Source organism: Sphaerisporangium album (assembly GCF_003323745.1).
Classification (GTDB): domain Bacteria; phylum Actinomycetota; class Actinomycetes; order Streptosporangiales; family Streptosporangiaceae; genus Sphaerisporangium; species Sphaerisporangium album.
In genome coordinates this window covers 113628-170530 of record NZ_QOIL01000018.1, presented here as the reverse complement: position 1 = coordinate 170530, position 56903 = coordinate 113628, and the positions used below count along the sequence as shown (strand labels likewise).

Annotated in this window: 50 protein-coding genes and 1 pseudogene (2 of these 51 cut by a window edge); 20 read left to right on the top strand and 31 right to left on the bottom strand. The window is 72.2% G+C overall.

What is annotated here, in order from left to right; translation table 11 throughout:
* Window positions 1-787 carry the 5' portion of an ABC transporter permease gene (locus tag DQ384_RS28860; RefSeq protein WP_114032017.1) on the bottom strand. 65 nt of this gene lie to the left of the window's left edge, so 787 of the gene's 852 nt are visible here — the first part of the coding sequence; its start codon is at window positions 785-787; the stop codon falls past the left edge of the window.
* Window positions 784-1665 carry an ABC transporter ATP-binding protein gene (locus DQ384_RS28855; RefSeq protein WP_114032016.1) on the bottom strand — a complete coding sequence of 294 codons (882 nt, stop codon included), beginning with the start codon at window positions 1663-1665 and terminating at the stop codon, window positions 784-786. Before DQ384_RS28855 ends, DQ384_RS28860 begins: the two co-directional genes overlap by 4 nt.
* Window positions 1666-1908: 243 nt before the next feature.
* On the opposite strand from DQ384_RS28855, the gene DQ384_RS28850 reads away from it, so the two are divergent.
* A complete protein-coding gene (locus DQ384_RS28850; RefSeq protein ID WP_342769462.1) occupies window positions 1909-2718 on the top strand; it encodes a MerR family transcriptional regulator in 810 nt (269 codons plus the stop codon).
* Here the strand turns inward: DQ384_RS28850 and DQ384_RS28845 are convergent.
* The 3 genes from DQ384_RS28845 to DQ384_RS28835 all read right to left on the bottom strand — a co-directional run bounded on the left by DQ384_RS28845 (window position 2687) and on the right by DQ384_RS28835 (window position 7069).
* Window positions 2687-3523: a nitroreductase/quinone reductase family protein gene (locus DQ384_RS28845; protein WP_114032014.1), complete on the bottom strand. Its 837-nt coding sequence runs from the start codon at window positions 3521-3523 to the stop codon at window positions 2687-2689. The genes DQ384_RS28850 and DQ384_RS28845 overlap by 32 nt on opposite strands.
* A gap of 648 nt (window positions 3524-4171) precedes the next feature.
* Window positions 4172-5422, bottom strand: a complete 1251-nt coding sequence (locus DQ384_RS28840; protein ID WP_114032013.1) for an RNA polymerase sigma factor — start codon at window positions 5420-5422, stop codon at window positions 4172-4174.
* A gap of 294 nt (window positions 5423-5716) precedes the next feature.
* Entirely contained in the window at window positions 5717-7069 is a 1353-nt protein-coding gene (locus DQ384_RS28835) for a serine hydrolase domain-containing protein (RefSeq protein WP_114032012.1), read from the bottom strand.
* Between the two features lie 142 nt (window positions 7070-7211).
* Between DQ384_RS28835 and DQ384_RS43765 the strand changes: the two genes are divergently transcribed.
* The 3 genes from DQ384_RS43765 to DQ384_RS28820 all read left to right on the top strand — a co-directional run bounded on the left by DQ384_RS43765 (window position 7212) and on the right by DQ384_RS28820 (window position 11756).
* On the top strand, window positions 7212-7334 hold the full coding sequence (locus tag DQ384_RS43765; RefSeq protein WP_281274123.1) for a hypothetical protein: 123 nt from the start codon (window positions 7212-7214) through the stop codon (window positions 7332-7334).
* A 281-nt stretch (window positions 7335-7615) separates the two neighbouring features.
* Complete coding sequence (gene recD2 / locus DQ384_RS28825) at window positions 7616-9829, top strand: SF1B family DNA helicase RecD2 (protein WP_114032011.1); 2214 nt, start codon at window positions 7616-7618, stop codon at window positions 9827-9829.
* A 715-nt stretch (window positions 9830-10544) separates the two neighbouring features.
* Complete coding sequence (locus tag DQ384_RS28820; protein ID WP_245966851.1) at window positions 10545-11756, top strand: L,D-transpeptidase; 1212 nt, start codon at window positions 10545-10547, stop codon at window positions 11754-11756.
* Between the two features lie 244 nt (window positions 11757-12000).
* Here the strand turns inward: DQ384_RS28820 and rox are convergent, their stop codons facing one another.
* The 3 genes from rox to DQ384_RS28805 all read right to left on the bottom strand — a co-directional run bounded on the left by rox (window position 12001) and on the right by DQ384_RS28805 (window position 15944).
* Entirely contained in the window at window positions 12001-13425 is a 1425-nt protein-coding gene (gene rox / locus DQ384_RS28815; protein WP_220183195.1) for a rifampin monooxygenase, read from the bottom strand.
* Between the two features lie 516 nt (window positions 13426-13941).
* Complete coding sequence (locus DQ384_RS28810) at window positions 13942-14709, bottom strand: phytanoyl-CoA dioxygenase family protein (protein ID WP_114032008.1); 768 nt, start codon at window positions 14707-14709, stop codon at window positions 13942-13944.
* Between the two features lie 248 nt (window positions 14710-14957).
* A complete protein-coding gene (locus tag DQ384_RS28805; protein ID WP_245966850.1) occupies window positions 14958-15944 on the bottom strand; it encodes a radical SAM protein in 987 nt (328 codons plus the stop codon).
* 501 nt (window positions 15945-16445) lie between these two features.
* Here DQ384_RS28805 and DQ384_RS28800 point away from each other — a divergent pair.
* The 3 genes from DQ384_RS28800 to DQ384_RS28790 all read left to right on the top strand — a co-directional run bounded on the left by DQ384_RS28800 (window position 16446) and on the right by DQ384_RS28790 (window position 18149).
* Window positions 16446-16769, top strand: coding sequence for a DMT family transporter (locus tag DQ384_RS28800; protein WP_114032007.1), 324 nt, complete (start codon window positions 16446-16448; stop codon window positions 16767-16769).
* A 129-nt stretch (window positions 16770-16898) separates the two neighbouring features.
* Window positions 16899-17663: a TetR/AcrR family transcriptional regulator gene (locus DQ384_RS41625; RefSeq protein WP_342769461.1), complete on the top strand. Its 765-nt coding sequence runs from the start codon at window positions 16899-16901 to the stop codon at window positions 17661-17663.
* Between the two features lie 165 nt (window positions 17664-17828).
* On the top strand, window positions 17829-18149 hold the full coding sequence (locus DQ384_RS28790) for a DUF952 domain-containing protein (protein ID WP_114032006.1): 321 nt from the start codon (window positions 17829-17831) through the stop codon (window positions 18147-18149).
* 7 nt (window positions 18150-18156) lie between these two features.
* Here DQ384_RS28790 and DQ384_RS28785 read toward each other — a convergent pair whose 3' ends face one another.
* From DQ384_RS28785 to DQ384_RS28775, 3 genes are read right to left on the bottom strand one after another with little or no spacing between them, the layout of a single operon-like run.
* Window positions 18157-18957 carry an ABC transporter permease gene (locus DQ384_RS28785; protein WP_114032005.1) on the bottom strand — a complete coding sequence of 267 codons (801 nt, stop codon included), beginning with the start codon at window positions 18955-18957 and terminating at the stop codon, window positions 18157-18159.
* A 3-nt stretch (window positions 18958-18960) separates the two neighbouring features.
* Complete coding sequence (locus DQ384_RS28780) at window positions 18961-19743, bottom strand: ABC transporter permease (RefSeq protein WP_114032004.1); 783 nt, start codon at window positions 19741-19743, stop codon at window positions 18961-18963.
* Window positions 19743-20672, bottom strand: a complete 930-nt coding sequence (locus tag DQ384_RS28775; protein WP_220183187.1) for an ABC transporter ATP-binding protein — start codon at window positions 20670-20672, stop codon at window positions 19743-19745. The genes DQ384_RS28780 and DQ384_RS28775 overlap by 1 nt, the downstream gene beginning before the upstream one ends.
* Window positions 20673-21006: 334 nt before the next feature.
* Between DQ384_RS28775 and DQ384_RS28770 the strand changes: the two genes are divergently transcribed.
* On the top strand, window positions 21007-23340 hold the full coding sequence (locus DQ384_RS28770; protein WP_114032002.1) for a phosphoketolase family protein: 2334 nt from the start codon (window positions 21007-21009) through the stop codon (window positions 23338-23340).
* A 50-nt stretch (window positions 23341-23390) separates the two neighbouring features.
* Here DQ384_RS28770 and DQ384_RS28765 read toward each other — a convergent pair whose 3' ends face one another.
* The 7 genes and pseudogenes from DQ384_RS28765 to DQ384_RS28740 form a co-directional block, all read right to left on the bottom strand.
* Entirely contained in the window at window positions 23391-23777 is a 387-nt protein-coding gene (locus tag DQ384_RS28765) for a VOC family protein (protein ID WP_114032001.1), read from the bottom strand.
* Window positions 23778-23906: 129 nt separating this feature from the next.
* Window positions 23907-24461, bottom strand: coding sequence for a ferritin-like domain-containing protein (locus tag DQ384_RS28760; RefSeq protein ID WP_114032047.1), 555 nt, complete (start codon window positions 24459-24461; stop codon window positions 23907-23909).
* A gap of 63 nt (window positions 24462-24524) precedes the next feature.
* On the bottom strand, window positions 24525-25682 hold the full coding sequence (locus DQ384_RS28755) for a cation:proton antiporter (protein ID WP_114032000.1): 1158 nt from the start codon (window positions 25680-25682) through the stop codon (window positions 24525-24527).
* Between the two features lie 7 nt (window positions 25683-25689).
* Window positions 25690-26172: a cation:proton antiporter regulatory subunit gene (locus tag DQ384_RS28750; RefSeq protein WP_114031999.1), complete on the bottom strand. Its 483-nt coding sequence runs from the start codon at window positions 26170-26172 to the stop codon at window positions 25690-25692.
* Between the two features lie 183 nt (window positions 26173-26355).
* The gene (locus tag DQ384_RS44005; protein ID WP_342769464.1) at window positions 26356-26784 is read right to left on the bottom strand and encodes a GntP family permease; all 429 of its coding nucleotides are present in this window, start codon (window positions 26782-26784) and stop codon (window positions 26356-26358) included.
* A gap of 97 nt (window positions 26785-26881) precedes the next feature.
* A pseudogene (locus DQ384_RS44000) lies at window positions 26882-27793 on the bottom strand (GntP family permease); the annotation flags it as partial.
* Window positions 27794-27835: 42 nt separating this feature from the next.
* Window positions 27836-28363 carry a gluconokinase gene (locus DQ384_RS28740; RefSeq protein WP_245966856.1) on the bottom strand — a complete coding sequence of 176 codons (528 nt, stop codon included), beginning with the start codon at window positions 28361-28363 and terminating at the stop codon, window positions 27836-27838.
* A 244-nt stretch (window positions 28364-28607) separates the two neighbouring features.
* Here DQ384_RS28740 and DQ384_RS28735 point away from each other — a divergent pair, with 244 nt between their 5' ends.
* Window positions 28608-29318, top strand: a complete 711-nt coding sequence (locus DQ384_RS28735) for a FadR/GntR family transcriptional regulator (protein ID WP_220183185.1) — start codon at window positions 28608-28610, stop codon at window positions 29316-29318.
* A 121-nt stretch (window positions 29319-29439) separates the two neighbouring features.
* Here DQ384_RS28735 and DQ384_RS28730 read toward each other — a convergent pair whose 3' ends face one another.
* Window positions 29440-30330 carry a helix-turn-helix transcriptional regulator gene (locus tag DQ384_RS28730; RefSeq protein ID WP_114031996.1) on the bottom strand — a complete coding sequence of 297 codons (891 nt, stop codon included), beginning with the start codon at window positions 30328-30330 and terminating at the stop codon, window positions 29440-29442.
* A gap of 255 nt (window positions 30331-30585) precedes the next feature.
* Between DQ384_RS28730 and DQ384_RS28725 the strand changes: the two genes are divergently transcribed.
* From DQ384_RS28725 to DQ384_RS43185, 3 genes are all read left to right on the top strand, one after another.
* Window positions 30586-31602, top strand: coding sequence for a zinc-dependent alcohol dehydrogenase family protein (locus DQ384_RS28725; protein ID WP_114031995.1), 1017 nt, complete (start codon window positions 30586-30588; stop codon window positions 31600-31602).
* 89 nt (window positions 31603-31691) lie between these two features.
* Window positions 31692-32102: a (R)-mandelonitrile lyase gene (locus DQ384_RS28720; protein WP_114031994.1), complete on the top strand. Its 411-nt coding sequence runs from the start codon at window positions 31692-31694 to the stop codon at window positions 32100-32102.
* 180 nt (window positions 32103-32282) lie between these two features.
* Window positions 32283-32585 (top strand): cyclophilin-like fold protein, encoded by a 303-nt coding sequence (locus tag DQ384_RS43185; RefSeq protein ID WP_245966849.1) that lies wholly within the window; start codon window positions 32283-32285, stop codon window positions 32583-32585.
* Window positions 32586-32670: 85 nt separating this feature from the next.
* Here DQ384_RS43185 and DQ384_RS28710 read toward each other — a convergent pair whose 3' ends face one another.
* Both DQ384_RS28710 and DQ384_RS43180 read right to left on the bottom strand, forming a co-directional pair.
* Window positions 32671-33225, bottom strand: coding sequence for a GNAT family N-acetyltransferase (locus tag DQ384_RS28710; RefSeq protein WP_114031993.1), 555 nt, complete (start codon window positions 33223-33225; stop codon window positions 32671-32673).
* A gap of 162 nt (window positions 33226-33387) precedes the next feature.
* Window positions 33388-33543, bottom strand: a complete 156-nt coding sequence (locus DQ384_RS43180) for a hypothetical protein (protein WP_245966848.1) — start codon at window positions 33541-33543, stop codon at window positions 33388-33390.
* 180 nt (window positions 33544-33723) lie between these two features.
* Between DQ384_RS43180 and lexA the strand changes: the two genes are divergently transcribed.
* A complete protein-coding gene (gene lexA, locus DQ384_RS28700; RefSeq protein WP_114031992.1) occupies window positions 33724-34383 on the top strand; it encodes a transcriptional repressor LexA in 660 nt (219 codons plus the stop codon).
* 1569 nt (window positions 34384-35952) lie between these two features.
* Complete coding sequence (locus DQ384_RS28685) at window positions 35953-37797, top strand: cellulose binding domain-containing protein (protein WP_114031989.1); 1845 nt, start codon at window positions 35953-35955, stop codon at window positions 37795-37797.
* A 91-nt stretch (window positions 37798-37888) separates the two neighbouring features.
* Here the strand turns inward: DQ384_RS28685 and DQ384_RS28680 are convergent, their stop codons facing one another.
* The 3 genes from DQ384_RS28680 to DQ384_RS28670 all read right to left on the bottom strand — a co-directional run bounded on the left by DQ384_RS28680 (window position 37889) and on the right by DQ384_RS28670 (window position 40426).
* Window positions 37889-38479: an NUDIX hydrolase gene (locus DQ384_RS28680; RefSeq protein WP_220183184.1), complete on the bottom strand. Its 591-nt coding sequence runs from the start codon at window positions 38477-38479 to the stop codon at window positions 37889-37891.
* A gap of 142 nt (window positions 38480-38621) precedes the next feature.
* The gene (locus tag DQ384_RS28675; protein WP_114031988.1) at window positions 38622-39320 is read right to left on the bottom strand and encodes a response regulator; all 699 of its coding nucleotides are present in this window, start codon (window positions 39318-39320) and stop codon (window positions 38622-38624) included.
* Complete coding sequence (locus DQ384_RS28670; protein ID WP_114031987.1) at window positions 39317-40426, bottom strand: sensor histidine kinase; 1110 nt, start codon at window positions 40424-40426, stop codon at window positions 39317-39319. Before DQ384_RS28670 ends, DQ384_RS28675 begins: the two co-directional genes overlap by 4 nt.
* A 158-nt stretch (window positions 40427-40584) precedes the next feature.
* Here DQ384_RS28670 and DQ384_RS28665 point away from each other — a divergent pair, with 158 nt between their 5' ends.
* Window positions 40585-41775 carry an alpha/beta hydrolase family protein gene (locus DQ384_RS28665; RefSeq protein ID WP_114031986.1) on the top strand — a complete coding sequence of 397 codons (1191 nt, stop codon included), beginning with the start codon at window positions 40585-40587 and terminating at the stop codon, window positions 41773-41775.
* 29 nt (window positions 41776-41804) lie between these two features.
* Here the strand turns inward: DQ384_RS28665 and DQ384_RS28660 are convergent, their stop codons facing one another.
* Window positions 41805-43094, bottom strand: coding sequence for a tetratricopeptide repeat protein (locus DQ384_RS28660; protein WP_114031985.1), 1290 nt, complete (start codon window positions 43092-43094; stop codon window positions 41805-41807).
* Between the two features lie 348 nt (window positions 43095-43442).
* Between DQ384_RS28660 and vanY-N the strand changes: the two genes are divergently transcribed.
* The 4 genes from vanY-N to DQ384_RS28635 all read left to right on the top strand — a co-directional run bounded on the left by vanY-N (window position 43443) and on the right by DQ384_RS28635 (window position 47458).
* On the top strand, window positions 43443-44015 hold the full coding sequence (gene vanY-N, locus DQ384_RS28655) for a D,D-peptidase/D,D-carboxypeptidase VanY-N (protein ID WP_114031984.1): 573 nt from the start codon (window positions 43443-43445) through the stop codon (window positions 44013-44015).
* Window positions 44016-44285: 270 nt separating this feature from the next.
* Entirely contained in the window at window positions 44286-45242 is a 957-nt protein-coding gene (locus DQ384_RS28650; RefSeq protein ID WP_114032045.1) for a D-alanine--D-alanine ligase family protein, read from the top strand.
* On the top strand, window positions 45239-46618 hold the full coding sequence (locus tag DQ384_RS28645; protein WP_114031983.1) for a UDP-N-acetylmuramoyl-tripeptide--D-alanyl-D-alanine ligase: 1380 nt from the start codon (window positions 45239-45241) through the stop codon (window positions 46616-46618). Before DQ384_RS28650 ends, DQ384_RS28645 begins: the two co-directional genes overlap by 4 nt.
* 147 nt (window positions 46619-46765) lie before the next feature.
* A complete protein-coding gene (locus DQ384_RS28635; protein ID WP_114031982.1) occupies window positions 46766-47458 on the top strand; it encodes an aspartate/glutamate racemase family protein in 693 nt (230 codons plus the stop codon).
* A 259-nt stretch (window positions 47459-47717) separates the two neighbouring features.
* On the opposite strand, the gene DQ384_RS28630 is transcribed toward DQ384_RS28635, so the two are convergent.
* From DQ384_RS28630 to DQ384_RS28600, 6 genes are all read right to left on the bottom strand, one after another.
* Complete coding sequence (locus DQ384_RS28630) at window positions 47718-48203, bottom strand: GerMN domain-containing protein (RefSeq protein ID WP_147268928.1); 486 nt, start codon at window positions 48201-48203, stop codon at window positions 47718-47720.
* The gene (locus DQ384_RS28625; protein ID WP_114031980.1) at window positions 48200-49702 is read right to left on the bottom strand and encodes a sensor histidine kinase; all 1503 of its coding nucleotides are present in this window, start codon (window positions 49700-49702) and stop codon (window positions 48200-48202) included. Before DQ384_RS28625 ends, DQ384_RS28630 begins: the two co-directional genes overlap by 4 nt.
* 7 nt (window positions 49703-49709) lie before the next feature.
* A complete protein-coding gene (locus DQ384_RS28620; protein ID WP_181871475.1) occupies window positions 49710-50384 on the bottom strand; it encodes a response regulator transcription factor in 675 nt (224 codons plus the stop codon).
* Window positions 50385-50805: 421 nt separating this feature from the next.
* Complete coding sequence (locus tag DQ384_RS28610) at window positions 50806-52164, bottom strand: acetyl-CoA carboxylase biotin carboxylase subunit (RefSeq protein ID WP_114031978.1); 1359 nt, start codon at window positions 52162-52164, stop codon at window positions 50806-50808.
* 137 nt (window positions 52165-52301) lie between these two features.
* Window positions 52302-52817 (bottom strand): acetyl-CoA carboxylase biotin carboxyl carrier protein, encoded by a 516-nt coding sequence (locus DQ384_RS28605; RefSeq protein ID WP_114031977.1) that lies wholly within the window; start codon window positions 52815-52817, stop codon window positions 52302-52304.
* Window positions 52818-52873: 56 nt separating this feature from the next.
* Window positions 52874-54604, bottom strand: coding sequence for an acetyl-CoA carboxylase carboxyltransferase subunit alpha (locus tag DQ384_RS28600; RefSeq protein WP_114031976.1), 1731 nt, complete (start codon window positions 54602-54604; stop codon window positions 52874-52876).
* 546 nt (window positions 54605-55150) lie between these two features.
* Here DQ384_RS28600 and DQ384_RS28595 point away from each other — a divergent pair.
* Window positions 55151-56903: the 5' portion of an AfsR/SARP family transcriptional regulator gene (locus DQ384_RS28595; protein ID WP_114031975.1), read on the top strand. The gene runs 332 nt beyond the window's last position; only the first 1753 of its 2085 coding nucleotides appear in the window; the start codon lies at window positions 55151-55153; its stop codon lies off the right edge, out of view.

The window sequence follows — 56903 nt, the reverse complement described above, 5'->3', positions numbered from 1 at the left end:
CCATGCGGCGCAGCACCACGGGCGCCACGAGCAGGCCGGCGACCGCCCACGCCCCGAGGACGCCGGCCGTCTCCAGGTGCCGCCAGGACTCGCCGATCTCGGCGACCGCCAGCGCGTCCGGCAGCAGCGCCGAACGCAGCCCGAGGCCGATCCAGTACAGGGGGAACGCCTGTGCGATGCCCTGCAGCCATTCGGGGAACCCGCTGACCGGATAGAACACCCCCGAGATCGCCACCAGCCCCATGATGGGCACGGTGACGAGGCCCAGGCTCTGCACGCTGCCGAACACCGCGCCACAGATCGCCCCGATGGGCAGCACCGCGACCAGGCCGAGCGCCAGCACCCAGGCCAGCGTCAGCCAGGACGACACCGCGCCGATCTGGAGGCCGTCGAACAGCAGCGCGGCCGGGATCAGCGGGATCAGCACGCTGAGGACGACCATGCCGGACCTGCTGATCACCTTGCCGACCAGGTAGCCGACCATGCCGTTGGGCGTGGCCTTGGCGCGCAGCAGCGTGCCGTCCTCGCGGTCCAGGGTCAGCATCATGGCCAGGGCCGTCACCCCGTTGAGCACGATGTTCATCGCCAGGATGCCCGGAATCGCCTGCGAGCCGAGTGAGAAGTCCGTGCCCGGGACCGTGTTGCCCCGCAGCAGGTACATCACCACCAGCGCGACGGCCGGGAAGAACGCCGCGCCCCACAGGTCCTGGCCGCTGGTCGCGCTCTGACGCAGCTCGATCCGGCCGCGCGACACCCCGGCGCGGACGGCCACCGTCGTGGCGTTCACGCGCCCACCCCGGTCAGCTCGCGGGCCGCGTGGTGCTGCCCGGACTCGAACTCGCGCACCATGGCCAGGTACACCTCGCTGAGGCTCACCCTGCGGACCTCCAGATCGCCGATCGCCTCGCCGTGGCGGGCGAACAGCTCGCGCACGTACCCGGTGGCGTCCTGCACCGACTCGGTGAAGAACTCCCCGTCCCTGCTGTAGCGGACCTCGGCCTTGCCGGAGAAGCGGGCGGCCAGCTCGGCGGCGGTGCCGTCGGCGACGATCTCGCCGCCCGCCAGGAGCACGATGCGGTCCGACAGCTTCTCGGCCTCGTCCAGGTCGTGGGTGGTGAGCAGGATCGCGGTGTCCTCCAGGCCCGACAGCCGGCGCACCAGGTCGTGGAAGTCCTGGCGCGCCACCGGGTCGAAACCGACGGTCGGCTCGTCCAGGAACAGCAGGTCCGGACGGCCGACCAGGCCGATGGCCACGTCCAGCCTGCGCCGCTGCCCGCCGGACAGCCGGGCGATCACGGTGCCGGCCTGCCCGGTGAGCCCGACCAGGGCGAGCAGCTCGGCGGTGTCGTACGGACGGGGACGTGCGGGCGTGCCGTAGGGGGCGTAGTAGAGGCCGAGGTGGTCGAGCAGTTCCGCGGCCCGCCACCTGCCGTGGTCTCGCCAGGACTGCAGGACGACGCCCAGCCGTGCGCGCCAGGCCTCGTCCCCGTGGTCGGGGTCGGTGCCCAGCACGCTGACCTCTCCGGCCGAGCGCCTGCGGAACCCTTCCAGGATCTCGATGGTGGTCGTCTTTCCGGCGCCGTTCGGCCCGAGCAGGGCCAGGACCTCGCCGCGGTGCACGCGCAGGTCGACGCCGCGCAGCACGTCGTTCGCGCCGTAGCGCATGCGCAGACCGCGGGTCTCGATGACCGGTTCGGCTCCGGACGGCGCGGCGGGACGGGGACCCGGCGCGGAGGGGACGTCCCCGGCGTGCGGCGGTGATATGTGACGAGCGGGATCTCGGGATTCGCCGTCATTGGCGGCTGCATTCATGCCTTCAAGTTTCTCATTGAAGTACCGAGTGAAGACTTTCCTGCCTGGCTGGCCCGTCTATGCTGGGCCGATGAACCGAGAACCCTCAACTCGCCGGTGAACGCTGTGGTGAGGGGGCCGGGGCTGCGTCCGGTCGACCTGGCGCGGCTGGTGGGCGTCTCGACCCAGCAGATCCGCAACTACGCCGACGCGGGGGTGCTGCCGCCCGCTCCGCGCACGCCGTCCGGCTATCGCAGGTTCGACGAGCGGCACCGCGGCGCGCTGCTCACCTACCGGACGCTGGCCGCCGGCTACGGGTGGGACACCGCCCGGTCGATCATGCAGGCGGTGCACGCGGGGGACCTCCCTTCGGCGCTGGCCCTGGTGGACGCCGCTCACGCCATGGTGCACGAGCAACGCCGCGCGCTCCAGGCCACCGGCGAGGCGCTGGAGGCCGTCGCCGTGCAGGACCCGGGCGACCCGGCATCCTCGCGGGCGGGCATGCGCATCGGCGAGGTGGCCGCACACCTCGGGGTGCGCACGTCGGCCCTGCGGGTCTGGGAGTCGGCCGGGCTGCTGGCCCCCAGACGCGAGCCGGGCACCGGGTACCGCCGCTTCGGGCCGGCCGACGTCCGGGACGCCCGCATGATCATCATGTTGCGGCAGGGCCGCTATCTGTTCCCGCAGATCCGGCTCGTCCTGGACGGCCTGCGCCGCACGGGCGGCAGCGACGCGCTGCGCGCCGCCATCGCCCAGCGGCGGGCGGAGCTGACCGGGCGGGCGAGGGCGATGCTGGAGGGCGCGGGCCGCCTGAACGACTACCTCGCCTCCCTGGCCGCCCGGCCCCCCGGCACAGAGCCCGCCGGCAGGGAGGCCACCGTCAGGAGTGCGCAGGTCAGGGGGCCTGCGCGTCCAGGACCGGGATGAGCTGCTCCTCCTCGTAGGCCAGGTGCGCTTCCAGCTCGTCGATGAGCCGCTCGACCTGGGCGAGCACTCCCGCCGAGCCCGCGTCCGGCCCGGTGACGGCCTGCCGCAGCTCCTCCAGCAGCACCGCGACCTTCTCGTGCTCGGCGCGCAGGCGCTCCAGCACCGGGGCCAGGTCGGGGCGCAGCCCGGCCACGTGGGGGAAGATGCCGGTGTCCTCGCCGACGTGGTGGTGGTGCAGCCCTTGGCAGACGGTCAGGCAGTTCACCCGCAACTGGGCGGCGAGCCCCGGACCCGAGCGGGCGACCTCCGCGCGGACCACGGCGAGCTCCCGCCGGAACGCGTCGTGGATCGCCCTCAGGGCCGCGCCGAACGACGTCGCCCGGGGCGGCCCGCCCGCGACCTGCTGGAGGGCCACCACGGGCAGGACGCGCGTGGTCTTGGCCTGGTAGGCGGTCCACCCGGGGTCGGCCTCGGCCGCGCGGGCGAACAGGCGGTCGCGTTCGGCCCCTTCCAGCACGATCGCCCGCGCCTCGACGGTGAAGACGCCGTACTCCACCGTGACGCGAGGGTCGGCCACCAGATTGTGGTACCAGGCGGGGTGTTTGGGCGCTCCGCCGCCCGAGGCGATGACCAGTGTCCGCTCGCCGCCGTCGGGAAGGTAGGCGAGCGGGGTGGTGTGCGGCCGTCCGGACCGGGCTCCGGTGGTGGTCAGCAGGAGCAGCCGCCCGCCCTCGAACGGGCCCCCGACCCGTCCGCCGTTGGCGCGGAACTCCTCGATGATCTGCCGGTTGAAATCGCTGGGCATTCTGTGTTTCTTCTCCAGGCATGACGATGCCGCGAACGGTACGCGGGCATGGCGAGATGGCCGCCCCGCGGGCGGCCGGAATGGAATCGTGAAACGGCTTTTCGCCGCGGTACGGAAATGCGGGAGGCGCCGCGCCGGGACATCCGTGAGGAACGGACGGTTCGCCGTCCGCACGGGAACTCACCGGGGCCGCGACCTCGGCGGCGACGCGCCATCGTGAACACGAGCGGTCACGGAGAATGCGCGGAGAATACGAAAGGCGGACCTCTGGCCCGCCCGGCGCTCACGCCGTGGCCGGGTGCCTCACTCGCTTATGGCCCATGGCCGACCCGGCAGTCACAAAACAAACCCTAATGCCAGGAAACACGCCAGGGCAACCGGTCTCAGCTCGTGGCCATGTCGTCGTGAACCGCCCAGGTCCGGTGGCGGCCACGTCATGGACCACGTCGACGGCCATGGCGTGGCGGCGCGGTCCCACCACCGCCGGATCGCCGAAAGGCCCGACAGGAACAGGGCCCCGGCCGCCGGCCCCTCCGGCGAGATGGACTTCTGACCTCTCACCCAGGTCACCCGATCAGGCGCGTCACCTGCGTCACCGCGAACCCGGGCGCGCCGCCGCCCGTCCCGGCGCTCGCGTGGCGGGCCGGCTCAGGAGGGGCGCGCCTGGGGGGTCAGGCGGGCGGCGCGGGACTCCAGGTAGCGCTGCTCGGGCAGGCTCGTGGTGTGACGGGCCGCCGTACGGTAGTGCGCGCGGGCGGCCTCCAGGTCACCGGCCATCTCCAGCAGGTGGGCGCGCACCGCCTCCAGCCGGTGGGAGCCCGCCATCCGCTCGTCCCGCTCCAGCCCGGCCAGCAGGTCCAGCCCCGCGCGGGGCCCGCCCACCATCGCCGCCGCCACCGCGTGGTTGAGGGTGACCACCGGATTGGGCTCCACCTGGGACAGCAGCCGGTACAGCTCCAGGATCTGCGCCCAGTCGGTGTCCTGCGCGCGCGGCGCCTCGGCGTGCACCGCGGCGATGGCCGCCTGGAGCTGGTAGGGGCCGAGCGGCGCGCTCGACAGCGCCTCGGTGATGAGCGTCACGCCCTCGGCGATGTGGGCGCGGTTCCACCGGGAGCGGTCCTGCTCGGCCAGCGGGATCAGCGCGCCGTCCGGCCCGGTACGCGCCGCGCGCCGCGCGTCGGTCAGCAGCATCAGCGCCAGCAACCCCGCCACCTCGCCGTCGGCGGGCAGCAGGCGGCGCACCGCGCGGGCCAGCCGGATCGCCTCGGCCGTCAGCTCCACGCGCTGCAGGTCGGGGCCCGAGCTCGCGGTGTACCCCTCGTTGAAGATCAGGTACAGCACGTGCAGCACCACGGCCAGCCGCGTGGCCCGCTCCTGCTCGGGCGGCATGCCGAACGGGATGCCTGTGGCCTTGATCCGCTGCTTGGCCCTGCTGATGCGCTGGGCCATGGTCGCCTCGGGCGCCATGAAGGCGCGGGCGATCTGCGCGGTGGTCAGGCCGCCGACGGCGCGCAGCGTGAGCGCGATCTGCGAGGCGGCGGTCAGCGCGGGGTGGCAGCACAGGAACAGCAGGGTCAGGGTGTCGTCCTCGCCGGGCGCTTCGTCGCCGGGGGCCGGGGCGTCCTGCGGCGGGGTCATGGCGGCGACGGTGACCTCGCGCACGCGGCGGGCCTGGTCGCTGCGCCACTGGTCGGTGAGCCTGCGCGAGGCGACGGTGATCAGCCAGGCCCTGGGACTGTCGGGCACGCCCTGGCCGGGCCATTGCAGGGCGGCGGCCAGCAGCGCCTCCTGGACGGCGTCCTCGGCGGTGTCGAAGTGCCCGTGGCGGCGGATGAGCGCGCCGAGCACCTGCGGCGCCAGCTCCCGCAGCAGCTCCTCGACCGCCGTGCCGGTGCTCATCGCCGGACCGCCGCTCGGGCCGGGGTCCCGGCCCCGCCGGTGCTCGGCCGTCTCCCTCGAAGTCACGCTGACCCCCGCCGCTCCACGCCCCTTCCCCGGACCACCAGAATGTACTGCACCCCGGGGACGCGGGTGCGGCGACGCGACGCCCGTGGTGGTCGCGCGCCTATGAGGCCGCCTGTCGGGATCGACGGTCCACAGGGTCGAAACGCCGGAGGTCACGCGCAGGCCGAGGTCGTGAACCACTGATCCGCCGGCTCCTTCGACGTGCACCACACCGAAGGAACCGCCGGGTCAGCGCCAGCCCGGGTCCTCCACGCCTCCGGGGACCGGGGCGGCGGGGTCGTAGGGGAGGCGGGTGAAGATGAAGGTGTTCAGGTCCAGGTGGCTGACCGAGCCGTCGGGGCGGCGCACCAGGCGCATGACCTCCCCGGCGTAGTAGCCGTCCAGCCCGAGCCAGGTGCCGTCGGCCTGGGCGGCGAAGCGGGAGGCCCGGCCGGGGTGGCCGAGCGGGGTGAGGGCGACGTCGCGGCCCGGCAGCAGGCGCAGTACGTAGGCGGCCGGGCCCCAGTACCAGGGGCCGGTGAGCTCCAGCAGGTCCGGGTCGGCGGGGGCGGGCGCCCACTCGGCGGGGATGGCGGGCTCGTGGGTGTCCAGGATGTCCAGCAGGTCGGTGGCGACCGATCCGCGCAGCCCCGAGGTGGTGTTGGCCATGCACAGCACGCCGGTGCGGTCGGCCGGGTCGGCCCACACCACGGCCAGGAAGCCCGGCATCGACCCGCCGTGCCCGACCAGGCGCCGCCCCCGGTGGCGCAGCAACTGGACGCCGAGGCCGTAGCCGCCGGTCCAGGCGTCGCCGTCCTCGACGATGGCGGGCTCGCGCATCTCGGCCAGCGTGGCCGGGCGCAGGACGCGCTCGTCGCCGCCGGACAGGAACGCCGCCCAGCGGGCCAGGTCGGCCGGGGTGGACCACAGCTGCCCCGCCGGGGCCATGGCCACCGCGTCGTGCTCGGGCTCGGGCAGCAGCACGTCGGCGAAGGGGTGGACGGCGTAGCCGCGCGCGTGCGGCTCGCGCGGGCGGGTGGTCGTGTCCTGCATGCCGAGCGGCCGAAGGATCTCGGATGCCACGGCCTGGTCCCAGCCGGTGCCGCGGTGGCGGGCGACCAGCTCGCCGAGCAGGGCGAAGCCGACGTTGGAGTAGTGGAACCTGCGGCCGGGCCGGTGGCGCGCGGACTCGTCGGTGAGGGCGCCGGTCAGGGCCTCGACCGGCACGCCGGGGGTGCGTTCCCACCAGGGGCCGGGGGGCTCGGCGGTGAGGCCGCCGGTGTGGGCGAGCAGCTGGGCCACGGTGACCTCGCCCACGGGGGCGGAGGGCACGTGCTTGCCGATCGGGTCGTTGAGGTCGAGCGCGCCCTCGTCGCGCAGGCGCATCACCATGACGGCGACCAGGGTCTTGGTGATCGACCCGATGCGGTACTGGGTCGCGGGCGTCGGGACGGCGCCCTCGACCGTGCCCCGGGCCGCGAACCAGGCCGGCTCGCCGTCGCGGACGATCGTGACGGCGAGCGAGGGCGCCCGCGCCTCGGACTGCTCGATCGCCACGCGCCGCAGCAGCGCGCGCGCCGTGGCCTCCAGAACCGCCGCCATCCGGCCGCCTCCCCGTCATCCGTACGCCGCTCGCCGGCAACCCTGCCACACTAGCGGGGATCTTCTCTCGCGCTCGCCCCCGCGCGGGGACGCTGCCACCGGCGTAACCACCCAGGCGGGTTACGTGGCGGATGGTCTGACGATGCGCTCCCCGGAGGGCGCCATCCACCGGTTCGCCCCGGGCGCGCTGTGCCTGGAGTTCCTCACCACCGGCGGCCCCGGCCCGCCACCACGCGCTGCGCGTCCCCGGCGACCTCGCCCGTGACGCGATCGAGCCGTTCACCGGGCCGCTGCAGCCGAAGCCGGCGCTGGTGACGTAGCCGACCGGGGCGCTGTGGGTGAACACCGGTTCCTTCCCCGACACGGCAGCCGCGCGGCGTGGGGACCGTGGGAGCACCCGGGCACGGATCAAAGCCTAAGTGCGGGTTATCACACAACAATCGAGCGACGACGCGTCAGACGGGTCAGAGGCGCCCCAGACAATGATCTCTCGAACAGAGTCGAACTGCTCTAACCTTGGCGAAAGGGCTGGGAGAGAGGGGTTCGGTGACCGCTGGATCAGATGGTCCCCCTGGTGCGAGTTTTCAAGGAGTCCTGGAGCGCATCACCTACGCCAACGAGGAGACCGGGTACACCATCGCCCGGGTCGCGCCCGAGCGCGGCGGCGCCGACCTGGTCACCGCGGTCGGCCCGTTGCTGGGCGCGCAGGTGGGGGAGAGCCTGTGCCTGCGCGGCCGCTGGAGCTCCCACCCCAAGTACGGCAGGCAGTTCGAGGTGTGGTCCTACTCCACCGTCCTGCCGGCCACCGTGCAGGGCATCCAGCGCTACCTGGGATCGGGGCTGGTCAAGGGCATCGGCCCGAAGATGGCCGAGCGCATCGTCGGCCATTTCGGCACCGCGACGCTGGACGTCATCGAGACCTCGCCCGAGCGCCTGGTCGAGGTCCCCGGCCTCGGCCCCAAGCGCACCAAGATGATCGCCGTGGCCTGGGAGGAACAGAAGATCATCAAAGAGGTGATGATCTTCCTGCAGAGCGTCGGGGTGTCCACCTCGATCGCGGTGCGCATCTTCAAGCAGTACGGGGACACCTCCATCACCGTCGTCAAGACCGAGCCCTACCGCCTGGCCGACGATGTGTGGGGCATCGGCTTCAAGACCGCCGACACCATCGCCCAGGCCGTCGGCATTCCGCACGACAGCCCCGAGCGGGTCAAGGCCGGCCTGCGCTACACCCTGTCGCAGGGCGCGGACGCCGGCCACTGCTTCCTGCCCGCCCCGAACCTGATCGGCGACGCCGTCAAGATCCTGGAGGTCGGCCCCGACCTGGTGGCGAGCTGCCTGGAGGAGCTGGTCGCCGCCGAGGGCGTGGTCCGCGAGGAGGTCCCCGCCGCCGAGGGCCCGGTTCCGGCGGTCTACCTGCCGCCCTTCCACCGCGCCGAGCAGGCGCTGGCCGGCGGGCTGCGCCGCCTGCTGGACTCCGGCCACGACCGCCTCAAGGCCTTCGCCGCCGTCGACTGGGAGGCCGCCTTCGGCTGGCTGCGCAAGCAGACCGGCTCCGAGCTCGCCCCCGAGCAGGCCGACGCGGTAAGGCTGGCCCTGACCGCCAAGATGGCCGTCCTGACCGGCGGGCCGGGCTGCGGCAAGAGCTTCACCGTGCGCTCCATCGTCGCGCTGGCCCGCGCCAAGAAGGCCAAGGTCATCCTGGCCGCCCCCACGGGCAGGGCCGCCAAGCGCCTGGCCGAGCTGACCGGGCACGAGGCCACCACCGTCCACCGGCTGCTGCAGTTGCGCCCCGGCGGGGAGGCCACCTTCGACCGCGAGAACCCCCTGGACGCCGACCTGCTGGTCGTCGACGAGGCGTCCATGCTGGACCTGCTGCTGGCCAACAAGCTGGTCAAGGCCGTGCCCTCCGGCGCCCACCTGCTGTTCGTCGGTGACGTGGACCAGCTGCCCTCGGTCGGAGCCGGGGAGGTCCTGCGCGACCTGCTCGCCGCCGACGCCGTCCCCCGGGTGCGGCTGACCCAGATCTTCCGCCAGGCCCAGCAGTCCGGCGTCGTGGTCAACGCCCACCGCATCAACACCGGCCTGAGCCCCGTCCTGGAGGGAATGGCCGACTTCTTCCTGTTCCCCTGCGAGGAGCCCGAGGAGATCGCGGCGCTCACCGTCGACGTGGTGGCCCGGCGCATCCCGCGCAGGTTCGGCCTCAACGCGCGCCGCGACGTGCAGGTGCTCGCCCCGATGCACCGCGGCGCGGCCGGGGCGGCCAACCTCAACACCGCCCTGCAGGAGGCGCTCACCCCCTCCCGGGACGGCATGCCCGAACGGCGCGTCGGCGGGCGGGTGTTCCGGATCGGCGACAAGGTCACCCAGCTGCGCAACAACTACGACAAGGGCGTGGCCGGGGTGTTCAACGGCACCGTCGGGGTGGTCACCGACCTGCGCCCGGAGGAGAGCAAGCTCACCGTACTCACCGACGAGGACGAGAGCGTGGAGTACGCCTTCGACGAGCTGGACGAGCTGGCCCACGCCTACGCCGTCTCCATCCACCGCTCTCAGGGGAGCGAGTACCCGGCCGTGGTGATCCCTCTGTCCACCAGCGCGTGGATGATGCTGCAGCGCAACCTGCTCTACACGGCCGTGACGCGCGCCAAGAAGCTGGTGGTGCTGGTCGGTTCCCGCCGCGCCCTGGGCCAGGCCGTGCGCACCCGCGGCGCCGGGCGCCGCCACACCGGCCTCACTCACCGCCTACGCCAGGACTGATCACCCGGGGACGTCCCGGCGCCTCCCGAGCGGTGCGGACGTATTGTCGTCCCCGCGCACGCGGCGACCTTGCAATGCTCTCCGTCACGGTCCGCTGCCTTCCGCCGATCACCGTGATATCGCTCCGTCAGGGGGACAAAGGCGGCGGCCTGGGTGACGCGCCCACGGCTCGCCGGGGGCGGCGCCCGGCGGGTGCGCGCCGGCGCGTGTTCGAACAGGCTCGTGTTCCCAGAAGATCGCCGCATGTGAGACGACGCGCGACTTGTTCACGGACAGTACTCGTGAATGCGCCGCGTAACAGGGGCGTCGGGCGAACATGGTCTTTTCGGTGATCTAACCGCCTTTTCGGACGCGGCGGTACGAGCCTCTGCGCGGATCCCGGCCCGCCCGAGGCCGCGGCGCCGGAACGCCCGCCGATCACCCGAGCCGCAGGCCGGACGGCCGCGCCACGGGAGCGAGAGCCGCTACGGGCCGGACGCGGCCCCTGCTCCACGCCGGTACGGCCCATACCGAATGATCGTTCACGGTCGCGCCGCGCGGGCCTTTCCTGACCCGATCGGGAGGATCTTCTTGACCACCCGTGGTGGCTTTGGTGGGCCCATTACCCGCGCCAAGTGACCGAAATGTGATCTAACTCGCCCAAAAGATGCGCGTTCAGGCGTGCATGCCCATTAGGGTTTTTTTAATGGGCTTTGGCGCCGTGGGGGAGAGGTCTGTGCGGGACATTCGTCAGCGTCTGAGGACTCCGATCGCCGTGCTGGCCGTGGTGACGGCCGGGCTGCTGACCGCGTCGTGCTCCGGCGCGCCCGGATCGCCGGGCACCGGAACCGGGCCGGGCGCCGAGACGACCGCGCCGCCCACGCCCGCGCCCATCATCAAGATCAGTCCGGCGAAGGGCGCCAGCAAGGTCCGCCCCGACAAGAACGTCGTGGTCACCGCCAGCAACGGGGAGCTGGAGGAGGTCACCGTCCAGGGCGAGGGCGGCAAGGTGCTGGAGGGCGAGTTCGACGCCGACCACACCAAGTGGGTGTCCAAGGGCCCGCTGAAGCCCGCCAGCGACTACACCGTCTCGGCGAAGGCCACCGGCGACGGCGGCCCCGCCACCGTGACCAGCTCCTTCACCACCCTCAAGCCCGCCCAGGAGCTGCGCATCATCGACGTCACGCCCAACGTCAAGGGCGAGACCGTCGGCATCGGCATGCCGATCATGGTGCGGTTCAACCAGCCCGTCGGCGACAGGAAGGCCGTCGAGGAGGCACTGCAGGTCACCACGCAGAAGCCGGTCGAGGGCGCGTGGCGCTGGATCGACAACAAGTACGTCATCTACCGGCCCGCCAAGTACTGGCCCGCCCACCAGAAGGTCCGCTTCACCGCCGCCCTGGAGGGCGTGCGCGCCGGCAAGGACATGTACGGCGTCAAGAACTACGCCACCACCATGCAGGTGGGCGCGGCCTGGATCAGCACGGTGAACACCAGGACCCACACCATGGTCGTCCGCAAGGACGGCAAGATCGTGCAGAGGATGGCCATCAGCGCGGGCAAGGCCACCACCCGCGAGTACACCACCACCAACGGCATCCACCTCACCATGGAACGCGGCAGCCCGGTCACCATGATCTCCCCCGGGAAGAAGGAGGGCGACCCCGGCTACTACAAGGAGGTGGTCGACCACGCCGTGCGCATCTCCAACAGCGGCGAGTACGTCCACAGCGCGCCCTGGTCGGTCGGCTCGCAGGGCCGCGCCAACGTCAGCCACGGCTGCATCAACGCCCGCCCCGACCAGGCCAAGTGGTTCTACGAGAACTTCCACCGCGGCGACGTCGTCAAGATCGTCGGCACGAACCGCGCGCTGGAGTGGAACAACGGCTGGGGCTTCTGGCAACTGCCGTTCAAGCAGTGGAAGAAGGGCAGCGCCCTCGACGCCTGAGGGCACGGCCACCGCGCCAGAGCATTCGACAGGGACAGCCGTCGGAGCGGATGGCGAGGCGGCCTCCAACCTCGACTGTCAGGTCATACGTTGTGATCTGACAGACTCCTGGCCACGGCCAACGCGACCGAGTCGTGCGGCGCCGGTGGCGGGTGCGCGCCGGCGTCCTCGGTTCCCTGGTGCTGGACACCGCTCCTGGCTGTTCCGATCCTCCTCACGGGCCTTTTCGGTTGCTCAGGCGAAATCAGTCGGCGGGCTTGCCGAACCAGCGGGCGAGGTGGCCGTCCAGGTCCTGCTGATCGTCGCCGATCCAGGCGACATGGCCGTCGGGGCGTAGCAGGACGCACGGAACATCCAGTACCGCAGTGGGATCCGCGAGGTAATCGACCCGGTCTGACCAGCCGCCGACGGTCAGGCGTTCGGTACGGTCCAGTAGCAGGCCGCGGCCGCGATGCAGCAGACCGTAGAGGTGGCCCTGTTTCACGTCGATGTCGCGCAGGCGGCGGCCGAGCAGGTCGGGGCCTTCGCCGAAGTCGTAGCGGATGCCGATCGCGGTGATCTTCTCGATCAGATGGCGGTTCACCTCGTCGAAGTCCATCAGCTCGGTGAGCAGCCTGCGCACGGCCTGCGGGCCCGGTTCGGTGGACAGCAGTTCCATCTGGGCGCGGGTGTTGTCCAGCACGTCCTCGGCGACCGGATGACGTTCGGCCTGGTAGGTGTCCAGCAGAGTTTCCGGGGCCCAGCCGCGGATCTGTGCGGCCAGTTTCCAGCCGAGGTTGAATGCGTCCTGGACGCCCAGGTTGAGGCCCTGTCCGCCGGTGGGTGGATGGATGTGTGCCGCATCGCCGGCCAGCAGCACCCGCCCGACCCGATAACGTTCGGCCAGCCGGGTCGCATCCCCGAAGCGGGACAACCAGCGCGGGGAGTGCACGCCGAAATCGGTTCCGGCGATGGCGCGCAACTGTTGTTTGAAATCCTCAAGGGTGGGTGGTTCCGCGCGGTCGCTGACTCCCGCGGCGGGGACTACGACGCTGTAGATCCCTTCGCCGAAGGGCCTGAGCCAGAATCGCTTCGTGGTCTCGCTGATTTCGGTCACCTTGGCGGCGATCTCTTCCTGCGGTACACCCACTTCCATCTCGCCCATCAGCGTGTCGGACCGTGAGGGCTCGCCGGGGAAGCCGATGCCGAGCAGTTTGCGCACCGTACTGCGCGCGCCGTCACAGCCGACGAGATAGCGCGAACGCAGCTGTTCCCCGTCGGCCAGCTCGACGGTCACACCCTCGTCGTCCTGCGCGAAACCGGCGACCGCGCAACCGCGCCGGACCTGCGCACCCAGTTCGACCGCATGTTCTTCGAGCAGGTGAACGATGACCGGCTGCGGGATGCCCAGCAGATAGGCGTACGCGGAATCCAGGCCCTGGGGCACGGGTTTGGTGATGGCGGCGAAGAAACCGGCGGCCGGTCGCTGTCTTCCGTGTTCGAGAACGCGATCCAGCAGTCCGCGCATCGCCATCAGCTCGAGACTGCGGATATGCAGGCCGACTATGCGGACGAACGACTTGGGCGCGGTTTCCTTCTCAAGTACGAGTACCCGTACATCGTGCAGCCGCAGTTCGGCGGCGAGCATCGCACCAGTCGGCCCGCACCCGGCGATGATCACGTCGAACATGAGGGGCGCGCGATCGGCGCCGGAGGCCGGCGACCGGAGTCCGGGGACGTCGCGCGCGGTGAAGTCGCGCTCGACCGTATCGTTCGACGACGGCTCGGGGGTGACCCGCGGAGAGTGCATAGGTGTTGCCTTTCGGGAGTGCCTTGTTGGCGAGGCGCTCCCGGCGACACCTACGTCAATCGCCCGGCCGTGACGGGAAGGGGGAGCACCCACATCGATACAGCGTTCATGGGTCTCACCTCCTCGGGCGGTGTCACGGTCAACCGCAAGCTACAAGCCCGAGCATCGCGCCGTCCAATCCTTTTCCAGCCACGTGATCACGACTCCGAAGCGGCCCGTGCGGTTGCAGGGCGCCGGGCAGCTTCACCCGCGCGGCGGGGCCGGTCGGCGAACTCGGCGATCAGGCGGCGGGTGACGCGGGGAGCCGGCAGCGCCTCCCCGGCGGCCGCGACCCGGAGGTCACCTTCCGCCCGTAGCCGGGGGCGGGTCTGGCCGTCCGCGCGGGCCGGTGTCTCCTCAGGCGCCCAGGCCCTGGCGGACGGCCGTCTCCAGCGGCGAGTACGCGCCGTCCGGCCGGTGCACGGCCAGCGGCTCGCGCAGCAGGACGGGCGTCTGGGACATGAACCTCGGCTCGGTGCCCCGGTGGGCCTGCGCGGCGTGCACCAGGAACGGGTGGCACAGGAAGGCGTCGCCCGGCGCGCCGGTGGCCAGGACCTGCGGGCGGGCGGCGGTGGCGTCCACCACCGCCGGGTACAGCTCGGCGAACGCCGGGCCGTCCTGGCCGTGGGGCTCCAGCACGGCCGGCACGTCCAGGTGCGAGCCCACCCGGATGCGGGTCGGCGCGTCGTCCGGGCCGACCTCGGAGTACAGCATCAGCAGCAGCATGGTCCTGGCGCCCAGGGCCACCCCCCACGATCCGTCGGGGCGCGGGACACAGGAGTCGAGGTGCCAGCCGGTGTCGTCGGCAGGTGGCAGGCCGGGAAAGCGGACGGGCGCGTTGCCGACCGACCCCCGGGGGAACCAGCGGCCCGCGCCGGCGATCTGGTCCAGGGCGGCGTGCAGCCGGGGCGAGCGGATCGCCTCGCCCAGGGCGCCGTGGCCGTGGTCGTCGGCCGCCCAGCGCACCGGCTCGGTCCAGCCGGAAGGCTCGCCGGGGCTCAGGCCGATCTTCTTCCATAGCAGGCCGCGCGCCCGGTCGGCCACCTCGCGGGGGAAGGCCTCGCGCAGCGGCAGGAAACCGTCGCGCACGAACCGCCCGAGCTCCTCGTCGGTGAAGACCCCCACCAGACCTCCTCACAGGCACCGCTGTCCGGCTGCGGACGCTACCGGACCGCCCGGCAGGGCTCCACCCATTTACCGGACCTGTCGGTCCCGACGCGGCGGTGCGGGGGCCGGTGGTGACGGCGGTCCGCCGGGGCGCGGAGAGGATGCCAGGCGCCGTCCGAGGCGACGTGGCGGTACCAGCGGGCGTGCGCCCCGGGACCCGCACCGGTGCGGCGGGGGCCCCGCACCCGCAGGCGGAATGGGCACGCCTACAGCAGGGCGAGCTGGCGGTCGGCGGACCGCTGGGCCTGCCAGGGGGCGCGCCGGGCGCCGATGCCGTACAGGCGGGCCAGCTCGTTCACCCGGCCGACCACGCGCCGGCGATAGTCCTCGCCGGCGAGCGGACCGCCGGCGTACAGCTCCTCGTAGCGCGGCAGCAGCCGGGGGTGCTCCTCGGCCAGCCAGCGCAGGTACCACTCCCGCGCCCCGGGGGGCAGTTGCAGGACCATCGGGGTGAGGCTCACGGCTCCGGCCTCGGCCACGCGGCGCACCACCGCCCGCAGCTGGTCCTCGGAGTCGGTCAGGCACGGCAGGATGGGGCCCATCAGCACCCCGCACGGCACCCCGCGCTCGCCCAGCTCGGCGCACAGCTCCAGGCGCTTCTGCGCGCTGGGCGCGCCGGGCTCGACCGCGCGGCGCAGCCGGTCGTCCACGAACCCGATCGACACCCGCGCCTCGACCTGGGCCACCTCGGCGGCCCCGGCCAGCAGCTCGGCGTCCCGCAGCACCAGCGCGCTCTTGGTCATCACGCGAAACGGGTTCCCGGCGTCGCGCAGCGCCGCGATGATGCCGGGCATCAGCCGGTAGACCTGCTCGGCCTCCTGGTAGCAGTCGCCGCTGAAGCCGATGCCCACCGGCTCGCCCTTCCAGCGCGGCGCGGCCAGCTCGGCCCGCAGCCGCTTGGCCGCGTCGGTCTTCACCACGATGGCCGAGCCGAAGTCGCGCTCGCCGTCCAGGCCGAGCTGGCGGTGACCGCCGCGGGCCGCGCAGTACAGGCACGCGTGCGCGCAGCCGCGGTAGGGGCTGACCGCCCAGGACACGCCGAGGCCCACGGCCTCGGGGACCCGGTCGATGATCGTGCGGGACGGCACCTCGTAGAAGGTCGTGGCACCCGAGGCGCGGCGGACCGCCCGCCGCTCGATTCGCGGCCGGGTCGCGGGGGTGCTCTCGACAAGGGGAAGGGCGTCGAAACGCATGACTGATAGTGGAACACGCATTCGATACCCGTGGCAAGCGAACGCACCGCCGAGACACGGCCCGGAAGGCTCCGCGCGCCGTGACCGTTCGGCTTCACGCCGTGGCCGCCCGCGGCCGCCCGCCCGGGACGTCGCGGTCGCCCGGTAGCACTTGGTCCTGGTCACCGGGCAGGTCCGGCGGTGCGGGGCTCGGGCGGCGGCCGGATCCGCCGGCCCGCCCGGGACGCGCCGCACGCTCCCCGGGGTCGCCGGATCGGCCGGGCACCACAGGTCCCATGCCGACCCGGCCGTGTCGTGCCAGGAGTCGCCAGGAGCCGTCTGAACGGCGGGACGTTGCCGAAGCCTCGTGGGGAGCGTCCGCCTTCTGGGCGTCCGGCGCGGCCCTTCACCCCCACGGCGATCCCGGAAACCGCGCAATCGGGCAAATATCCCCCCATTCCACTAAACTGGTACGGACGTACCGGTATCCGCAGCCGGTCAGGATCATGGAGGCCGGTTGTCATGGCGTGGTTGCTGCTCGCCGCCGCGATCGCTTCGGAGGTGCTGGCGACCACGGCGCTCAAACTGAGCGACGGCTTCGCCCACAAGGGCTGGGCGGTGGTGGTCGTCGTCGGCTACGTCACCTCGTTCGCCCTGCTGGCCCGCGCCTTGAAGCTGCAGATGGAGATCGGCGTCGCCTACGCGGTGTGGTCGGGCGTCGGAACCGCCGCCATCGCCGTGATCGGGGCGCTGTTCCTGGGCGAGGCCATGAACCTCGCCAAGGCCGGGGGTATCGTCCTGATCATCGCCGGGGTGGTCCTGCTCAACCTGGCCGGCGCCCATTGACCGGCCCGGCCGCGGCCTCCGCGCACCCGAGCGGGCGGGGGCGTCTGCCTCCCGGGCCGGTCCTTCCGGCCGCCCGCCGTCCCGCGCACGAGTCCTGCGACCGTCCGGACGGCGGGGCGCCGGGGAACGATGGTCCTGATACCGGATCCGTGGAGGGCGCCGATGACGACGGAAAGGCACTCTTCCCCCCAAAGGCACCCTTGCGCGCCTGACGCACCGGGGCCTTCGGGGACGACGGCGCGGCCGCCCCAGGAGCGGGGACGGCGCCGGCGCGCGGCGCTGCTGGCGGCGGCGGTGGGCCTGCTGGAGGAAGGCGGGTTCACCGCGGTCACCCACCGGGCGGTGGCCGGCCGCGCGGGGCTGCCGCTCGCCGCGACGACCTACTACTTCACCTCGCGCGACGAGCTGGTGTCCGAGGCGTTCGCCCTGCTGGTCGTCCGCGAGCTGGGGGAGATGCGCGCCCGCCTGGAACCGGGGACGCCGCGCGATCCCGAGTCCCTGGCGGCGCTCCTGGCCACGGCGATGGGCCCGGGGGCCGTCCCGGGCGCGGGGAGGGGCTCACCGGCACAGGCGGGCTCGCGGGGGGCAGGTGAGGGCGACCGGCTGCGTCAGCTCGGCCTGTGGGAGCTGTACCTGCAGGCCGGCCGCGACCCGGCGTTGCAGGCCATCGCGCGCGACTGGACCGACGGGTGCGACGCCCTGGTGGCCCAGGTCCTCGACCACGCCGGATACCCCTCCGGACGCGCGTCCGCGCGCATGATCGGCATACTGCTGGCCGGTCTGTGGATGGAGTACGCGGTGGAGGGCCGCCCCGAAGCCGCCCAGGAGGCCCGCGAGATCCTCCTCCGAGCCCTCCGCGCGCTTTCCCCGTCCGCTCCTGGTCGCGCCGGCTGAGGTCCCTCCGCCCCCGGTGACCGCCGTCACGGGGTCCGCGAGCCGGACGGCGGGATCTCCCGCGGCTCGACGACACGCGACATGGGGCTGCGGGGGCGGCCGAGGAGCACTTTGCGTGGGAACCGGCGTGTCCGCAGGGGTGTGGGGTGATCTACGCTGTCGACGGTGACGATTCTTCATCTGGCGCTGGCCGATGACTGGACGGCCGCGGTCGACGCGGGCGAGTACCGCGTCTCCACGCTGGGGCGGACCCTGGCGCAGGAGGGCTTCATCCACGCCTGCGCCGATCTGGAGCAGTTGCGCGGTGTGGCGGGGCGGTACTACGGCGAGGTGACCGAGCCGCTGGTGGTGCTGGCCATCGACGAGGAGCTCGTGGGCTGCCCGGTGGTGCGGGAGATCCCCGAAGGCGCACAGGAGGCGTTCCCCCACATCTACGGCCCGCTCCCCGTCAGCGCCGTCGTCCAGGTCACGCCGTTCCGCCGCTGACCGAGCCTCACTCGCACAGGGTGCGCTGCAGGCGGCGGGCGGCGAACAGCAGGCCGCCCACGACCATGGCCAGCAGGTAGGCGGCGTGGGCGAGCAGCCCCCAGGCCATCTGGCCGATGGCGATTCCCCGGACCAGCTCGACCGCGTGGTAGAGCGGGGTGAGCTGGATCAGCACCTGCATCGCCGCCGGGTAGTCGCCGACGGGGGAGAAGGTGCCGGAGAACAGGAACAGGGCGAACTGGCCGGTGGACATCAGGTCGAAATCCTGCCAGCCGCGCAGCAGCGTGCTGATCGCCATGCCGATCGACCCGAAGGCCAGCCCGACCAGGATGGTGGCCGGGAACGCCGCCAGCGCCCACAGCGGCGCGGCCAGCCCGAGGGCGACCATGACGACCAGGAACAGCCCGGTGTACAGGGAGCCGCGGACCATGGCCCAGCCGAGCTCGCCGACGGCGATCTCGAAGGGCCGCACCGGGGTGGCCAGGACCGCCTCGAAGGTCTTCTGGTACTTCATCTTGAAGAAGAAGTTGTAGGTGGTCTCGGCGAGCGCGCCGGACATGGCCGACACCGCCAGCATCGCGGGGGCGACGAACGCGGCGTAGGGCAGTGACCGGTCGCCGACCTGCAGGTCGCCGACGAGCGCGCCGACGCCGACGCCGATGGACAGCAGGTACAGCACGGGCTCGAAGAACCCCGACAGCAGCACCAGCCAGTAGGCGGGGCCCGAGCGCAGCGCCCCGACGTTTCGGCCGAACACCGCGCCGACCCGGGCCGGGGAGACCCGGGCGGCGATCATCGTGGTCACCATGTGTCAGTCCTGAAGTCGTCTGCCGAAGGCGTGGAAGGCCCAGAGCATGCCGGCGGCCGTGAAGACCAGCAGGTAGGCCAGGTGCGCGGCCACCGGCCACGGGGGAGCGGCGCCCAGGGTGGCGGCGCGGTCGAGCTCGACGCCGTGCCACAGCGGCGACAGGTAGGCCAGCGGCCGGACCACGGCGGGCAGCTGGCCGACGGGGAAGAACACCCCGGCGAACAGCGTGGAGGGGATCATCACGAACCGGAACAGCAGCGCGAAGTAGCTGTCGTGGTCGACGCCGGCCGAGAAGGCCATGGTGGGGGCGGCGGTGGCCAGCGCCACCAGGCCGCACACCAGCGGGGTGACCAGCGCCCAGGGAGAGCGCAGCGCCCCGAACAGGGCCGAGACACCCAGGAACACCACCGCGGCGATCTCGACGCGGATCAGGATGTACAGCAGGTAGCCGCACACCATGTCGCCGGCCTCCACAGGCGTGGCGCGCATGGCGTGGAAGCCGCGCGTCCACTTGAAGTCGCCGAGGATGGGGTAGGTGCACTCGCCGACCGCCATCTGGAAGGCGGTGGCGGCCATCACGCCCGGGACGATCCAGGCCAGGTAGCTCACCCCGCCGATGTCGCCGACGTGGCCGCCGACCCCCAGGCCGATGCTGAGCAGGAACAGCACCGGCAGCACGAAGGAGGAGAACACCGAGGCCCGCCACAGCCGCCGGTACAGGGTGAGGTCGCGCTCCAGCACCGCCAGCGTCGAACGCGCGCTGACCCGCGTCGCCAGGATCGCCATCAGTCGACCAGGGTGCGGCCGGTGAGGTGCAGGAACACGTCCTCCAGGGTGGAGCGGCGCACCAGCACGCTGGAGGGGGTCAGGCCGCGCCGGTGGACCTCGGCGGTGGCGGCGTCGCCGTCGGCGGCGTACACCAGCAGCCGGTCGGGCAGCGGGTCGATGCGCGTGCCCACCCCGGCGAGCTTGCCGGCCAGGTCGGCGGGGCGTTCGTCGCCGAAGCGCAGCTCGACCACCTCAGGGGTGGAGTAGGTCTCGATGAGCGCGCGCGGCGAGCCCTCGGCGACGATGCGGCCGCCGTCCATGACCACCAGCCGGTCGCACAGCTGCTCGGCCTCGTCCATGTAGTGGGTGGTGAGCACCAGGGTGGTGCCGCGGCGCTTGAGCTGGAACAGCCGTTCCCACAGCAGGTGGCGCGCCTGGGGGTCCAGGCCGGTGGTCGGCTCGTCCAAGAGCACCAGGTCGGGGTCGTTGACCATCGCGCGGGCGATGGTCAGGCGGCGTTTCATGCCGCCCGACAGCGGATCGACCTTGCTGCCGGCGCGGTCGGCCAGTTGCACGAACTCCAGCAGCTCGTCGGCGCGGCGCCGGGCCTCGGCCCGGGGCACGCCGAAGTAGCGGGCGTAGGTGAGCAGGTTCTCGCGCACGCTGAGGTCGGGGTCGAGGTTGTCCAGCTGCGGGCAGACCCCGAGCCGGGCGCGGATGCGGGTGCCGTCACGGACGGGGTCCATGCCGAGGATGCGCAGCTCACCGGACGTGGGCATGGACACGCAGCCGATCATGCGCATGGTGGAGGACTTCCCGGCGCCGTTGGGGCCGAGGAAGCCGAACGCCTCGCCGGGGGCGACCGACAGGTCGATGCCGTCCACGGCGGTGAAGTCACCGAAGCGTTTGACCAGGCCACGCGCGTAGATCAGAGGTTGGTCGGACACGGTGCAGACCCTAGCCAACCCCTCCGACATTTTCCCACCGGGTTTTCGGTGTCGCCGCGACCGCCGGGGGCGCTCAGGGGGCCGGCGCCCCGCGCGGGGCCCTGTTCGACGACGAACTCGACCGGGATGTTGCCGCGCGTGGCGTTGGAGTAGGGGCACGAGCCGGCGTCCCTGCGCCAGGTCCTGCGCCGCCTCACCGCCACCCTGGACGCCCCGCCCGCCGCCCACCCCGCCGGCTCCCCTCCGGCCTCGCGAGGCGCGGCCGCCGAGGGCCCTGCCAGATCGGGACCAAGGTCTCTGGCATAACCACCCCCGGCCGGGAACGCTCGTAGGCATGAGTGAGCTTGAGCGCATCGACGCCTACTGGCGCGCCGCCAACTACCTGTCGGTCGGCCAGATCTACCTGCTGGACAACCCGCTGCTGCGCGAGCCGCTGCGGCCCGAGCACGTCAAGCCCCGCCTGCTCGGGCACTGGGGGACCACACCGGGCCTGAACTTCTGCTTCGCCCACCTGGACCGGATCATCCGGGAACGCGACCAGGACATGATCTACATCTGCGGCCCCGGCCACGGCGGCCCGGCGGCCGTGGCCAACGCCTGGCTGGAGGGCACGTACTCGGAGGTCTACCCCTCGGTGTCCCAGGACGAGGACGGGATGCGCCGGCTGTTCCGCCAGTTCTCCTTCCCCGGCGGCATTCCCAGCCACGTCGCCCCCGAGACCCCCGGGTCGATCAACGAGGGCGGCGAGCTCGGCTACTCCCTGGCCCACGCCTACGGCGCCGCGTTCGACAACCCCGGCCTGGTCGTGGCGTGCGTCGTCGGCGACGGCGAGGCGGAGACCGGCCCGCTGGCCACCAGCTGGCACTCCAACAAGTTCCTCAACCCGGAGCGGGACGGGGCGGTGCTGCCCATCCTGCACCTCAACGGCTACAAGATCGCCAACCCGACGGTGCTGGCCCGCATCCCCGAGGCCGACCTGCTGGCCCTCATGCAGGGGTACGGCTACCGCCCCCACCTGGTCTCCGGCGAGGACCCCGCCGCGACCCACCGGCTGATGGCCGAGACGCTGGACGTGGTCTTCGACCAGATCGCCGCGGTGAAGTCCGGCGCCGAGGACCGCCCGCCCATGATCATCCTGCGGACGCCCAAGGGCTGGACGGGCCCCAAAGAGGTCGACGGCCTGCCGGTGGAGGGCACCTGGCGCTCGCACCAGGTGCCGCTGAGCGGGGTGCGCGACAACCCCGAGCACCTGCGGGAGCTGGAGGCGTGGATGCGCTCCTACCGGCCCGGCGAGCTGTTCGACGGCCACGGCCGCCCGGTGGAGGAGCTGCGCGCCCAGGTGCCCCGCGGCCCGCGCCGGATGAGCGCCAACCCGCACGCCAACGGCGGCGAGCTGCTCAAGCCCCTGGTGATGCCCGACTTCCGCGACTACGCCACCGAGGTCAAGGCCCCGGCCGCGGCCACCAGCGAGCCCACCCGCGTGCTCGGCGGGTTCCTGCGCGACATCATCGCCGCCAACCCGGCCGATTTCCGCCTGATGGGGCCGGACGAGGTCGCCTCCAACCGGCTGTCGGCGGTGTTCGAGGTCACCGGCCGCGCCTGGGACGCCGCGCGGCTGCCCACCGACGAGCACCTGTCCCCCGACGGCCGGGTGATGGAGGTGCTGAGCGAGCACCTGTGCCAGGGCTGGCTGGAGGGCTACCTGCTGACCGGCCGCCACGGCCTGTTCACCTCCTACGAGGCGTTCATCCACATCGTGGACTCGATGTTCAACCAGCACGCCAAGTGGCTGGAGTCCTCCCGCAAGATCCCCTGGCGCCGGCCGGTGGCCTCGCTGAACTACCTGCTGTCCTCGCACGTGTGGCGCCAGGACCACAACGGGTTCAGCCACCAGGACCCCGGCTTCCTGGACGTGGTCTCCAACAAGAAGGCCACGGTGGTGCGGGTGTACCTTCCGCCGGACGCCAACTGCCTGCTGTCGGTGGCCGACCACTGCCTGCGCTCGCGCGACTACGTCAACGTGGTGGTCGCCGGCAAGCAGCCGGTGCTGGACCTGATGGCGATGCCCGAGGCGGTCGTCCACTGCGCCCGCGGGGTGGGCATCCTGCCGTGGGCCTCCACCGACGAGGGCGCCGAGCCGGACGTGGTGCTGGCCTGCGCCGGGGACGTGCCCACCCTGGAGGTGCTGGCCGCCGCCGACCTGCTGCGCCGCCACCTGCCCGAGCTGAGGGTCCGCGTGGTCAACGTCGTCGACCTGATGCGCCTGCAACCGCCCTCGGAGCACCCGCACGGCATGCCCGACGCCGAGTACGACGCCCTGTTCACCACCGGCAAGCCGGTGATCTTCAACTTCCACGGCTACCCGTGGCTGATCCACCGCCTCACCTACCGGCGCACCGGGCACGACAACCTGCACGTGCGCGGCTACAAGGAGGAGGGGACGACCACCACCCCGTTCGACATGGCCATGCTCAACGACATCGACCGCTACCACCTGGTGATGGACGTGATCGACCGCGTCCCGGGGCTGGGGGAGCGGTGCGCCCATCTGCGCCAGCGGATGGCCGACGACCGCCTGCGCGCCCGCGCCTACACCCGCGAGCACGGGGAGGACTCGCCGGAGATCCGCGACTGGACCTGGCCGCACACCGACCCGGCCGCCCGCTGAGCCCCCGCGGGGTCACCGGCCGCCGCACCCGCCCCGGGTGGGCAACGGGCTCAGCCGCCGCTGCCGTAGGGGCGGGTGATGATCTCCAGGGAGTGGCCGTCGGGGTCGTCGAAGTACACCCCGCGGCCGCCGTCGTTGTGGTTGAACCGCCCGGGCCCCTGGTGCCTGGGCCCGGCCCAGTAGTCCAGGCCGGCCTCGCGGACGCGGGCGAAGATGGCGTCGAACTCCCCCTCGCTCACCAGGAACGCGTAGTGCTGGGGGGTGATCGAGGCGGCGGGGGAGTCGGCGAAGTCCAGCGTCACGCCGTTGGAGGTCTCTACCGGCAGGAACGGCCCGTAGGGCGCGCCCACATCCAGGCCGAGGATGCGCGCCAGGAAGGCGGCCGAGGCCCCCTTGTCGGCGGCGTGGACGATGGTGTGGTTGAGCTGGACGGACACGACCGGATGCCTCCCCGCGACGTCGGACGGCGGCGGGCACGCCCGCCGCGCGCCGGCTCACCACGCCGGCTCACCGGGCCGGGATGCCCCCGTGATCCACTATAGGCCGACCGTCCGGGCGCCCGGAGGTCAGGCGGGGCGGCGTCCGGCCTCGGCGGGCAGGCGGGTCAGCAGGTTGGCCAGGTCGTCGGCGTGGTCCTCCTCATCGGCCAGCAGCACCTCGAACAGCCGCCGCGTGGTCGGGTCGCCGTCGCCCAGCCACTGGGCGATCTCGGTGTAGGAGGCGATGGCCACCCGCTCGGCGATCAGATCCTCCTTGATCATCTCGATCAGGTCCAGGCTCGCGTCGTACTGGGTGTGGGACCGGGCGCTGAGCCGGGCCGGGTCGAAGTCGGGGGCCCCGCCGAGCTGGGAGATGCGCTCGGCCAGCAGGTCGGCGTGGCGCTGCTCGTCGGCGGCGTGCTCCAGGAACTCGGCGGCCACCGGCTCGGCGTGGATGCCGGTGGCGGTGTAGTAGTGGCGCTTGTAGCGCAGGACGCACACGATCTCGGTGGCCAGGGCCTCGTTGCACACCTGGACGACCCGCGGCAGGTCGGCGCCGTATGCCTCGGTCACCGGGCCCTTGTCCATCTCGGCCCGGGCGCGCTCGCGCAGGGTCTGGATGTCGGTAAGAAACTCGGCCATGCCGTCGGTGTACCCCACCCGAACGCCGGAAATGCCCGCAATGTCCGTATATATGGGTGGGGGTCAGGCGCGGCGGGCCACCAGCGCGATCAACGGCTGCACCAGCCGCGCCGCCAGCGGCCCGAACGCCGCCAGGATCAGCACGTACCCCGCCGCAAGCGGCCCGAGATCGGGATGCGCCCCCGCCGCCACCGCCAGCCCCGCGATCACGATGTTGAACTCCCCGCGCGGGATCAGCGCGATACCCGCCCGCGCCTGCCCGGCCCGCGCCACCCCCGCGCGCCGCGCCGCGTACATGCCGGTGGCCAGCTTGGTCGCCATGCTCACCACCGCCAGCAGCCCCGCCACCCCGGCCATCGGCAGGATCGCCGCTGGGTCGGTCTGCAGCCCGAAGAACACGAAGAACACCGCCGCGAACAGGTCCCGCAGCGGGATCAGCAGCGCCCGCGCCTCATGCGCCAGCTCGCCCGACAGCGCGATCCCCACCAGGAACGCCCCGACCGCCGCCGACACCTGAAGCTGCTGGGCGACCCCGGCGACCGCCAGCGCCAGCCCGACCACCTTCAGCAGCAGCACCTCGGAGTTGGGCGAGGCCACGAACGCCTCGATGAACCGCCCGAACCGGAGCGCCACCAGCAGCACGACCCCGACCGTCGCCAGCGCGATCGCCACCGTCACCGCCCCGACCGCCAGGCTCACCCCCGCCAGGATCGCCGTCAGGATCGGCAGGTACAGCGCCATCGTCAGATCCTCGAACACCAGCAGCGACAGCACCACCGGCGTCTCCCGGTTGCCGATCCACCCCAGATCCGACAGCACCTTGGCGGTGATGCCCGAGGAGGTCGCGTAGGTCACCCCGGCCATCGCCACCGCCGCCACCGGCCCCCACCCGAGCAGCAGCGCCGCCGCCGCCCCCGGGGCCGCGTTCAGGACCAGGTCCACCAGCCCGCCCCGGGCGTTGCCCCGCAGGCTGGTCACCAGCTCGTCGGCGTTGTACTCCAGCCCCAGGGTGAGCAGCAGCAGCACCACGCCGAGCTCGGCGCCCACCGCGATGAAGTCCTCACTGGTGGCCAGCGGCAGGATGCCCCCCTGCCCGAACGCCAGCCCCGCCAGCAGGTACAGCGGGATGGGGGAGATGCCGGCGCGCAGCGCGAGCGCGCCGAGCACACCGAGAGCCAGAACGATGCCGCCGAGTTCGATGAAGATGCTCGCTGTGTGCACGCCGGCCTTATCCGTGGGAAAGGATGTCGCCGACCGCGGCCGTGCTCTCCGGGCTGCCCACCACGACCACCACGTCCCCCGCCATCAGGCCGAAGTCGGGCGCGGGGCTGGCGTGCACCTGCCCGCCGCGCACCACCGCCACGATCGAGGCGCCGGTACGGGTGCGGGCCCGGGTCTCGCCCATCGGCCGCCCGGCGTAGGGCGAGCCCTCGGCGATGAGAAGCTGGACGCTGACCAGGCCCTCCACCTCGCGGTGCAGGGCGTTGAGCCGCTGGACGATGCGGGGCGCGCCCAGCAGCTCCACCAGGGCGTCGGCCTCCTCGTCGTTGAGCTGGACGGCCTCACACGCCCGGTCGGGGTCGTGCTTGTCGTAGATCACCACGTCCCGGCGGCCGCTGCGGTGCGACACCACCGCGATACGGCGCCCCGACTGGGTGGTGAACTCGTGTTTGAGCCCGATGCCCGGCAGCGCGGTCTGTTCGATCTCCACCGAGCCCTCGCCCCATCGTCGACGACGTGTTCACCCGCCCTCACAAGACGGAAAATGTCCAGTTTTGGGGCGGTCCTTGGTGAGGCTAGCACGCCTCCTCCGTCCCCGCGCACGTCAGAGCCCCTCGTCGCCCCTCGTCCCGGCCCTGTCTCTGCCCCGGCCGCAGCACGGCCGGGGTCCCGCTCAGAGCATCGGGCCCATCACCGCGCTCAGCCCGAGCACGAGCACCAGGCCGGTGACCGAGATCACCGTCTCCATGACCGACCAGGTCCGCAGGTTCTGCCCCACGCTCAGCCCGAAGTACTCCTTGACCAGCCAGAACCCCGCGTCGTTGACATGGGAGAAGAACAGCGACCCCGCGCCGATGGCCAGCACCAGCAACGAGGTCTGCCCGGTGTCCAGCGTGGGCACCAGCGGCGCCAGGATGCCCGAGGCGGTGACCGTCGCCACCGTCGCCGACCCGGTCGCCAGCCGGATCAGCACCGCCACCAGCCAGGCCAGCAGCAGCACCGAAAGCCCGCTGCCGCGCACCCACTCGGCGACCAGGCCGCCGATCCCGCTGTCCACCAGCGTCTGCTTGAACCCGCCGCCCGCCGCGACGATCAGCAGCACCCCGGCGATCGGCGGCAGCGCCCGCTGGGCAGGCGGCGATCCCCGCCCGGTCCATGCCCGCGCCCGCGCCCAGAGTGAAGATCGCCACGACGACCGCGATCAGCAGCGCCACCAGCGGCGTGCCGAGGAAGTCCAGCACCGTGCGCGCCGGGGCCCCCTCGGCGGCCACCAGGTCGGCCACCGCCTTGCCCATCATCAGCGCCACCGGCAGCAGCACCGTGGCCACCGTCGCCCCGAACGACGGGCGCCGCCCCTGGTCCTGCGCCCGCTCCTCCGGGCCGGCGAACAGCTCCGGCGCCGGCACCCGCACCCACCGCGCGGCGTAGCGGGCCAGCAGCGGCCCGGCGACCGCCACCGTCGGGATCGCCACCAGCACCCCGAGCCCGAGCGTGAGCCCGAGGTCGGCCTTCAGCGCGTCCACCGCCACCAGTGGCCCCGGGTGCGGCGGCACCAGCCCGTGCATGACCGACAGTCCCGCCAGCGCCGGGATGCCCACCGCCAGCAGCGGCAGCCCCGAACGGCGCGACACCAGGAACACCACCGGCATGAGCAGCACCAGGCCGATCTCGAAGAACATCGGCAGGCCGATCAGCGCGCCCACCCCGGCCATCGCCCACGGCAGCGCGCGGCTGCCCGACCGGCCGACGATCGTGTCGACGATCCGGCCCGCGCCGCCGGAGTCCGCCAGCAGCCCGCCGAACATCGCGCCGAGCGCGATCAGCGTGCCCACCCCGGCGGCGGTGCCGCCGAAGCCCTTGGTGAAGCTGTCGACCACCTCGGCCATCGGCAGCCCGGCGACCGCGCCCACCAGCAGCGAGCCCAGCGTCAGGCTCAGGAACGGGTGCAGCTTCAGCCAGGTGATCGCCACCACGATCAGCGCGATGCCCGCCAGCGCCGCCACCAGCAGCCGCCCGGAAGCGACGTGCGGGGCCGAGGCCGCCAGCACCCGCGTGCCCGCGCCGCCCAGGGCGAGGACCGCGTCCGCGTGTGTGTCCACGTGTACGTCCATGTGTGTGTACGGATTCATGAGGGGAAGGGGCACGGCGCGGCCCTACCGCGCGCGCCGGTCGCCCGGCGGGGGCAGGGACGGCCCCGGCCCGCCACGGGCGGGGGAGACCGCGGCCAGACAGTCCTCGACCAGCTCCTCCACCCCGCGCCGCAGGTCCAGCACGATGCCGCGCTCGCCGGGTCCCAGCGGCTCCAGGGCCGCGAACTGCGAGTCCACCAGCGAGGCCGGCATGAAATGCCCCCGACGGCCCGCCACCCGCCGCCGGACCTCCTCCTGGTCGCCGTCCAGGTGCACGAAGCCCACCCGCGGCGCCGCCGCGCGCAGCACGTCCCGGTAGGAACGCTTGAGCGCCGAGCAGCTCACCACCCCGCCACCGGCGTCGTGCGCGGCCAGCCACCCGCCGATGGCCCGCAGCCACGGCAGCCGGTCGGCGTCGGTCAGCGCCACGCCCTTGGACATCTTGGCGATGCCGGCGGGGCTGTGGAAGTCGTCGGCGTCGGCGAACGGGACCCGCAGCCGCCGCCCCAGCGCCACGCCCACCGTCGTCTTGCCCGACCCGGTCACCCCCATGACCACCAGCAGCGGCGCCGCGGAGGTTTGCCCGCCGCCGCCTGGGGGAGTCGGGGAACCCGAAGGCGCGGAGGCGGGGGGAGGCGTGGGGGGATCGACGGAGGTCATCGGGGCTCCAATCCGGACGATACTGGCCACAGCCTGACACGAATAATCATCCGTAATCAAGGGGTAACGGCCAATTAATCATACCTTTAGGGTGAGGGGGCAGCCCGCCCGCCGCCCCATGGCAGGATTGGCCACCGTGGGCACCAAAGACCAGACCAATACCGGCCAGCACGACCGCGTCCTGGACGAACTAGGCACCCGCATCACCTCCGGCGAGTTCCCCCCCGGCCACACCCTGCGCATCGAGCAACTCGAAACCCGCTTCACCGCGTCCCGATCCGTCATCCGCGAAGCCATCCGCGTCCTGGAATCCATGGGACTGGTCACCAGCCGCCGCCGCGTCGGCGTCACCGTCGCCCCCCGCACCGCCTGGAACCTGTTCGACCCCCGCCTCATCCGCTGGCGCCTGAACGGAACCGACCGCCCCGCCCTGCTGCTCTCCCTCGGCCAGCTACGCCACGGCGTCGAACCCGCCGCCGCCGCCCTCGCCGCCCACCACGCCACCCCCGAGCAATGCGGCACCCTCACCGGCGCCGTCATGCAGATGGCCGTCCACGGCAGATCCGGCGACCTGCACGCCTACCTCGACGCCGACATCCTCTTCCACCGCACCCTGCTCGCCGCCTCCGGCAACGAAATGCTCGCCGCACTCGCCGACGTCGTCGCCGAAGTCCTCAAAGGCCGCACCGGCCACGACCTCATGCCCGCCCACCCCGAACCCGCCGCCATCCGCTGGCACGCCGAAGTCGCCCAGGCCATCCAGGCCCGCGACCCCCACGCCGCCGAACGCGCCATGCGCGACATCGTCGACGAGGCCACCCGCGCCACTCAGCACCCCCCGGCATAACGCCCCGAAAGCTCCGCGCCGATCCGCGCCTCCACCAGCACCGTCGCGCGAGGGAGTGTCGCGCCGGTCGGCTGTCTCCGGTTGTACTCCAACGGCTTTGTGCCCGTGGGGGTGGGAACGGTCAGCTGCTGGGGTGCGGTGCGGGTGAGGGTGCGTGGGGGGTGGCGGCCCAGGAGGCGAGCAGGCGCAGGCCCTCTTCGAAGGGGGAGCCGGGTTGGGCGGTGTAGATGGTGAGGCTGAGGCCGGGTTCGGCGGCCATTTCCAGGCCTTCGTAGGCGAGGGTGAGGTCGCCGACGGCCTGGTGGTGGAAGCGTTTGGTGCCGGTGCCGTGGTGGCGGACGTTGTGGGCGCCCCAGCGGGTGCGGAACTCGTCGCTGCGGGTGGACAGTTCGCCGACGAGGTCGTGCAGGTCCTTGTCGTGGGGGTTGCGGCCGGCTTCGGTGCGCAGGATGGCGACGGTGATGTCGGCGGCCTGGTCCCAGTCGGGGTAGAAGCGGTGGGAGGCGGGGTCGAGGAAGTTGAAGCGGGCCAGGTTCGCCTGGTTGCCGGGTGTGGCGTAGAGGTCGGTGTAGAAGGCGCGGGCGAGCTGGTTGGCGGCGAGGATGTCCATGCGGCCGTTGCGGACGAACGCCGGCCCTGCCGTGATGGCGTCCAGGGTCCATTGCAGGCTGCGGTGCGGCTTCCATTGGTCCTTGGTGCGTCGGCGGCGGGGGCGGGTGAGGGCGCCGGAACCGTCGGCGGTCTGGGCCAGGTTCAGCAGGTGGGAGCGTTCGGCGTCGTCGAGCCGCAGGGCGCGGGCGAGGGCTTCCAGGACGGCCGGGGAGACACCGGCGAGGTTGCCGCGTTCGAGCTTGGCGTAGTACTCGACGCTCATGTCGGCCAGGGCCGCGACCTCGCTGCGGCGCAGCCCCGGCACCCGGCGCCGGGAACCGGAGGGCAGCCCGGCCTGCTCGGGGGTGATCCTTGCGCGCCGCGAGGTCAGGAACTCGCGGACCTCTTCACGGATGTCCACCCCTCGACGGTACGTCCTACCTGCGGTTATAGGGATGTACTGCCAGTACACCCCTTGGCCGTGCCTGGTTACGCGCGCCCACGAGGTGTTACCTAGAAGGTGTGGTGCTCCCGCCGGATGTGAAGCCGGTGACCGGAGGGGCTCTCGCCCGGCCCGGGCGGTCCGCTACCTGACGCCTTGGGCTCCCAACCGCACGCGGTGCCGCCAAGCATCCTGCTGGCGCGTACCCGTCTAATCACGCAAAGGAACCTCTTCATGCGCGGAGCAGTGATCCATGCCCCCGGCGATATCCGCTTGGAGACGCTGGAGGACCCGAAGATCCTTCACCCCACCGACGCGATCATCCGTACCGCGGTGACCTGCGTGTGCGGCTCGGACCTGTGGCCCTACCGCGGCACGGAGCCGACTGATGCGGCGCATCCGATGGGGCATGAGTACGTCGGCTTCGTGGAAGAAGTCGGATCGCAGGTGACCTCGGTGAAGCCGGGACAGTTCGTCGTCGGGTCGTTCGCGACCTCGGACAACACCTGCGCCAACTGCCGTAACGGCTTCCAGTCCAGCTGTCTGAACCGGGAGTTCATGAGCACCTGCCAGGCCGACTACGTTCGCATCCCCAACGCCCAGGGCACGCTCGTCGCCACCGATGGCGTGCCCGGTCAGGAGTTCTGGCCGGGGCTTCTGGCGGTCTCGGATGTGATGGGCACCGGCTGGTGGGCCGCCGACGCCGCCGAGGTCGAGCCCGGCTCCACCGCCGTGGTCGTCGGTGACGGCGCGGTCGGCCTGTGCGCGGTGATCGCGGCCAAGGAGATGGGCGCCGAACAGATCATCGCCATGTCCCGGCACGAGCCCCGGCAGGAACTGGCCCGTCAATTCGGCGCGACTGACATCGTCGTCGAGCGCGGCGAGCAGGGTGTGGCCCAGATCAAGGAGCTGACCGGCGGGATCGGCGCCGACAGCGTGCTGGAGTGCGTCGGTACCGCCGAGGCGATGCGGCAGGCCCTGCACTCCGCGCGGCCGGGCGGCAACGTCGGTTTTGTCGGCGTCCCCCACGATGTCGCGCTCGATGGGCAGGAGTTGTTCTTCTCCCACGTCGGCCTGCGCGGCGGCCCTGCTCCCGTGCGCCGCTACCTGCCCGACCTGATCGACCGCGTCCTGACCGGCCGGATCGACCCGGGCAAGGTCTTCGACCTCACCCTCCACCTCGACCAGGTCGCCGAGGGCTACCGGGCGATGGATGAGCGCAGCGCCATCAAGGCCCTCCTCCAGCCTTAACCAACCCGGGCCCCACCCAGCCGCCCGCTCGACCGCGCGCGCATCGGTCCCCGCCGGCTCACCCGCAACGCTATGGAAAGGGAACGACCATGCAGATCACGCGAAGCTCGATCGACACCACCAAAGGCCCCGCGGACTGGTTCACCGGCGAGGTCTACATCGACGCCGTCGCTGCGGCGCCCGCCCCGTCCCGGGTCACCGCCAGCCTGGTGCACTTCATGCCTGGGGCGCGGACCCACTGGCAGCGCCACTCGCTGGGCCAGACCGTCTTCGTCACCGAAGGGATCGGCCTGTGCCAGCGCCGGGGCGGACCGGTCGAGGTCATCCGGCCCGGTGACCGCGTGCTGTTCGAGGCCGATGAGGAGCACTGGCACGGCGCCGCACCGAACCGGCTGATGGTCCACCTGGCCATCAACGAAGGCGACGCCGACCACGATGTCGTGCACTGGCTGACCCCCGTCACCGACGCCGAGTACGCCGCCGCCCCGGACACCGCCTGACTCCCGGCTCTGCGAGCACGACGCCGAGCCGCTAACACGACGGAAAGAACAGTGACCGTCCATGCCGCGCGCCTCCCTCGTCTTGCCGCAGTGACCGCGCCAGCCGAGCCGTCCGCCTCATCCCGTCGGCCGACCGCGCCGCGCGGGACATCCTCCGCACCGTCCGCGAGGAACAGCGCAATGGACGTCCCTTTCACCCTCGACGGGCAGCCTGTCGACGCCACCTTGAACGGCAGCCCCGCCGCCCGTGACCTGGCCTCTCTGCTCCCGCTCACCCTGGACCTGGAGGACTTCCCTGGTCTGCGACGTCACCGACGAAGACCAGGGCGCCGCCGCCGACCGCACCGCGCACAGCGTGAACGCGGCCTTGTCGACCGCCCTGGATTCGTCACCGCATCCGTCACCGACCCCTTCGGGGACACCCTCGGCGTGATGTACAACCAGCACTACCTGGACGTACTCGCCACACGCCCCAGACCCTGACCCCCACCCCACACCCAGGGCGGGGCAGTGACACCCCACGCCGCGGCGCGCGCCACAGGGAGAGGGGCGCCACCCCGGCGCGGGGTCAGCACGGCGCGCGACGGACGTGCACGTGCCCGTCGCACGGAAACGGAGGCGTGGCCGGCACGACCCCTTCCAGCACGTACCCGCACTTCCGCGCCACACGGCACGACGCCAGATTGCCCACCTCATGCAGCAGACGCAGGCCCTCCAGCCCCCGAGCCTCGAACACCCAGGTCGTCAACGCCTCAAGAGCCCGCCCCGCCACACCCCGCCCACGCGCCGCCCGAGCCGTCCAGTAACCCACCTCCGCGAACGACGCGCCCGCGACCAGGCCCTTCACCACCACGTTCGCCACCAGACGATGGACCCCGGTCCCCGGGTCCGGCTCGGTCACCGCGAAGCTCAACCGGTCGCCATCCCGCCACCCCTTCCACTGCTTCTCCAGCCACTGCCCGGCATCACGCTCGTCCCGGACGTGGAACCTGGTCCAGCGCAGCATCACCGGATCGCGATAGGCCTCGATCAGCTCCGGGACGTCCCCCGCCGCCCACACCCGCAACAGCAGCGGCGCCACCCCTTCCCGCCCGGGAACGTGCAGGACCAACCCCATGTCCATCTCACGGTCATCACCAGCAGGCGCCACCGAAGCCACCCCCCGATTCAACGACACGGCGCCACACCAGTCCAACCCCCCGGCCGCACCAGCACCGATTGCTCGGTGGCGTACCTGACAGGTGACCACAGGGCCATTGAGGAGGCGGGGCGGCGGAGCGTGGGCTCAGGGGTGCGCGTGCCGGTCGAGGCCGAGCGTGGCGATGAGGTCTTCGTGGAGCTCGAACCAGACACGATGGCAGGAGTCGACCCGGGCGCCCGCCAGGGCCGCGGTGAACCGCGTGACGCGCTCCTCGGCTACGTGACGCCGAGCGGGTCCCACACGCTCGGCGCGCAGCGCGTGACGGGCGAGTGGCCGTACACCGCGAAGCCGCCACGCTCACCGGCCGCGTCCTGCTGTCCCCGCACGAGCACCTGCAGAACCGGCTCGCGCCCGCCGCGTACGCGAGGGGATCAGCACACCGCCCGCACGCGGAGGTTTCCGGCCTCTACCATTTCCCAGATGACCACCCACGACGATCCTGACCCGTTCGAGTACCTGGACTTCTCCTCCCTGCCGCGGCGCCAGCAGCGGATCCTGGCCGCGATCCGGGACTGGGTGGTCAGGTACGGCTATCCGCCGAGCACGCGCCAGATCGGCGACGCGGTCGGGCTGCGGTCGTCATCGTCGGTGTCGAGACACGTGAAGAGCCTGGAGGACAAGGGGTTCCTGCGCCGGGGCACGACGATGACCCGGCCGATCGACGTGCGCCTGTTCCTGCGGCACTCGGCGCCGGAACCGGCAGGCGACCTGGTGGCCGTGCCCGTGGTCGGCGACATCGCCGCGGGCACTCCCATCGCGGCCGACCAGCACGTGGACGACGTGCTGACCCTGCCCCGCGGCCTCACCGGGCGTGGCACCGTGTTCGGGCTTCGTGTGCGGGGCGACTCGATGATCGACGCCGCGATCTGCGACGGCGACATCGTCGTGGTACGGCGCCAGCCCGAGGCGCATTCGGGCCAGATCGTCGCCGCGATGATCGACGGCGAGGCCACCGTCAAGGTGTACCGCCGGCGCGACGGGCACATCCATCTCGAACCGCGCAACCCCGCCTACGACGTCCTCGACGGTGACGACGCCGTGGTGCTGGGCATCGTGGTCTCAGTCCTTCGCAGCATGTGACTCCCGCGAGGGGGTCATGTCGGCCTGGTCCGCGAGCCGCCCGGCGAGGGCCTCCGGGCGGCGTACCCAGAGGTCGCTGGTGGGCTCGTCGCACCGTGCGGTCGTGGCTTGCGGCGGCCAGTAGCGTGCGCCCGCACCACCGCGTACATGCCACCGGGGCGGCGGGATAATACGGCGTTAGAGCCTGCCAGGGGAGTGGAAGGCGACGCCGTCAATGGCGCGGTTATGCATCGAACAGTCAGAAACGGCCTGGTAGAAGACGGTGCCGAATGAGGGGGAGCGGGGCCGGCTGCCAACGGAGTGCTGGAGAGCCGGCACGTTCGACGGGGCGGGGATTGTATCGGCGGGGTCGGTGTGCGGGGACGCGATCATGGGCCAGAGCTACTTGGGGGACAGGGGCGGGATCCCGAACCCGAGGCTGGACGGCAGCTCACTTGCGGGTGTTATGCACTGGTACGTCTCTAACAGAACAGAATCCACCTTCTGTAGGGTTAAATGATATTCGCGCTGGTCAGCGCCATATAGGCGTATCCGGTCGCTCGCATCTATACGCAGTTCCTCGTCCTCTCATGCCGCCGGGATCACTGGGGTGCCGCCTGACGCGCCGGCGTGATCGGCCACTCCATGATCGACAGACGTGGATCGGCATACGGAGGGGCGCGGACCTCGAAGAAGATCCGCATGGGACTCCAGGCCGGCTCGGGAAGGCCGGACGCGTGAGGTGACGGGGTGCCGCGCCCCAGGGAGCGCCGGTCACGCGACTTCAGGCTCTCGAAGGCGGTCGCGGGACCGTCGACCGCGCTGTCCACCGCGCGTGTCCGCGATCTGGCCCGGCCTCGGCATGCCGGCATCTGTGCGGCCTGAACCTGGAAGGGCCGGTGTCGAGGTCTGGCGGCGCGTGGTGGCGGTCGTTTGCCGTGCGGGTGCTGTGCGGGTCTGATCAGGGTGCGGCGTACCGTCTTCTGCCAGGCCGTTTCCGAGTATTTGATGCATAATCGCACTTATGCATCAAACATGAGCACCCCCCCCAGCGCCGCCGGGAGGCCGCCGGCGACGCTCGGGACGTCCCTGGAGTTCTCGGGCTCCGCATGCGGCGGGTGCCGTCATTCCTCCCGCTCTGTGAGGCACGCCGGATGTGCTGGCGACGGGATCCGTGCCCGGTCACGACGGCGATGCGGTTCGGTGGTCCGCGCCGTGTTCGAACGCCGGCGGGCACTCGTGTGCACCTTCTTTCTCGGGGAGCGCCGGGGGTCCGGTGCTTCCCGTCCCGGCTTCCGCCCTGGGGCGGTGCGCGCCGGCCGTCGGGGTGGGCGCCTCTCCCCCGGCCCCGCGCGTGTGAAGAGGTGTGCGGGGCTCCCGGCCGGTCCAGGCGGAGGCGCCCGCGGGGCCGGGATCGACGGGGTTCGCGCGGTGGAGGGTGAGGATTCTCGATCGCGGGGGGTGTGGTTTTAGGCCTTGTGACGGGTCGGGTGTCAAAGCTACGATCACGACAACTCTTAGGAAACTTTCCTAAAAGAAAGCGTGACCCCGACACGCTGCACCCCTGTCCCCCACAGGCTGAGGACCCCCATGCGCCCCAAACGAAATCCCCTCGTCCTGCTCCTCACCCTCTTGCTGTCCGCGGCCGTCGTGCTCCCCACACCCGGAGCCGCCGCCGCGGCCTCCCCCACCGCGACCTTCGTCAAGACCTCCGAGTGGGGGTCGGCCTTCCAGGGCGCCTACACGATCAACAACGGCGGCACCACCCCCATTAACGGCTGGTCGGTCGCCTTCGACCTGCCGTCGGGGGCCGCGGTGACCTCCTCGTGGGACGCCTCGATGTCGCGCAACGGCCAGCGGTTCACCTTCACCAACCTCAGCTGGAACGCCACCATCGCCCCCGGCGCCTCGGCCACGTTCGGGTTCATCGCCAGCCCCGGCTCGGCCGTGCCCGCCAACTGCACCCTCAACGGCGCGTCCTGCGGCGGCACCACCGACCCGTCCGTCCCCGGCAAGCCGGGCACGCCCGCCGCGACCACGACCGGCTCGTCGATCGCGTTGTCGTGGGCCGCGTCCAGTGGCACGGTGACCGGGTACCGCGTGTACGAGGGGACCGCGGTCAAGGCCACCGTCACCGGCACCAGCGCGACCATCGGCGCGCTGGGCACCTGTGAGAGCCACACCTACACGGTGAAGGCGTACAACGGCCAGGGCGAGTCCCCCGCCAGCGACCCCGTTACCGCCACCACCACCGGATGCACCGGCACCCTGCCCGGCAAGCCGGGCACGCCCGCCGCGACCACGACCGGCTCGTCGATCGCGTTGTCGTGGGCCGCGTCCAGTGGCACGGTGACCGGGTACCGCGTGTACGAGGGGACCGCGGTCAAGGCCACCGTCACCGGCACCAGCGCCACGATCGCCTCCCTCGGCGCGTGCGAGACACACACCTACACGGTGAAGGCGTACAACGCCCAGGGCGAGTCCCCCGCCAGCGACCCGGTGACCGCCACCACCACCGGATGCACCGGCGGCGGGCCGCTTCCCAAGCACTTCCTCACCGGGTACTGGCACAACTTCGTCAACCCGGCCGTGGAACTGAAGCTCGGCGCGGTGCCCGACGAGTACGACCTGATCGCGGTGGCCTTCGCCGAGGCGACCTCGACCGCGGGTCAGCTGTCCTTCCACCTGGACCCCGGGCTGGCGAGCGCGGTGGGCGGGTACACCGAGGCGCAGTTCAAGGCCGACATCCAGGCCCTGCACGCGCGGGGCAAGAAGGTGATCCTGTCGGTGGGCGGCGAGCTCGGCCGCGTGCAGGTGGCCAGCTCGCAGGCGGCGACCGCGTTCGCCGACAGCGCCTACGCCCTGATGCAGACCTACGGGTTCGACGGGGTGGACATCGACCTGGAGAACGGGCTCAACCCCACCTACATGGCCGAGGCGCTGCGCAAGCTGCGGACGAAGGCCGGAGCGGATCTGATCATCACGATGGCGCCGCAGACCATCGACATGCAGTCGACCGGGATGGGGTACTTCCAGCTCGCGCTTGCCATCAAGGACATCCTCACCGTCGTGCACACCCAGTTCTACAACTCCGGGTCGATGCTGGGCTGTGACCAGGCGCAGGCTTACGGCCAGGGCACCGTGAACTTCATGACGGCGCTGGCGTGCATCCAGCTGGAGAACGGGCTGCGGCCCGACCAGGTGGCGCTGGGCCTGCCGGCGGGGCCGGGCGCGGCCGGTGGCGGTGTCGTGGCGCCGTCCCTGGTCAACAGCGCGCTGGACTGCCTGGCCAAGCGGGTCAACTGCGGGACGTTCGTCCCGCCGCGCACCTACCCGGGGATCCGCGGCGCGATGACCTGGTCGATCAACTGGGACGCGTCCAACAACTGGAGCTTCTCCCGGACCGTCAAGCCGCACCTGGCGACCCTGCCGTAGCACCTTGGCCGGCGAGCGCTGGTGTGCCCGCGTCGAGGCCGTACCCGTACGCCGGGTGCGGCCTCGGTCCGTGCGCGGGTGTGGTCGCGGGTCAGCCGGCGCCGGCCGGGGCGTCGCGCAGCAGGTGCTCCACCCGGGTGAGGGTCTCGCGGACGTTGGCCTCGGTCGTGGTCTCCAGGGCCTGCTCCACCGGCAGCCAGCGCAGCGGCGCCGAGGGGTTCTCCGGCCGCGCGGCCTGGGGGGTGCGGGTCCGCAGCACGTACCGCAGGTCGGCGTGCTGGTGTGCCGGCTCGTGGCCTCCGGCGGTGACCGGCACGATGACCAGGTGGACGAGGGACGAGCCCGGCCACAGGGCGAGGTCGGCGAGGCCGGTCTCCTCGCGTCCTTCGCGCAGCACGATCTGCACAGGGTCGTTCTCCCCCGGGTCGGCGTGCCCGCCGACCTGCAGCCAGGCCTGCTGGCGGGCGTGCCAGCGCAGCAGCACCCGGCGGGTGGCCGGGTCGACGATCATCGCCGAGGCCGTCACGTGCAGGGGGGTGGCACGGCTCCACGGGTCGCCGCCCGTGGCCAGCAGTTCGCGTACGCGGTCCAGGTCGGCGGCCTCCTCCGGCGAGGACGGCCGGTACCGCGAAAGGGTCCCGGCCAGCGGACCGGTCCCGGTGATCTCGGCGCTCTCCACCACTCCCCCAGCTGTGACTCGTGCTCGAACCGGCGGGCCGCCCGTGGCGGCCCGGCCGAGACTTCCACACCTGCGCCCGCGCGGGCAACGGGATTACGCGCGGCGTGGGACCGGGTCCCGGCCCGTCGGGGTGGCGCTGCTCGTGTCACCCGGGTGAGCGCCCGCCGCGACCGGACCGGGTGGCGGCGACCAGGCCGGTCTCGTAGGCGACGATCACCAGGTGCGCGCGGTCGTGGACCGACAGCTTCGCCAGCAGGCTGCGGATGTGGGTCTTGACCGTCGAGATGCCGACCCCCAGGTGGGCGGCGATCTCGGGGTTGGTCAGGCCGCGTGCGACCAGGACGAGCACCTCGCGTTCCCTGCCGGTCACCTGGCTCAGTTCGCGGTCGATGATGGCCTGGGTCTCGGCGCGGCGCGTGAACTCGGCGATGAGGCGGCGGGTGACGGTGGGGGCGAGCAGCGCCTCGCCCGCGGCGATCACGCGGATCGCGGCGAGCAGGTCGGCCGGGGGGATGTCCTTGAGCAGGAAGCCGCCGGCCCCCGCGCGCAGCGCCTCGTAGACGTATTCGTCCAGATCGAAGGTGGTCAGGATGATGACGCGGACCGTGGCGAGTTCGGGGGCGGCACGGATGCGCCGGGTCGCCTCCAGTCCGTCCATGCCGGGCATGCGAACGTCCATGAGCACCACATCGGGCCGATGACGTGCGGCGATGGTCACGACCTGGTCGCCGGTGCCCGCTTCGCCGACCGTGACCATGTCCTCGGTGCTGCCCACGAGCATGGCGAGGGTGGCCCGTAGCAACGGTTGATCGTCGGCCACGGCGACTCGGATCGGCCCGCTCACGAGGACTCCCCATGTCGGCAGGGCAGGCGGGCCAGCACCCGGAAGCCGCCGTCCGGCCGCGGCCCGGCGGTGAGGCTCCCGCCGTACATGAGGCACCTCTCGCGCATCCCGGCCAGCCCGTGCCCGCCCCCCGCGCCGGGAAGGCCCTCTCCGTCGTCGGTCACCTCGACCTCCACCACTCCGGGCTCGGGCGAGGTGACCCGCACCCGGCAGCACGATGAACCCGAGTGCTTCACCACGTTGGTCAGCGCCTCCTGGACGATCCTGTAGACGGTCAGTTCCAATCCCTCCGAAAGCGCGGCGTCCAGGTCGACCGACAGATCAACCCGGACGGCCGCGCGGGCGGCGAGCGCGTGCAGATCCGTCAGCCGGGGAGCGGGCCGCGTGCCCGGCTGGCCGGGCTCGGAGCGCAGCATGCCCAGCGCGGCGCGTATCTCCCCCATGGCGGCTCTGCCGGTGACCTCGATCAGCCGTAGCGCCTCGCGTGCCTCCCGCGGCCGCGTCTCCGCGACGAGACCGGCCACCCCGGCCCTCATCGTGATCAGGCTCATGCTGTGCGCGACCACATCGTGCAGTTCTCTGGCGATCCGCAGACGCTCGTCGGCCACCGCCCGCTCGGCCGACTGCCGCGCCGCCCGCGCGGCGTGCGACCGCTGCTCGCCCATCGCCAGGCCCACCGTCCACGGCAACCCCATCACCAGCCAGCTGAACGTGACCGCGGAGACGGTCTGCGACCACGCTGATCCCCCGGCCAGGCCCAGCGCCGCCGCGACCGCGGCAAGAGACAGGACCAGGCCCATGACCGCCCGCCGCCGCGGCTCTTGCGCCCCGACGGTGTACAGGATGACGGCGAGGGGAAGGTACAGCGCCTCCACTCCCGCGAGCAGGCCCGCCGTCACGGCCGTCACCGCCGTCACGAGCATGGGCGCCGGCCACAGGCGCCGGGCCGCCACGGGAAGGGCCGCGGCGACCGCCACCGCCGGCGGGCCCGTGCCCGCCAAGGCGGCGGCGCCGAAGGCGACGGCCAGCAGCAGCGCGGCCACGGCGTCCACGGCGACCCAGTGGGCGCGGCGCATCCGGCGCACCACCACGAGGCGATCAGTCATCTCCCGACCGTATCCACGCGGCTGACCCGGCGAAAGCGATCTCATCCTCAAGGACGACCCTGCCACGGCGTCCGGCTCCGGCCTACCCTCCTGGGCTGAGGCCGGGTTCATGCGCGCGTGCGATGCCCGGCGCCGCCGCCCACGGAAAGGTTGCGGGCATGAACAGAGCACGAGTCATGATCGGCCTCATGGCGGCGCTGGCCATCGCCGCGAGCACCACGACGACCCCGGCCACCGCGGCCACCGGGGCCACGGCACCGGCAAAGCTCGTCCTGCCGAAACCGGGGGGACCGCACCAGATCGGCACGGTGGCGCTGCACCTGGTCGACGACTCCAGGATCGAACCCTGGCTGACCACCGGGCAGAAGCGAGAACTCATGATCAGCCTGTGGTACCCGGCGCGCAAGGCCGGCCACCACCCTCTGGCCCCATGGATGCCCAAAGCCGCCGCCGACCGTTACCTGCGCGACGCGGGCGTACCGCCCGGCAAGCTGCTGCTGGGTGACACGCACGGCCACGAGGGCGCGCCGGTCGACGAACGTCTCGGCCGGCTGCCCGTCGTCCTGTACTCCCCCGGGGCCAACGCCTCCCGCTCCTACGGCACGGGCGTGGTGCAGGAACTGGCCAGCCGCGGCTATCTGGTGGTGACGATGGACCACACCTACGACGCGGCCGTCGTGGAGTTCCCCGGCGGCAGGGTGGCCACGAACCCGGCAGGAGAGGTCACCGACTTCGCCAAGGCCGTCAGGACGCGCACCGAGGACACGCGGTTCGTGCTCGACGAGCTCACCGCGCTCACCGCGGGCCGCAACCCTGACGCCGACGCCAAGCCCCTGCCCAAGGGCCTGAAGAACGCGCCGGACCTCGAACGGATCGGCATGTTCGGCCACTCGCTGGGCGGCGCGACCACCTCCTCGGCCATGTACGCCGACCGGCGGATCAAGGCGGGGCTCGGCTTGGACGGCGCGGTGCTCGGCCCCGTCGCCAAAGCGGGGCTGGATCGGCCCTACCTGGTGGTGGACACTCCCGGCAAGGGCGGGATGGCCTCCAACCCCGCCTTGCGCGAGTTCTGGTCCAACCTGCGCGGATGGCGGCTCAATCTGACCGTGCGGGGCGCCGCGCACAACTCCTTCGGCGACGACGTCCGGCTCATCCCGCTGATCGCGCCGCTGATCGGGCTGCCTCCGCGGGAGGTGGAGGAGTCGGTCGGCACCATCGCGGCCGGACGCGCACTGGCCTTCCAGCACGCCTACCCGCGTGCCTTCTTCGACCGGCACCTGCGCGGGCGCAAGGCCACGCTCCTGGACGGCCCGGCGCCGCGCTTCCCCGAGGTCGCCTACACCCGCTAGCTCCCGTGACGGCCGTGCGGTCGCGGCGGTCAGGTGGCCTGGCCGCGGGCGATGTAGACGTTCATGTCGGTGAAGTCGAGGGTGACGTTGTAGGGCTTGTAGAAGCTGTGGGAGAAGTTGGCGAGCACGTCGAACCCTTCGCGGCCGGGCGCGGACCGTTTGTCCGCGTAGCAGTAGATGTCGTTGGCGGCGGCGTTGCCGAGGCGGACCTCCTTCGGGTAGCAGGGGTAGGCGGTGAGAAACGTGCCCCCGGCCGAAGTCTCTATGGGGCGGTCGTAGTCGGTGCGGATCCGCAGCCGTTTGGCCGTGTCCTCGGTCATGCTCGCGGCCATTTCGCTCTCTCCGCCGATGTTCAGGGCCACCACCCGTGTGCCGGAGCCGGCGACACTGCCCCTGCTGAACAGGAGGTGCTCAGAGGCCAGCCAGAGCGGCAGGGGCTCGGCGCCCGACCGTTTGGCGGCGGCGCGTGCCTTCCTGGCCGTTTCGGGGGTTCTGCGGCGCAGGATCAGCGACCGGCCCGCGTAGTCGAGGGTGGCCAGGAAGTGGTACAAGATCCACGTGCCGATCAATCCGTCCCCCGCCTCTGGGTCGTCGTCTGAGTCCGACCAGCCCACGGGGATGTTGCGCAGCTCGATGGCGCCCAGCTTGAGGGAGTCCAGCACCCCGGAGTAGTACGTTACGGTTTTGCCCTCGTACTCGAACGTGTCCTCGGTCACGGCGCGCAGCCCGGCTTCCTTGGCTGCTTTCGCCGACACGTTCAGCGACGCGACGCGCGTGTAGAACGAGAGGCGCTTCGGCGGTCCGCCGTTGAGTGAGGCCTCTACCAGCGGCCTCGGGTCCGTCTGCTGCCACGGCACGCGCGCGATGTCGCCGTGGATCTGATATGGCTCGCCGCGGAATGCCGCGAACAACTTGGCGTAGCTTTCCTCGCCGGCCGCTTGCCAGCGTGGTGCGGCGAGGGGAAATTTGTCTTGCCGGGTGTAGCAGTCGGCCAGGAACCGGTTGGCGTCCTTGTCGTCGGGCGCCAGCGTGATGGCGATCTTGAGGTATTTTTCGGCGTCGGGGAACCGGTTGGCCAGTAGCCCTACATAGCCGCGCCGGCGAGCCGCGTGCAGGTTCTTGGGGTCGTTTTTCAGGATCTCCTCGTATACGCGGCCGGCCTGTTCGAACTTCCCGGCCTTGAACAGCGCGTCCGCGTCACTGCTGCCGGCCGGCGCCGCGGCCGCCCCGCCTGACAGCGGCGCGGTCGCGGCGGCACCGGCCAGCACGGCGGCGCCCCGCAGCAGCGAACGCCGGTCCCGGTTTACGTCATTGGCCATGCCTTCTCCTTTTCGTGATCACCTTCGCCGTAACTCTCTGTCCGACGAACGGTCACAGCGGCTCCACGGTGGACGGTTCGGGTCAGGGTCGGCTCAAGGCCCTCCCGTACGGCCGGGTCATCCTCGATCGGCAACACTCGCGACGCGCCGCCGAGTTCTACAGCACGCCCCGTAACTCGCCCGCCGGTCGACCCCATCCACTGTCGGCCGGCCGTGTGCCCGCCTCGTCTTCGCCGTGTCATGGTCGTGTCACGGCCTTGCCGACGGCCGCGCCGCCGACGGCCGCGTCGACAAACGGTGACATGCGGCGGACAACGCGCACATATTCGGCGCCAATCGTGGTTCGTCATGAACGAGCCACGCACGATCCCACCTCGGCCCCGAGACCGGCTGTACGCCGCGGTCACGCTGATGCTCGCCGTGTCCCTGCTGCCCGCGGCGTTCGTCCGGCATCCCCGCCGTGCCCGCGAACTGGCCTGCCGCTGGGCGTTGCGGATGCGATTCCCCGCCGAGGACCTCACCGGGCTCACCGACGGCGCCCTGGCGGCGTTCACCGCGGCGCGCACCCAGGCGCTCTGGCGTCACGGCCGGCTCATCGGCCTCACCTCGGGATACCGCGATCCCCATGTCCAGCAACGGATGTTCGACCAGGAGGTGCGCCGCTGCGGCTCCCCGGCGTTGGCACGCATGCTCGTGCTGCCACCGGCGGAATCCTCCCACGTCAAGGGCGTCGCGTTGGACGTGCGCCCCCATGAGGGCGCGCGCTGGCTGGAGGAACACGGCGCCCGCTACGACCTGTACCGCATCTACGACAACGAGTGGTGGCATTTCGAGTACCGCCCAGACAGCGGCGGCAGGCCACCACGACGACGGCCCCACCCAGGCGTGGGCTACGCCGGCGAGTACACGGACCGGCTATAGCCCGGTCCGGGTCCGCCCATGGGTGCGATTCGGAGGAGATCGCCGCCGTCGAGCTGTCCAGCGAGGACGACCGGCGCCCCGCATCCGGGACTGAAGGTCACCGGACTCATCGAGTCGAGATGACGGCGATCGGCGCGACCGTGACACAACCATGACACGGCGAAGACGAGGCGGGGACACGGTCGGCCGACAGTGGATGCGGTCGACCGGCGCCTGTTCCCCAGCGGTGGGTCCGGCTGTCTCCGTGCCACTGAGGAAGGCTGATTGATCGTGACCGAACGCGTACGCGTGGCTGTGCTGGCGGGTGGGCCGTCCGCCGAGCATGAGGTGTCGCTGCAGTCGGCGCAGGCCGTGCTCGATGCTCTGCCGAGGGATCTGTACGAGCCCGTCGCCGTCATCATCGACCGGCAGGGCAGGTGGCCGGTGGAACTGCGACGCGAACTGGCCGATGTGGTCTTCCCCGTGCTGCACGGGCCGTTCGGCGAGGACGGCGTCGTCCAGGGTCACCTGCAGACGCTGGGCATCCCGTACGTGGGCTGCGGCGTCATGGCCTCTGCCGTGGCCATGAACAAGGTCGCGATGCGGCGCACCTTCCTGGCGGAGGACATTCCGGTCACCCCACATGTGTGGTTCACCGAGCACGAATGGCGCACCACCACCGGCTACCGGGGTCTGGTGAAGTCGCTCGACTGGCCGATGTACGTCAAACCGGCCAACATGGGCTCCTCCATCGGCATCTCACGTGTCACCTCCATGGAGGAGCTGCGCGCGGGCGTAGATCTGGCGCTGGCCTACGACCGGGTGGTCATCGTCGAGCAGGGCGTGACCGCGCGCGAGGTCATCTGCGGCGTGCTCGGCGGCTACGACACTCCGGAAGCTTCGGTGCCCGGCGAGCTCATCGTGCCCGGCGACTGGCTCGACTATGAGGCCAAGTACCTCAGCCAGGCCGAGATCGCCATCATCCCTGCCGTGCTGCCGGAACGGGTCGCCGAGGACGTGCGCGAGCTGGCCCTGCGCGCCTTCCGGGCGATCGGTGGCTACGGCCTGTCCCGTGTCGACTTCCTCTATGAGGAGGACATGGGACGCCTGTACGTGCTGGAGATCAACACCATGCCCGGCTTCACCTCCCGTTCCGTCTACGCCAGGGCCTGGGCCGCAAGCGGTGTCCCGTACCCGGACCTGCTGAGCCGCCTCATCGACCTCGCGTTCGCCAGGAGCGGCTCATGATCCCCATGACGCTGAACAAGATCGCGCACGTAGTCGGCGCAAGCCTGTATGACGTGCGCGACCCGCAGGCGCTGGTGACGGCGCCCTCGGCGGTCGACTCCCGCGAGGTGGTGCCGGGCGGCCTGTTCGCCGCGACGGTCGGCGCCCGCGTTGACGGTCACGACTACGCGGCCGGTGCCATCGCGGGCGGCGCCGTCGCCGTGCTGGGCTCAAGGCCCGTCGGCGTGCCCGCCCTCGTGGTCCAGGACGTCCAGCTCGCGATCGGCCTGCTGGCCAGGCACCTGCTCGAACAAATCAGCCCGACCGTGATCGGCCTGACCGGCTCCGTGGGCAAGACCACGACCAAGGACCTGCTGGCCCAGGTGCTCGAACGGCACGCCGCGACGGTCGCCACTGACAGGTCGTTCAACAACGAGCTCGGGCTGCCGCTCACCGTGCTGCGTGCCGATGCCACAACCCGATACCTGGTGCTGGAAATGGGAGCAGGCCGGAAGGGCGACCTGACGTACCTGACCGGGCTCGCACCGCCCCAGGTCGGCCTGGTGCTCAATGTCGGCACCGCACATGTGGAGCGTATGGGAGTCGGGCCGGCCGATGTGGCCGCGGCCAAAGGCGAGCTGGTCCAGGCACTTCCGGCGGACGGGTTCGCGCTGCTCAACGCCGACGACCCGTACGTCATGGGCATGGCAAGCCGCACCAGGGCCCAGATCCTGCTGTACGGAGAGTCGGCGGAGGCACAGGTGCGAGCCGAAAACGTGCGGATGACCGACCACGCGCGAACCGCGTTCGAGTTGGTGACGCCCTCCGGCCGCGCCCCGGTCCAGCTCGACCTCATAGGCGAGCACCAGGTGAGCAACGCCCTGGCCGCCGCCGCCGTCGCCACCGCTCTCGGCCTGGGCGTCGCCGAGATCGCCGATGGGCTGAACGCCGCACGGCGGCGCTCCGCGGGCCGGCTGGAGATCGTCGAACGACCTGACGGCATCACCATCGTCAACGACGCCTACAACGCCAGCCCCGAATCCATGCGGGCCGGGCTGCGGGCGGTGAAGGCCCTGGCCGGCACCCGTCGTACCGTCGCCGTGCTCGGTGCGATGGGGCAGCAGGCGGACGCCTCCCGCGCCCGGCACACGGAGATGGGCCGGCTCGTCGCCGACCTCCGCTTCGACGTGCTGATCGCGGTCGGAGCAGGGGATCCGCTCGCGATGGCGGAGGCAGTGGAGTCCTGCGACCAGGGCGTGGCCGTCCACACCGTCGAGGACGTGGCCGGGGCCCTCACGCTGGCCACCGCGCTTCTCCAACCGGGAGACGTGGTGTTCGTCAAGGCCTCCAGCGAGATCGGGCTCGGTGCCTGCGCCCGTGCGCTGGCCGGTGCCTGACCGCTGGCGCATCGCCCAGGGGCCGAGCGGATCGGGCAAGTCCATGCCGATGCACCGCCTGGCCGGACTCGGCCGGGCCAGTGGCGGCACCGTCACCGTGGCCGGCACCGACCAGCCCGCCGGCACAAGCCATCGAAACGGAGATCCATGCGCACTATCGGCCTCATCGGCGGATTGAGCTGGGAATCGACGATGATCTACTACCAGATCATCAACCAGCGGGTACGCGAGCGACTCGGCGGCAGCCATTCCGCCAACAGCCTCATCTGGTCGGTCGACTACACGACCGTCGAGGACCTCATCTTCGCCGACCGCTGGGACGAGGTGAGTACGCTGCTGGCCGATGCCGGCGGGAAACTGGAAGATCTCGGCGCCGACCTCCTGCTCATCTGCAGCAACACCTTCAGCCGGGTGAGCGACGACGTGGCGCGGGCCGCGAGCGTGCCCGTGCTGCACATCGCCGACGCCGTGGGCGCGGAGGTCCGCGCCAGAGGGATGCGCAAGGTCGGTCTGCTGGGCACTCACTTCACCATGGAGCAGCCCTTCTACCGGGATCGGCTGGCCACCCACGGCTTCGACGTGGTCGTCCCGCGGCGCGAGCAGCGGGAACTGGTCCATCGCGTGATCTTCGACGAACTGGTGCGCGGGGTGCTCCGGGGATCCTCCAGGGACGCCTACGCCCAGATCATCGCCGATCTCGCAGCCGACGGCGCCGAAGGCGTCATCCTCGGCTGCACGGAGATCGAACTCCTGATCACCGAGAAGAACACCGCCATCCCGCTGCTGCCGAGCGCTCGGCTGCACGCGCAGGCGGCGGCCGGCTTCGCGCTGGCCGACTGACGCACCCGCGGTCGCGTTCTTTCACGGCGAGTTGGCGCCGTACAGCTCCCGGTGCCACAGGCCGGCGCGGACACGTTCGACGCCGGCGTGCGGCCGCCGCTCTGGCCGTCGCCCATGCCCAGTGCCCGCTGCCCCCGCGCGCGGCCACCCGACCTCGCCGCAGCGGTCATCGCCGTCACCACCACCGCCGGCCGCACGTTCCATTCGATCTCCCCGACACCGCGGCGATCTGCCCAAAGCAGAGGATAGGTCTCCACCGTTACCCCGGGCAGTTCTGGGGGCCGACACTCTGCCCAGCACCGACGACGGTGACCTGGGCAGGGCCTTTCGGCGCCGTGGCGGCGGCCGTGCACACGATCTGCGCGACGGCCAGCGCGGACAGTTCGCCGGCCGGAGTGGACAGGGTCACCATCAAGTGACCGGCCGGGGCCGCGGTCACCGAGAACGGGCCGGCTTCGGGCGGGACGTCGGTGGTGAATCCGTGCGCCTGTTCCCCCGCGGTGGGTCCCTCTGCCAGCAGCGCGAGCGTGTCCGCCCGGAACATCGCACGATCACTGGGCCGCGTTACCGCGCTGAGTCGGCCGTCCTTCACCAGATAGAGGGTGATCGTCGTGGTTGGTGCGACGCGTCCGCTCGGCGGGTCGCCGGCGGGGATGGCGTCGCTGGGTCGCACGCCGCAGCCGGCCACGGCGACGAGCGATACGAGACCCGCGGCGAGCATGCGGCGGGCAAGTCCGGTCCTCATTCGGGGCCTTCATCCGGATCGGGCGCCCGGCGTGGCAGGCGCAGCGTGAAGATGGCGCCGCCGTCCGGGGCGTTGGTCGCGGTCAGATCGCCTCCGTGCAGGCGTGCGTTCTCCCGCGCGATGGCCAGGCCCAGGCCGCTGCCCTCGGACCTGGCCCTGGCCGCGCTGGCCTTGTAGAACCGGTCGAACACCTGCGGCAGCACCGCCTCGTCCAGCCCCGATCCGTGGTCGCGGACCTCCAGAGCGATCCAGCGCGGGTCGGCGCAGAGCCGTACCGACACCGGTGGCTCGCCGTGCCGCAGGGCGTTGCCGACCATGTTCGCGAGGATGACGTCCACCCGGCGCGGGTCCAGCCGCGCCATCACCCCGGGCGGAACCTCGGTACGCACCCGCTCCGACCAGCCCCGAACGCGCAAGGTCGCGCGCACCAGTTCGGCCACGTCGACCCCGTTCAGCGCGAGGGCCGCGACGCCGGAGTCGAACCTGCTGATCTCGATGAGGTCGTTCACCAGAGCGGTGAGGTTGAGCGTCTCCTGGCTGACCAGCCTGGCGGCCCTGCCGGCGGGCTCGGGCAGCCGGGCCGCCTCCTCCTCCAGGACGTCAGCCACCGCGGCCAGCGCGGCCAGCGGGGTGCGCAGCTCGTGGGACACGTCGGCCACGAACCGGCGGGCATCGGCCTCCATCTCGCGCAGCTGCTTGACGAGCCGTTCCAGCTCCGCGGCGGTGTTGTTGAACGTGCGCGCCACGTCGGCCAGCTCATCGGAGCCGCGCACCGCGATCCTGGTCCGCATCTCGCCCTCGCCCAGCAGACGTGCCGCCCGGCCGAGCTCACGCACCGGGCCCAGCACGCCACGAGTGGCCAGCAACGCCAGGACGATCGCGAACGCCAGGGCCGCCCCGCCGATGAACCAGGCGCGTGCGGCGAGCTCGTCGATGCTGTGCTGTTCGGCAAGCAGGCTGCGCGCGGTGTAGACCTCGACGCCGGACACCCGCGTCGTCCGATCCTGCTCGATGATCAGCAACGGCGTGCCGATGATCAGATAGGGCTCGCCCTGCCACACCACACGTTGCCACGCGGTACGGCCGCCGGCCACCACCTGCCGCAACTCCGGTGAAACCACCCCGAGATCCAAGATCCCGGCCTTCCCGCCCGGCCTCCAGCGCCCCGCCCCCGACCCCGGTGCCAGGGGCGGTGCCAGGGACGGGGGAACCGGCGCGTGCATCCCGCGGTAGACGGCGACCGCGAAGCCGTTCTGGTCGGCCGCGGCCGCGGCGATCTCACCGAGCTCGTCCAGGCCCGGCGCCGCGCTCCGCAACGGGAACAGCGCCTGCAGGCGGCTTGTCATCGCCAGCACCGCCGCATCCTGGGCCCGCTGCAGGATGGCGGTGCGGGCCTGGACGTAGCTCCCGCCGGCCACCGCCGCCGCGGTGACCACACACAGTAGTGCGAACGCGAACAACAGCCGGGTACGCAGCCCCAGGCTCGGCCGAGGTGCCATCGGCGGCTCACACCGGCCCGAACCGGTACCCGAACCCACGCACCGTCTGGACGTAGACGGGCGCCGCCGAGTCGTCCTCGATCTTCGCGCGCAACCGCTGCACACACGCGTCCACCAGACGCGAGTCGCCGAAATACCCGTGCTCCCACACCGACTCCAGCAACTGCTGGCGGCTGTGCACCCGGCCCGGCGTGCCGGAGAGCTCGAGCAGCAGGCGCAGTTCGGTCGGCGCGAGGCCCACCGGCACGCCGCGTTTGGCGACCACCAGCCCGGCCCGATCGACGGTCAGGTCCCCGTGCCGCTCCAGCTCCGCCTGGTCCCGGCCGATCCGCCGGAGCACCGCGCGAATGCGTGCCTCCAGCACCCTGGGCTGCACCGGCTTGACCACGTAGTCGTCGGCGCCCGCCTCCAACCCGGCCACCACGTCCATGTCGTCACCGCGCGCGGTGACCATGATGATCGGTACGTCCCCGGCGGCCCGGATGCGGCGGCAGACCTCGAACCCGTCCATGCCAGGCAACATCAGATCGAGCACGACGACATCGGGAAGGTCCGTACGCAGCCGGTCCAGCCCCTGCTCGCCGGACTCCACCGCGCGCACCCGGTGCCCATGCCGGGTCAGGGCCAGCTCAAGGCCCTCCCGCACGGCCGGGTCATCCTCGATCAACAACACTCGCGACACGCCGCCGAGTATCACCGCACGCTCCGTAACTCGCCCGCCCGTCAACCCCGTCCACTGTCCGCCGGCCGTGTCCCCGCCTCGTTCGCGCCGTGTCATGGTTGTGTCACGGTCGCACCGGCGATGGCCGCCGGCGACAAACCGTGACACGTGGCGGACAACGCGCACATTCGGCGTCGATCGTAGTTCGTCATTAACGAACCGCGCACCATCCCACCTCTGCCCCGAGATCGGCTGTTCGCCGCGGTCACGCTGGTGCTCGCCGTGCTCCTGCTGTTCCCGGCCCGCAGATCAGCCCTCAGCGCCAATAGCATTGCGACCGGGACCCCGGGTCGCGGCCGGCGTCGCCCTGTGGGGTGGGAGCTGTCTTGAGTCCTTTTTTGATCTTGATTTTGGTCCCTACCGGACGCCTTTACATTGTAGATCAATGCATCGGGGTGGACATCATCTGCTCGACCAGCGAGGTGGTGTGCTTGGCGTACCGGAACAGCGGGTGGGTGAGCACCTCCCGCAGGAAGGCCACGTTCGTGCACACCCCCTGCCCGCGCACGACCAACTCCCCCAGCGCCCGGTCCGCGCGGGCCAGCGCCTGCGCCCGTGTGGGCGCCCAGACCGAGATCTTCGCCAGCAGCGGGTCGTAGTCGGCCGTGATCCGCGTCCCCGCGGCGGCGTGGGTGTCGACGCGGGTGAACGGCCCGCCGGGCGGCACGAACTCCTCGACGAGGCCGGGCGTGGGCAGGAAGCCGCGGGCCGGGTCCTCGGCGTTGACGCGGCACTCGATGGCCACCCCGGTGGGGGTGATGTCGGCCTGCCGGAAGGACAGGCGCTGCCCGGCGGCGGCCAGCAGCTGCTCGCGGACCAGGTCGATGCCCGTGACCATCTCGGTGATGGGGTGCTCGACCTGCAACCGGCAGTTCACCTCGATGAAGTGGCAGGCGCCGTGCTCGTCCAGCACGTACTCGAAGGTGCCCGCGCCGACGTACCCGGCGGCACGGGCGGCGCGCACGCTCAGCTCGCCCAGGTGCTCGACGGTCGCCGCCGGCAGGTTGGGCGGCGCGGTCTCCTCGATGAGCTTCTGGCGGCGGCGCTGCACCGAGCAGTCGCGGGCGCCGAGGTGGAGCACCTCGCCGTGGGCGTCGGCCAGGATCTGCACCTCGACGTGGCGGGCGGCGTCGAGGTACTTCTCGACGTAGACGCGGGGGTCGCCGAACAGGGCGGTCGCCTCCTGGCGGGTGGCGGCGTAGGCGCGGGCGAGGTCGCCGGGGTCGTGCACCACCGTCATGGCCCGCCCGCCGCCCCCGGCCGACGCCTTGAGGACCACGGGGTAGCCGACGGCGGCGGCGGTCCGCGCGGCGTCGGAGACGCCCTCGGCCGGTCCCGTGCCGCCGGGCAGCAGCGGCAGGCGCGCCTCGGCGGCGAACGCGCGGGCCGAGACCTTGTCGCCCAGGCGCGCGATGACGCCCGCCGGGGGGCCGATCAGGGTGATGCCGTGCGCCTGGCAGATCTCGGCGAACTCCGGGCTCTCCGACAGGAAGCCGTAGCCGGGGTGGATCGCGTCGGCGCCGGTCTGCTGGGCGGCGGCGATGATCGCGGCCGGGTTGAGGTAGCTGCGCCTGGGCGAGGCCGGTCCGATCTGGACGGACTCGTCGGCCTGGCGCACCGCCGGCGAGTCGCGGTCCACCGTGGAGTGGGCGACCACCGTGCGGACGCCCATCTCGCGGCACGTCCGAAGCACGCGCAGAGCGATCTCGCCCCGGTTGGCGATCAGAACTGTGGTGAACATCGCGCTCCAGGTTCCGGGCTTTCCAATGAGAACGATCAGACGGGGACGGCCGGCGGCGGGCTGACGGAGTGTCAGCGTGGCTCAGGGTGGCTGAGCGCGGCTGCCCAGTGGCGTACGTGCCCCCGCGTCATGTCGGGTCAGTGGGCGTCGCAGGGCACCAGGGCCAGCAGCGGCTCCTCGTACTGCACGGGCGTGCCGTCCTCGGCGACGATCTCGCTGACGCGGCCGGCGTGCTCGGCCTGGACGGCGTTCATGAGCTTCATCGCCTCGATGACGCCGACCTGCTGGCCCGCTTCGACCAGGTCGCCGACCTGGACGAACGGCGGCGCTCCGGGTTCGCGGGCCCGGTAGAAGGTGCCGACCATGGGCGCGGTGACCAGCACCGTGCCGCCTGTGCTCCGTGTGCCGGCCGTGGTGTCCGGCGGTGCGCCCGCGAACTCGAGGGGGTGGGCGTGGCCGGTGTCGTGTTGGCCGCCGACGCCGGGAGCCGGTCCCGGCGGGGGCGACCATTGGACGTCGATGGCCAGGGTGGCGGTCGAGACGGTGATCCTGCGCAGGGGCGCCTGGCCGGCCGAGCCGAGCAGGGCGGTGTGCCGGACGACCCAGTCCAGCACCTGCTCGCGTTCGTCCTCGCCGGTGGTTTCGGGTGTCATGCACGTCCTCCTTCGGGCGCGATCTCGTGAATGCGGGGCCGGGGCGCGCCGGCGGGTCAGGCGCGCAGGCCGAAGCGGCGGAAGCGTGCCCGGCGGTCGGCCACCAGGCGGGCCGGGTCGGCCGGCACCAGCTCGTGCAGGGTGGCGGCGACGGCCCGGCCGACCAGGCGGGCGGTGAGGGCCGGGTCGCGGTGGGCGCCGCCTTCGGGTTCGGGGACGACGGCGTCGGCGATGCCCTGGCGCAGCAGTTCGCGGGCGCCCAGGCGCAGCGCGGCGGCGGCCTTGGGCGCGGCGGTGGCGTCGCGCCACAGGATCGCCGCGCATCCTTCCGGGCTGATCACCGAGTAGACGGCGTTGCCGAGGGCCAGCACACGGTCGGCGACGCCCAGGGCCAGGGCCCCGCCGCTGCCGCCCTCGCCGGTGACGACGGCGACGATCGGGACGGGCAGGCGGGACATCAGGCGCAGGTTCTCGGCGATGGCGTGGGCCTGTCCCCCGGCCTCGGCCTCGACGCCGGCGTAGGCGCCCGGGGTGTCGATGAGCGTGACGATCGGCAGCCCGAGCTTGGCGGCCAGGCGCATCAGGCGGGCGGACTTGCGGAACCCGGCGGGTGATCCCATGCCGAAGTTGCGGGCGACCAGCTCGCGGGTGTCGTGGCCCTTCTGGTGGCCGATGAGCATGACGGGGACCGGGCCGAGCCGGCCGATCCCGCCGACGATGGCCGGGCAGTCGCCGGACATGCGGTCGCCGCGCAGTTCCTGGAAGTCCTCCAGCAGGTGGCCGGCGTAGTCCAGGGTGGTGGGGCGGCCGGGGTCGCGGGCCAGGGTCACGGTGGTCCAGGCGCCGGTGCCGTCCTCGGGCAGGTCCTCGGCGCGGCGCACCAGCGGCGGGGCGTCGTCGCGCCATTGCGCGGGCGTGGGGCGGCCGCGGCGGGCCCAGGAGGCGGCCGACAGCAGGCGGGCCAGGGCCGCGGCGAGTTCGGGGCGGCGTACGACGCCGTCGACCAGGCCGCCGGTGAGCAGGGTCCCGGCGGTCTGGAAGCCCTCGGGGAGGGTCTGGCGCAGGGTGCCGGAGATGACGCGAGGCCCGGCGAAGCCCATGTGGGCGCCGGCCTCGGCGAGGATGACGTCGCCGAGGGTGGCGTAGGAGGCGGCGACGCCTCCGTAGGTGGGGTCGGTGACCACCGAGACGGTGAGCAGCCCGGCGTCGTCCAGGTCGGCGAGCGCCTGGCTGGTCTTGGCCATCTGCATCAGGGCGAGCGCGCCCTCCTGCATGCGGGCGCCGCCGGAGGCCGAGACGATGGCCAGCGGGGTGCCCGTGGCCAGGGCGTGCTCGGCGGCGGCGGTGACGCGCTCACCGACGGCGCAGCCCAGGCTGCCGCCCATGAACGCGAAGTCCATGACGGCCAGCACGAGTGGGTGGCCGTCCAGGGTGGCGGTGCCGCAGAGCACCGCTTCGTCCAGGCCGGTGTCGCGGCGGGCCTGCTCCAGACGGGCCGGGTAGGGGCGGGTGTCGGTGAAGCCGAGCGGGTCGGCGAGGGTGGGCGCGGCGGCCAGGGGCCGGAAGGAGCCGGGGTCGGTGAGCTGGTCGAGGCGCTCGCGGGCGCCGAGCCGGTCGTGGTGGGCGCAGGCCGGGCATACGCGCAGGCCGCGCCGGAAGTGCTCGCCGTAGACGGGTGCGGAGCATCCGGGGCAGTGCACCCACAGCGGGGAGGGCTGGGCGGGCGCGGAGGGTGCGGGAGCCGGTGCGGGAGTGCGGGACGCCGGGGCGGCGGAGGTGGCGGTCATGCGGGGTGCTCCGCGCGGGCCGCGGGTCGGGCGTGTGGTCGCATGGCATTCCTCCCGTCACTGCCGGAGGTACGCGGGCCGGCGGCGTGGTGGCGTATCTCCTTGTCCGGACACCATCCCCCGGGGCGCTCGACGGGCGCTCGCGGGGCGATGGTGGCGCCCTGGGCCCGGCGCCGGAAGTCGCGCGGAGGCAGGGGTTTCCGGGTGCCTTCCGGCGGTGCGGGACGGCGGGGGCGCGGCCGAGGTCTCCCACAACTCGACGGCCTTTATGCCGAAATTATGCGCTATTTCATATCAAAACGGGCAGCGCTGCAGGGGTCATTCCGCGCGAAGATCCGCAACTTCACTATTCGGGAAATAAGCGCGAGGTAAAGAATATAGTACCAGACCAGGACTTTTTCGCAGATTTTGTCCTCATGAGCCATCTTTCCGGAAGTTCCGATAAGCGAGTTCATCTAAATTCGAGAGGTCCACCAGGCGGCGGCGTACACCGGCGCCGCGCACCGGTCGGCTCGCACGACTTCGACGATCATCTGCGGAGATCACATGGAATTCCGGGTGCTGGGTTCGCTGCAAGTCGTCGACGAGGGCGCGGATCTGACGCCGAGCGCCGCCAAGGTGCGCGCGGTACTGGCGATGCTCGTCCTGCGGCACAACCAGATCGTGTCCACCCGCGAGCTGATCGACGAGCTGTGGGGCGAGCGGCCGCCGGCCACCGCGCTGCCCACGCTGCACACCTACGTCTACAAGCTGCGCAAGATGCTCGGCACCGGCGGCCCCGCCTCGGTGGTCACCCAGCCGTACGGCTACTTGCTGGCGACCACGCCCGAGACCATCGACGTGTTCCGCTTCGACCGCCTGGTCGCCGAGGGCTGGAACGCCCTGGAGCGCGGCGACCCCCAGCACGCCACCGGCACCCTGACGCAGGCCCTGGCGCTGTGGCGGGGGCCGGCGCTGGGCAACCTGGCGGCGGGGGAACTGCTGTCGGCGCAGATCACCCGGCTGGAGGAGAGCAGGCTGCGCGCGCTGCAGCTGCGCCTCGCCGCCGACCTGCGCCTCGGCCGCCACCGGGAGCTGATCAGCGAGCTGAAGGAGCTGATCGCGACCTATCCGCTCAACGAGGACTTCTACGCCAAGCTCATGACGGCGCTGTACCAGGTGGGACGGCGCGGCGAGGCGCTGGAGGTGTTCCACAACCTGCGCCAGGTGCTCATCGGCCAGCTCGGCCTGGAGCCCTCCCCCGCCCTGTGCCGCCTGCAGCAGCGCCTGCTGTCGGCCGACCCCGGCCTGGACCAGCCGGGCCTGGACCAGCCCGAGCTGGTCGACCCGCTGCCCGAGACCTCCTCCCCCGCCCCCCAGGCGTCCCCCCCGCCCGCGCCGCTCTCCCCGCCCCCGGCCCGGCCCGTGGAGGTCAGGCCGGCCCAGCTGCCGCCCGACATCGCCGACTTCGTCGGGCGGGCGCAGCTGACCGACCGGATCGCCGCGGTGCTGGCCGGCACCGCCGAGCCCGGCACCGCCGTCCGGGTGCTGTGCCTGAGCGGGATGCCCGGCGTCGGCCAGACCGCCCTGGCCGTGCACGCCGCGCACCGCGCGCGGGCCGCGTTCCCCTCGGGCCAGCTATTCGCGGGCCTGGGCGGCGGCGCGGCGCCGGCCGACCCCGGCGAGGTGCTGGCCGGGTTCCTGCGCGCCGCAGGCGTGGCGCCCGGCGACGTCCCGGCCGATCGCGACGAGCGCAGCAAGCTGTTCCGCACCTGGTGTAGCGACCGGCAGGTGCTCATCGTGCTGGACGACGCGAGCAACGCCGCGCAGATCCAGCCGCTGCTGCCCGGCTCGGCCGGATGCGCGGTGATCGTCACCAGCCGGTTCGCTCTGCACGGCTTCGCCGGCGCCTCCATGGTCGAGCTGGACCCGCTCACCCAGGAGGAGGGCCTGGAGCTGCTGGGCAGGATCGTCGGCCCGGCCCGCACCGGCGCCGAACGTCACGCGGCCGAGCGGATCGTCCGCCTGTGCGGAAGGCTGCCGCTGGCCCTGCGGTGCGCCGGGTCGCGGCTGGCCGCCGGGCAGGGGCTCACGCTGGGCACCTTCGCCGACCGGCTGGAGGACCCCCGCACCCGCCTGGCCGACCTGTCCGTGGCCGACCTGGACGTGCGCACCGCCTTCCGCGGCACCTACGAGCGGCTCGGCGACCCCGAGCGCAGCCTGTTCCGGCTGCTCGGCCTGCTGCAGACCCCCTACATCACCACCCGGCAGACCGGCGCGCTGCTCGGCTGCGAGGACGACCACGCCGAGCGGCTGCTGG

Excerpts from the sequence above, each read along its gene's own strand:
- DQ384_RS28600 (WP_114031976.1), bottom strand. The coding sequence starts at position 54,604 with ATGACCGCCACCTCCGCCGCCCCGGCGTCCCGCACTCCCGCACCGGCT.
- DQ384_RS28630 (WP_147268928.1), bottom strand. The coding sequence starts at position 48,203 with ATGAGGACCGGACTTGCCCGCCGCATGCTCGCCGCGGGTCTCGTATCG.
- DQ384_RS28670 (WP_114031987.1), bottom strand. The coding sequence starts at position 40,426 with ATGACTGATCGCCTCGTGGTGGTGCGCCGGATGCGCCGCGCCCACTGG.
- DQ384_RS28605 (WP_114031977.1), bottom strand. The coding sequence starts at position 52,817 with ATGACACCCGAAACCACCGGCGAGGACGAACGCGAGCAGGTGCTGGAC.
- DQ384_RS28645 (WP_114031983.1), top strand. The coding sequence starts at position 45,239 with ATGATCCCCATGACGCTGAACAAGATCGCGCACGTAGTCGGCGCAAGC.
- DQ384_RS28785 (WP_114032005.1), bottom strand. The coding sequence starts at position 18,957 with ATGGTGACCACGATGATCGCCGCCCGGGTCTCCCCGGCCCGGGTCGGC.
- DQ384_RS28760 (WP_114032047.1), bottom strand. The coding sequence starts at position 24,461 with ATGGCCGAGTTTCTTACCGACATCCAGACCCTGCGCGAGCGCGCCCGG.
- DQ384_RS28740 (WP_245966856.1), bottom strand. The coding sequence starts at position 28,363 with ATGGGGGTGACCGGGTCGGGCAAGACGACGGTGGGCGTGGCGCTGGGG.
- DQ384_RS28720 (WP_114031994.1), top strand. The coding sequence starts at position 31,692 with ATGCAGATCACGCGAAGCTCGATCGACACCACCAAAGGCCCCGCGGAC.
- DQ384_RS41625 (WP_342769461.1), top strand. The coding sequence starts at position 16,899 with ATGGTCCTGATACCGGATCCGTGGAGGGCGCCGATGACGACGGAAAGG.
- DQ384_RS28780 (WP_114032004.1), bottom strand. The coding sequence starts at position 19,743 with ATGGCGATCCTGGCGACGCGGGTCAGCGCGCGTTCGACGCTGGCGGTG.
- DQ384_RS28710 (WP_114031993.1), bottom strand. The coding sequence starts at position 33,225 with ATGGACATGGGGTTGGTCCTGCACGTTCCCGGGCGGGAAGGGGTGGCG.
- DQ384_RS43185 (WP_245966849.1), top strand. The coding sequence starts at position 32,283 with ATGGACGTCCCTTTCACCCTCGACGGGCAGCCTGTCGACGCCACCTTG.
- DQ384_RS28800 (WP_114032007.1), top strand. The coding sequence starts at position 16,446 with ATGGCGTGGTTGCTGCTCGCCGCCGCGATCGCTTCGGAGGTGCTGGCG.
- DQ384_RS43765 (WP_281274123.1), top strand. The coding sequence starts at position 7,212 with ATGCGCTCCCCGGAGGGCGCCATCCACCGGTTCGCCCCGGGCGCGCTG.
- DQ384_RS28665 (WP_114031986.1), top strand. The coding sequence starts at position 40,585 with ATGAACAGAGCACGAGTCATGATCGGCCTCATGGCGGCGCTGGCCATC.
- DQ384_RS28625 (WP_114031980.1), bottom strand. The coding sequence starts at position 49,702 with ATGGCACCTCGGCCGAGCCTGGGGCTGCGTACCCGGCTGTTGTTCGCG.
- DQ384_RS28685 (WP_114031989.1), top strand. The coding sequence starts at position 35,953 with ATGCGCCCCAAACGAAATCCCCTCGTCCTGCTCCTCACCCTCTTGCTG.
- DQ384_RS28635 (WP_114031982.1), top strand. The coding sequence starts at position 46,766 with ATGCGCACTATCGGCCTCATCGGCGGATTGAGCTGGGAATCGACGATG.
- DQ384_RS28805 (WP_245966850.1), bottom strand. The coding sequence starts at position 15,944 with ATGCGTTTCGACGCCCTTCCCCTTGTCGAGAGCACCCCCGCGACCCGG.
- DQ384_RS28660 (WP_114031985.1), bottom strand. The coding sequence starts at position 43,094 with ATGGCCAATGACGTAAACCGGGACCGGCGTTCGCTGCTGCGGGGCGCC.
- rox (WP_220183195.1), bottom strand. The coding sequence starts at position 13,425 with ATGTTCGACGTGATCATCGCCGGGTGCGGGCCGACTGGTGCGATGCTC.
- lexA (WP_114031992.1), top strand. The coding sequence starts at position 33,724 with ATGACCACCCACGACGATCCTGACCCGTTCGAGTACCTGGACTTCTCC.
- DQ384_RS28725 (WP_114031995.1), top strand. The coding sequence starts at position 30,586 with ATGCGCGGAGCAGTGATCCATGCCCCCGGCGATATCCGCTTGGAGACG.
- vanY-N (WP_114031984.1), top strand. The coding sequence starts at position 43,443 with ATGAACGAGCCACGCACGATCCCACCTCGGCCCCGAGACCGGCTGTAC.
- DQ384_RS28770 (WP_114032002.1), top strand. The coding sequence starts at position 21,007 with ATGAGTGAGCTTGAGCGCATCGACGCCTACTGGCGCGCCGCCAACTAC.
- DQ384_RS28855 (WP_114032016.1), bottom strand. The coding sequence starts at position 1,665 with ATGCGCTACGGCGCGAACGACGTGCTGCGCGGCGTCGACCTGCGCGTG.
- DQ384_RS28840 (WP_114032013.1), bottom strand. The coding sequence starts at position 5,422 with ATGAGCACCGGCACGGCGGTCGAGGAGCTGCTGCGGGAGCTGGCGCCG.
- DQ384_RS28845 (WP_114032014.1), bottom strand. The coding sequence starts at position 3,523 with ATGCCCAGCGATTTCAACCGGCAGATCATCGAGGAGTTCCGCGCCAAC.
- DQ384_RS28835 (WP_114032012.1), bottom strand. The coding sequence starts at position 7,069 with ATGGCGGCGGTTCTGGAGGCCACGGCGCGCGCGCTGCTGCGGCGCGTG.
- DQ384_RS28610 (WP_114031978.1), bottom strand. The coding sequence starts at position 52,164 with ATGTTCACCACAGTTCTGATCGCCAACCGGGGCGAGATCGCTCTGCGC.